A 43,268-nucleotide genomic window follows, 5' to 3' on the forward strand; every position below is an offset into this window, starting at 1 on the left:
CACTTCCAGGCTATTCGCTAACTTTCAAAGGTGCTGCGTTTTTTTAGTTTTTCCTTGATATCTCTATCGCTCATTTCACCAAACCCTGCGGCGGCTAGGATTCGATAAAATATGTTTTTTGGGTAAAGTGCATCGGCTACCAGCTCAATCTGCTGTAGCAGCTCCATGAAGTGCTGGGAGTCGGCGAAATAGTTAGGGTACGCTTGCTTTAAATTGTGCACCGAATCAACAGAGATAAGGGCGACAACCGTCTTCTTTCTTTTTTTGCTTTCTTTTTCTAATTTTAGGTACTCGGCGGTCGCGGTGTTGAGCTCTTTTTCAGGAAATTTTGTTATTTCTAGTTTGTTTGTGTCTCGGTGGAGAACTAGAAGGTTGTAGCCGCCCGTCTGTCTTAGTTGCTTTGTTGGGTTTAAATTTTCGACAAGCCTTGAGAACTCATCAAATTTTTCTTTGATTTTCATGTCGCGGTATAAGCTTATGAAAGTTTCTAAACTTTCGCAGGCGTATAATTCTGTGCCGCTTTCTAGCTTTTCGAGTTCAATACTGGCTGCTTTGAAAAATTCTTTCCAGTTGTATTTTCCGTCGTTGGATTTTAGGTTTTGATTGGTAAATAGATCAACAATCTCTACGGCAGTTGACCAGGCATGCTGAGTACGGCTGCGTAGTTGTATTTCTATTTTGTAAGACGTATGGGTTGTGCTTACAGGCCATATGATGTGAATGCCTCTATAGCCATCTTCCTTTGGATTGATAATATAGTTTTTGTATTTTAGTTCGCCGCCTCTGTTGATTTCTTTGTATATGCGGTGAAGGACCTTGTTGTTTCTGATGACCGCGCGGCATCCGCCAATATCTTGCATGTTTCTAAGCTTCATCCCCTCGTGGCGCCGAAGTTTAGAAATAATCGAAGGTGTCCGTTTTAGTCTCTTCGCTATCAGGGCTGTCGGGTCATGCTTATCACACACCCGTTTAAGCATGATAGTGGTGCTTTCTAATGCAGAAGCGTGCGCCGTCCGCCAGTAGGAAAGCGCATCCATACTCTGGTTGTAATCTTCTGAGTCAATATCTGGAGAGCTTGCAAGTATGTCTCCGGCTTTTTCGATTTGTTTTTTTGAATATTTCTTTTCAAGCTCGGACGTGATTGCGACTTCTGTCATGATTTTAAGGGCCGATTAGAATCGGCCCATGCCATCCTTTGCGTCTGTATGTGGTAATGGATTAAGTCAATCCCAGCTCAAAGCCCCACCCGTCTGATATTCAATAACCCGCGTCTCGAAGAAGTTCTTCTCCTTCTTGAGGTCCATGATCTCGCTCATCCACGGGAACGGGTTGGTGGTGCCTGGGTACTCTTCCTTCAACCCGATCTGCGTCAGACGACGGTTGGCGATGAACTTGAGGTAGTCCTCCATCATTGCGGCGTTCATGCCGAGGACGCCACGGGGCATGGTGTCGCGGGCGTATTCGATTTCCAGCTGGGTGCCCTGGAGGATCATCTGGGTCGCTTCGTCCTTCATGTCGGCGTCCCACAGGTGCGGGTTTTCGATCTTGATCTGGTTGATCATGTCGATGCCGAAGTTCAGGTGCATGGATTCGTCGCGCAGGATGTACTGGAACTGCTCGGCGGTGCCGGTCATCTTGTTGCGGCGGCCCATGGAGAGGATCTGGGTGAAGCCGCAGTAGAAGAAGATGCCTTCGAGTACGCAGTAGTAGGCGATGAGGTTGCGCAGGAACTGCTTGTCGGTCTCTGGGGTGCCGGTCTGGAAGGTCGGGTCGGAGATGGAACGGGTGTACTTGAGGCCCCAGCTGGCCTTTTTCGCGACGCTCGGGATCTCGTGGTACATGTTGAAGATCTCGCCTTCGTCCATGCCCAGCGATTCGATGCAGTACTGGTAGGCGTGGGTGTGGATCGCCTCTTCGAAGGCCTGGCGCAGGATGTACTGGCGGCACTCGGGGTTGGTGATCAGGCGGTAGGTGGCCAGCACGAGGTTGTTGGCGACCAGGCTGTCGGCGGTGGAGAAGAAGCCGAGGTTGCGCTTGACGATGCGGCGCTCGTCTTCGCTGAGGCCGTCCTTGCTCTTCCACAGGGCAATGTCGGCGTTCATGTTCACTTCCTGCGGCATCCAGTGGTTGGCGCAACCATCCAGATACTTCTGCCAGGCCCAGTCGTACTTGAAGGGGACGAGCTGGTTGAGGTCGGCGCGGGCGTTGATCATGCGCTTCTCGTCGACGCGCACGCGGGCGGCTTCGCCCTCCAGTTCGTTGAGGCCTTCGCGGATGTCCAGCTCGTCCAGCGCGCGCTTGGCACGGGCGATGGCGTCGGAGTCGTCAGCGGCAACGGCGCGGGCTTCTTCCACGGAGCCGGCGGCTTCGTTGTCCAGCTTGGCGGTGGCCTGGCTTGCCGGCTGCGCGGCAGCGGTGGCCGGCGCGGCGGTGGTGGTGTCTTCTTCGTCGAATTCGTCCCAGCTCAGCATGTGCGATTGCTCCTGATCGGGGACCGGGGCTTGGCCGGTCGGATGTATTTGGGTGGCTTTTGGTTTGCACGCAAAAGCGGTGTCTGGTTTTGGCCGAGGTAGGTCGGGCCTTTTGTATCGTCTGGTGGGGTTGCCCCTCACCCTAACCCTCTCCCCGGAGGGGCGAGGGGACTGGTTCGGCGTTGGCGTCTGGCTTGTTCGATCGGTAGCCACTGCGTTGGCCTTGGGCTCCTGGCGAGCAGGAGCGGGCCGTTCTGTTTCCTTGTTGCAACAGGGTGCGAGCGTGGAGCTGAGCGAGTGGCTGCTAGGCGGCTGCCGAGCCGGAACCCCTGAGCGTACAGCTGTACGTGATGGGGTCCGGTTTGGCGGCCAACGCCGCAGACGCCGCTCAGCTACGCGCGACTTCTATTACTGGCAGGCTTCGCAGTCGGGGTTATCGATACTGCACGCCAGCGGCACCGGAGCCGGCTTCGGCTCTGCAGCCGGCGCGGCGCTGGCGGAGTTCGCCGTCTCGCTGCCACCACTGGACACGGCATTCAGCTTGCCGGTGTTGATGGTGGACTTCTCGGTGCTGGTCGCGGCCAGGGCACGGAGGTAGTAGGTGGTTTTCAGACCACGGTACCAGGCCATGCGGTAGGTCACGTCGAGCTTCTTGCCCGAGGCGCCGGCGATGTAGAGGTTCAGCGACTGGGCCTGGTCGATCCACTTCTGACGGCGGCTGGCGGCGTCGACGATCCAGCGGGTTTCCACTTCGAAGGCGGTGGCGTACAGGTCCTTCAGGTCCTGCGGGATGCGCTCGATCTGCTGTACGGAGCCGTCGTAGTACTTGAGGTCGTTGACCATCACCGGATCCCACAGGCCGCGAGCCTTGAGGTCATGGACCAGGTACGGGTTGATCACGGTGAACTCGCCGGACAGGTTCGATTTGACGTACAGGTTCTGGTACGTCGGCTCGATGGACTGCGACACGCCAACGATGTTGGAGATGGTCGCGGTCGGGGCGATGGCCATGATGTTGGAGTTGCGGATGCCTTTCTTGACGCGCTCGCGGATCGGCGCCCAGTCCAGGGATTCGCTCAGGTCGACGTCGATGTACTTCTGGCCACGGGCCTCGATGAGGATCTGCTGCGAATCCAGCGGCAGGATGCCCTTGGACCACAGCGAGCCTTCGAAGCTGGAGTAGGCGCCGCGCTCGTCGGCCAGGTCACAGGAGGCCTGGATGGCGTAGTAGCTGATGGCTTCCATGGACTTGTCGGCGAAGTCGATGGCGGCATCGGAGCCGTAGGCGATGTGCTGCAGGTACAGGGCGTCCTGGAAGCCCATGATGCCCAGGCCCACCGGACGGTGCTTGAAGTTGGCGTTCTGCGCCTGCGGCACGCTGTAGTAGTTGATGTCGATGACGTTATCGAGCATGCGCACGGCGGTGCGCACGGTGCGCTCCAGCTTGGCCGCGTCCAGCTTGCCGTCGACGATGTGGTTGACCAGGTTGATCGAGCCCAGGTTGCAGACGGCGATCTCGTCCTTGTTGGTGTTCAGGGTGATCTCGGTGCAGAGGTTGGAGCTGTGCACCACGCCGACGTGCTGCTGCGGGCTGCGCAGGTTGCACGGGTCCTTGAAGGTCAGCCACGGGTGGCCGGTCTCGAACAGCATCGAGAGCATTTTGCGCCACAGGTCCTTGGCCGGCAGGGTCTTGAACAGCTTGATCTTGCCGTACTTGGTCAGCTCCTCGTAGTACTCGTAACGCTCCTCGAAGGCGCGGCCGGTGAGGTCGTGCAGGTCCGGTACGTCGGAGGGGGAGAACAGGGTCCACTGGCCGTCGTCGAAGACGCGCTTCATGAACAGGTCCGGAATCCAGTTCGCGGTGTTCATGTCGTGGGTACGGCGACGGTCGTCACCGGTGTTCTTGCGCAGCTCGAGGAATTCCTCGATGTCCAGGTGCCAGGTTTCCAGGTAGGCGCAGACCGCGCCCTTGCGCTTGCCGCCCTGGTTGACCGCGACGGCGGTGTCGTTGACCACTTTCAGGAAGGGCACGACGCCCTGGGATTTGCCGTTGGTGCCCTTGATGTAGGCGCCCAGTGCGCGCACCGGGGTCCAGTCGTTGCCCAGGCCGCCGGCGAACTTGGAGAGCAGGGCGTTATCGCGGATGGCGTCGTAGATGCCGCCCAGATCGTCCGGCACGGTGGTCAGGTAGCAGGACGACAGCTGCGGGCGCAGGGTGCCGGCGTTGAACAGAGTCGGCGTCGAGGCCATGTAGTCGAAGGACGATAGCAGGTTGTAGAACTCGATGGCACGCACTTCCTTCTGCTCTTCCTCGATTGCCAGGCCCATGGCGACGCGCATGAAGAAGATCTGCGGCAGTTCGAAGCGCACGTCATTCTTGTGAATGAAGTAGCGGTCGTAGAGGGTCTGCAGGCCGAGGTAGGTGAACTGCTGGTCGCGCTCGTGGTTCAGCGCGGCGCCCAGCTTGGCCAGGTCGTAGCTCTTGAGCTTGGAATCGAGCAGTTCGAACTCGACGCCTTTCTCGATGTAGGCCGGCAGGGCCTTGGCGTACAGATCGGCCATCTCGTGGTGCGTGGCGGACTCGGCTACGCCGAGGAAGCCCAGGGCTTCGGCACGCAGGGTGTCCATCAGCAGACGCGCGGTGACCTGGCTGTAGTTCGGCTCGCGCTCGACCAGGGTGCGGGCAGTCATCACCAGGGCAGTGTTGACGTCCTTCTCGGCCACGCCGTCGTAGAGGTTCTTCAGGGTTTCACGCTCGATCAGCGCGCCGTCGACCTCGGCCAGGCCTTCGCAGGCTTCACGAATGATGGTCTGCAGGCGGCCCATGTCCAGCGGCTGCTGGCTGCCATCGGCGCGGGTAACACGGATGCTCGGGTGCGGCTGGGCGATGTCGCTGCTGTCGCTGGCGCTCTTGCGCTTGGCGGCCTGGGCTTCGCGGTAGATCACGTAGTCACGGGCGACCTTCTGCTCGCCGGCGCGCATCAGGGCCAGTTCGACCTGGTCCTGGATTTCCTCGATGTGGATGGTGCCGCCCGAAGGCATGCGACGACGGAAAGTGGCGGTGACCTGCTCGGTCAGGCGCGCGACGGTGTCATGGATGCGCGAGGAAGCGGCAGCGTTGCCACCTTCCACTGCGAGAAAGGCCTTGGTGATGGCTACGGTGATCTTGTCGTCGGTGTAGGGGACGACGGTACCGTTGCGCTTGATCACGCGCAGCTGGCCCGGGGCGGTAGCCGCCAGATCCGGTGCATCGGCTGACAGCGGGTTCTCGCGAGTGGATTGGTTTTGCATGGGGGCTCCGGATTCTATTTTTTGATCGCGTTCTGAGTCTGTCTGCGCAGGCCTGGTCGGCCCTCGCGTCGTTATTGCATGAACCTGCCCCGCATGGCGGCGCATGGTGGTATCGCAAGGAAAATAGTCCTGACTCGGCCGCTCACGAGCTAAGTCGTTGCCGGAAGGATAGTCAGGCTGGAAAAACTGTCAACACAATATGTTGTGTTTTGTTATGGGTCAGAGCACAGCTGCTGGTTCTGCGCCTGAAGTCAGGGAGACGACTGTCGAAGGCTTGCATTAATGCTTGACCTGAGGCTGCCGACGGTGTTGCAGAGCAGTGAGACGCGTGGCGATAGCCTAGCGCTCGAAAATGTCTCGATTGTGTCACTTGGCCCGTCTAGGCCCAACATCTAGGGCCTGCGGCGCGCAAGGGCGACAAGATAATGCTGGCTCGAGGCCAATGCAAGGCAGTCTGCCGGGATAACCTGTGGATAAGGTGTGTGCGGTTTGTGGGTGAAAGCTGGGCGTCCGGCCGCAACCCGCATGGCTCCGGCGCTTGGCTGAATGCCGACGAAATACGCGCCGCCGGGCATATTTTGATGATGGTCAATGACACAACATGTTGTGTTTGCCGATGCCCGCTTTTTGTGCATCGTTCGCGTCCGGGCGTTGGGTACAATGCGCGCTGTTCGGTTTGTGGCCTGACGCGTAGACAGGGGGCGGGGATGGAACAAGAGACGTGGCGGATTCTCATCGTCGAGGACGATCGACGGCTGGCCGAGTTGACGCAGGAGTATCTGCACAGCAACGGCGGCTTCGAGGTGTCGATCGAGTCGGACGGCGCCTGCGCGGTCGAGCGTATCATCGAGGAGCGTCCGGACCTGGTGGTGCTCGACCTGATGCTACCCGGGGAGGATGGCCTGTCGATCTGCCGGCGGGTGCGTGACCGCTACGATGGCCCGATCCTCATGCTCACCGCGCGGGCCGACGACCTGGATCAGGTGCTGGGGCTGGAAACCGGCGCCGACGACTATGTCTGCAAGCCGGTGCGGCCGCGTCTGTTGCTGGCGCGCATCCGCGCCTTGCTGCGCCGTCAGCCGCCGGAAACGCCGTCCAATGCCAAGCGCCTGCAGTTCGGCCCGCTGGTGATCGACAGTGCCTTGCGCGAGGCCTGGCTGCGCGAGCACCAGATCGAGCTGACCGGCGCCGAGTTCGACTTGCTCTGGCTGCTGACCTCCAACCCCGGGCGAATTCTCTCGCGCGAAGAAATCTTCGCCGAGCTGCGCGGCATCGAGTACGACGGCCAGGACCGCTCCATCGATGTGCGCATCTCGCGCATTCGGCCAAAGATCGGTGATGACCCGGATCACCCGCGGCTGATCAAGACGGTGCGTGGCAAGGGCTATCTGTTCGTGTCCGAAGCTGCCGTGGCGATGGTGTAGCGCCGCTTTCCATGAACTCGATCTTTCTGCGCATCTACGGCGGCATGCTCGGCGTGCTGGTGCTGGTGGCGCTGCTCGGCGCCGGCGGGCTGCATCTGCTCAACCAGTTTCGCGCGGACGATCACCGCGAGCGCCTGGCCAGCGGCACCTTCCGTCTGATGGCGCACAACATGAGCAGCATGACGCCCATCGAGCGGCGTCAGGCGGCGAACCTGTGGGGGCGGCTGCTGGGTATCCCGCTGCGGGTGCGGACGCTGGATGATGTCAGCCTGGAAAGCAGCCTGGAGGCGCGCCTGCTGCGCGGGCAGGTGCTGGTCGAGCAGATCCGCCCGCAGAGCACCACGGTGTTCAGTCTGGTCAGCGCGCGGGACCGGCTGGTGCTTACCGGCGAGGTGGAGCAGCTCAGCGAGCAGCTGGCGCGCGCCACCATCTATCTGCTGATCGACGAGCTGATCCGTTATCCCGAAGCCGAACAGCCACAGCGCCTTGCCGAGCTGAAGCGGGCGCGCGGCTTCGGCTTCAATCTGGAGCTGCTGACCCGCGACAGCGCCAACCTCGATGATGACCAGCGTCGGCGACTGGACGAGGGCGATACGGTGATGGCGCTCGCCCGCGGCGGTGATGCCGTGCGCGTGTTCGCCGCCGTTGCCGGTACACGCTGGATCATGCAGCTCGGCCCGCTGCATCAGATGAACCCCTATCCGCCGCAGCTGCTGGTGCTGATCGGCGTGCTCGGGCTGTCGTTGATCGGCCTGACGGTCTACCTGCTGGTGCGCCAGCTGGAGCAACGCCTGAGCGTGCTGGAAAGCGCGGCCACGCGCATCGCCGCGGGCAATCTGGAAACTCGCGTGCCGGATGTCGGCACCGACTCGGTCGGGCGGCTGGCGGCGGCCTTCAATGGCATGGCCAAGCACCTGCAGCGCTTGCTGGCGGTGCAGCGGGAGATGGTCAGCGCCGTTGCCCATGAGCTGCGTACGCCGGTGGCACGGCTGCGTTTCGGCCTGGAGATGACCGCCGAGGCACCGACCGACGAGGCCCGGGACAAGTACCTGAAAGGCATGGATGGCGATATTGACGACCTCGATGCGCTGGTGGACGAGATGCTGGTGTATTCGCGGCTGGAACGCGGTTCGCCGAACCTGAGTTTCCAGCGCGTGGAGCTGGGTGCGCTGGTCGATCAGGTGATCGGCGAGCTGGCGCCGTTGCGCCCGGTTGTTGGCGTCGCGCGTGGCGAGTGTGTGCTGGCGGAGGACGGTAGTGGTTGGGCCGACGCCGAGCCGCAGTACCTGCGCCGTGCCCTGAGCAACCTCATCACCAATGCCATGCGCCATGCCGAAAGCCAGGTGCGGGTCAGCTTCGCCATCGGCGGGGAAACGGCACGGCTGGATGTGGACGACGACGGTCCTGGTGTGCCGGAGGCGGATTGGGAGAAGGTCTTCACGCCATTCCTGCGTCTGGACGACAGTCGCACCCGCGCGTCAGGCGGACACGGGCTGGGCCTGTCCATCGTGCGGCGCATCGTCTACTGGCATGGCGGCCGTTCGCAGGTCGGCCACAGCGCATTGGGTGGGGCGCGTTTCAGCCTGGTCTGGCCAAGGCGGCACGCGGATTAAGGTGAGGGCGGCTGCCTGTAGGGTGGGCTTCAGCCCACCTTCGGCCGTGGTGTGGGGGGGCAGTGGCGGGCTAAAGCCCGCCCTACGATGACTTGAGACCGCCTTGATGTAACGCTCGCATGCGTCCGGTTCGCCTCGTGTAGGGTGGGCTTCAGCCCACCGGCAGCGGTGGCGAGGGCTGGTGGGCTGAAGCCCACTCTACGCGAATGCTACGTAGTGCCCGCGCCCCAATCTCCATCAACGAATCCGGCCTTCATCCAGCGTCAGCTCTTCCTTGGCGAAGTCATCCACGTCGATCACCTTGCGGCGCGCCAGCTCGGCCATGCGCAGCTGTTCGGCTTCGGCCGGATCGAGCGCGCCGGCGGTCAGCGCTGCATCGATCGGATGTTCGCCGGGCAACGGCCGCAGCGTGCCGCCTTTCATCGCCTTGGCCAGCTTCTTCGCCGCACCCTGGCTGGCGGCCAGGGCGTCGAAGGCATGCTTCAGCGCCCCCAGAGGCTGCTCGGGGTCCTGCGGGCGATACATGCCGTCGAGGATGCGTTCCAGCGCCGGATCGCCCTCGGGGCGGCCGAGCAGAGCGGCGACTTCCGCATCCAGCACGTCGGACGGCCCCTTATGCCGTGCACCGAAGGGGAACACCAGGGCATGCAGCAGGTGCCCGAGAATGCGGTTGGGGAAGTTGGCCAGCACTTCCTGCAGCGCGCTTTCGGCTTTCTCCAGGCAGTCCTCCAGCGCCCAGCGCAGCAGCGGCTCTTGTTCGGCCGGGTGGCCGAGGTCGTGGAACTGCTTGAGCGCAGCCGAGGCGAGGTAGAGATGACTGAGCACGTCGCCCAGGCGCGCAGACAGCCGCTCGCGGCGCTTGAGCTCGCCGCCCAGCAGCATCATCGACAGATCGGCGAGCATGGCGAAGGCTGCGGCGATGCGGTTGAGCGCGCGGAAGTAGGGCTGCGTCACGGCGGTGCCGGGCACTCGCCCCATCAGGCCGAAGCTCAGCCCCAGCAGCAGGGTGCTGGCGGTGTTGCTGACGGCGAAGCCGATATGCTGCATCAGCAGGTCGTCGAACTTCACCACCGCAGCGTCGCGATCGGGCTCGTGGACCAGCTCCATTTCCTTGAGCACGAACGGATGGCAGCGGATCGCGCCCTGGCCGAAGATCATCAGGTTGCGCGAGAGGATGTTCGCGCCCTCCACGGTGATCGAGATCGGCGCCGACAGCCACATCCGGCCGAGGTAGTTGTTCGGCCCGAGGATGATGCCCTTGCCGCCGTGGATGTCCATGGCGTCGGTGATGCAGGCGCGGCCGCGCTCGGTGAGGTGGTACTTGAGAATGGCAGACAGCACCGAGGGCTTCTCGCCCAGGTCGACGGCATTGGCGGTGAGGATGCGCGCCGCGTCCATCAGCCAGGCGTTACCGCCGATGCGCGCCAGCGGTTCCTGGATGCCTTCGAAGGCGGCGAGCGGTACGTTGAACTGCTCGCGGACCTGCGCGTAGCGGCCGCTCACGTAGCTGCAGACCTTGGCCGCGCTGGTGCCGGTCGCCGGCAGCGAGATCGAGCGGCCGACCGACAGGCAGTTCATCAACATCATCCAGCCTTTGCCGATCATGTCGCGGCCGCCGATGATGGCTTCCAGCGGCACGAAGACATCCTTGCCCCAGTTCGGCCCGTTCATGAAGGCAGCGCCCAGTGGCAGATGGCGACGGCCGATCTCGACGCCGGGCGTGTCGGTGGGGATCAGCGCCAGACTGATGCCGAGTTCTTCCTCATCGCCCAGCAAGTGGTCCGGGTCGTAGGTCTTGAAGGCCACGCCGAGCAGGGTCGCGACCGGCCCGAGGGTGATGTAGCGCTTCTCCCAGTTCAGGCGCAGACCGAGCACTTCTTCGCCCTGCCATTGGCCGCGGCAGATCACGCCGCTGTCGTTCATCGCACCGGCATCGCTGCCCGCGTAGGGGCCGGTCAGGGCAAAGCAGGGAATGTCGGTACCGTTGGCCAGGCGCGGCAGGTAGTGGTTGCGTTGCTCATCGGTGCCGTAGTGCATCAGCAGCTCGGCCGGGCCGAGAGAGTTGGGCACCATCACGGTGCTGGCCAGGTCACCGCTGCGGGTGGCGAGTTTCATCACGATCTGCGAGTGGGCGTAGGCGGAGAAGCCCTTGCCGCCGTACTCCTTGGGGATGATCAGGGCAAAGAAGCCTTCGGCCTTGATGTAGTCCCAGGCGGCGGGCGGCAGGTCCATGCGCTGGGCGATATCCCATTCGCTGACCAGTTCGCAGAGGGTTTCGGTAGGGCCGTCGAGGAAGGCCTGTTCTTCATCCGTCAGGCGCGCCTTCGGATAGCCGAGCAGGGTGTCCCAGTCCGGCCGACCGCTGAACAGCTCGCCGTCCCACCAGACGGTGCCGGCATCGATGGCGTCGCGCTCGGTGGCGGAAATCGGCGGCAGCACCTTCTTGAACCAGTCGAACATCGGGCCGCTGAAGTACTTGCGGCGCACGTCTGCGACCAGCAGTGGCACCGCGATGGCGATCAGGGCGATCCAGAGCAGGAATACCACCACCCCGGAGGTGTCGGCAGCGGTCATGAAGACCAGGTAGGTGGCGACGACCGCCAGCGCCAGACGGGGCGATACGCGCAGGTGGGCGAGAACGGCAATGCCGAGCAGTAGAACCAGCAACCAGAGCAGCGTCATGAGTCTTATCCTTTTGGGTTCGAACAGCTTCCGTCTTCAGCATAGGCGCTTGCGCCGCTGCAGCGAAGGGACGAGGTGTCGCCGCCGGCCAACCGGCGGCGATGGGCATGGCTCAGGTCGGCCGAGCGCCAGGCATGTGCGTGTCGGCGTCGGCGGCGTTCTGGTTGGCTGCCGGCTTTTGCTGCGGCACGCCGGCAACATTGATTTCCGGCAGTTGCCCACCGATGAACTCGATGCTGCGGGTGGGGAAGGCGAACTGCACGTCCATGTCGCGAATACCCTGCAGCAGGGCGAGGTTGATCTCCTGCTGGGTGTCCATGTACTTGTTGTAGTCCGATACCTGCATGATGTAGACGACTTCGAAGGTCAACTGGCTGTCGTCGAACCCCAGGAAATGCGCGCGATCGAACTTGGCCACCTCGATGCCCTCGATGATGCGTTTCACCAGGGCGGCGACTTCCTTCACCTTCTCGGTCGGCGTGTTGTAGGTGATGCCGAACTTGAAGACGATCCGCCGCGTGTTCATGCGCTTGTAGTTGTGCACGATCTGGCGCAGCAGGTCAGCGTTGGCGATCACCACCTGCTCGCCGCTCAGGGCGCGGATGCGGGTGGTCTTCAGGCCGATATGCTCGATGTTGCCGGCCACCTCGCCGAACACCACGAAGTCGCCGATCTCGAAGGGCTTGTCCACGCCGATGGATAGCGAGGCGAAGATGTCGCTGAGCAGCGTCTGCACGGCCAGCGCGATGGCGATACCGCCGACGCCGAGGCTGGCGATCATGGCGGTGATGTCGACGCCCAGGTTGGCCAGGATCGACAGCAGCATCATGGTCCAGACCACGATGCGGATCATGATGCCGATGATGGTGGTGGTCACCGGATTACGCGCCTTGCCGTCGCGGGTCAGGCTCTCCATCCACAGGCGCACGCCGGTATCCATCCACAGCGCGATCTGGAACGCCAGGGCGATGAACCAGCCATGGGACATGGTCGATTCCCAGCGTGGCGACAATTCGACCGTCTTCAGGGCGATGAGCAGTGAGAAAGCCAGGATCAGCAGGTTGCTGGTGCGCGAAAGCAGTTCAGCTGCGATGCCGAGAAACTTGGTCTTGGACCCTGTGGCCAGCTTGTTGAGGCGCCGCGTGACGATCCCGAGGATGGCGCGTAGGACCAGATAGCTGACGATGGTGATGCCCAGCACGATCGCCAGGTTGATCCAGAGAGTCTCGTTGAGCAGGGCGTCCCAGTTCATCCATATCCTCCGATAGGGGTGCGCATGATGCAGCGAAGGCCACGTTTTTCAGTTGCCCTCGCTGCTCATAAGTTCCCTGGTCGGTGGGCGGGCGGAGGCCTGCGACGCCTGCTCTGCGTCAGTCCCGCTGCAGCGCGCTGGCGAGCTGGTCGTAACCGCCGGCGTTGATGACCTGGCTGTAACCGAGCTTCTCGAGCACTTCCTGGGCGGCGGACGAGCGCCTGCCGCTGCGACAGTAGAGCACCACCGGCGTGTCCTTCCGGGGTGCCAGAGCCTCGATATTGCGGGCCAGGTCTGGGGTCTCGATGCGGGTGGCGCCGGGCAGGGCGCCCTCGGCAAACTCCTCTGCCGTACGCACGTCGATCAAGACGACGTCCGGCTGCTGCAGCGCCTGAAGCGCGGAGTCACGGTCGATCCCGCCGGCGGTAGCGGCCATGCTCAGGGTGAGCAGGGCGAAGAGGCTGGTCGTGCGCATCTGGCTACCTCGCGGCGCGCCGTAGCGCGCTCAGCTGAATATACGGGACAGGTTCGGCAGTATCAGGATCACTGCCGTGGCGATGACGATCAGAGTCGCCTGCCGAAATTTCTTCTGCTTGAGCATGACATGGCCTTTTCTTCTTGTGTGCAGCGGATTGTTGCCCGACCAGAAGGTTGTGACGGAATGGCTCGCTCGGTTTTCCTCTTTGCGGCTGCGGAAATGAGACGTGCCGGACATTCACCCCTGGGAAATAATCGCAGCAAGTTTCACACCAGAAACTCACCCCCACTCGTTGAGCAGCGCGTGGCCTTCGGTTGTCACCTATTGAGTGAACTGCCCAAGAGACCACCCATGCACACCGTAAAACTGACCACGTTACTGTTGCTATCCGCAGCTGCGGCTGCCGCGAACGCACAAGAGCGAGACATGACCCTCGAGCAGGAGCGCGACCGAATGGGCGCCCAGATGGAGGAAAATCGCCAACAGATCGGCCGCGATATCAACCGTATCCGCGAACCGGCAACCACGCAGGGCCCTGCACCGACCCTCAACCGTGGTGGCGTTCAGAGCGATGCCTACAACCCGCGTCCCGCCGTACCCGGCAATGCCGGTTCGGCCGCAGGGACCGGGTTGCCGAGCGCCCAGGACAACGAGCGACGGTCGACCGGCGGCACTGGCACCGCACCGGTTCAAGGAACCACCGGGGCGCCGGTGACGCCGAGTGGTGCCAATGGAAACGCCAATCCGGGAGCCGTCACGCCGCCGGGTGGAATCGGAACAGGTAACGGTAACGGCACCGGCGGAGCGGCCATTGGCGGCGCGACCAGCGGGAACCCGACCGGCGGTGCTGCCGGTCAGCGCTAGCAGGACCAAGGCAGGCGATAACGTTCAGGCCTTCAGCTGCTCGAGGCTGGCCGGGTCCGGCTGGCCTCGAAAGAACACCTCCAGCGCCTTGTCGAACAACGCCGGGTCCGGTGCGATGCAGGCGAACAATGTCATGCAGGAATGAAACTTCAGATCGTCCGGGCGGCCAAGAATCTGCAGTGCGCTGTCGCCTGCATGCGCGAGCATCGCTTCGGTACAGGCTTGTAAGCGAGGCCCCAGCAGCGCGTGTTGCAAATAGGCAAGGGCCTCGTCGCGCCCGGAAATGGCATAGCGCTGCGCCATGGCACTACGGCCCAGGTCGCTCAACTGCGGGAAGATGAACCACATCCAGTGCGTACGTTTGCGGCCGGCTCGCAGTTCCTGCAGAGCCCGTTCGTACACATCCTGCTGCGCATCGACAAACCGCTGCAGATCGAAGAGATCGTTCATGGGAACGTTTCGCTGCTCATGACTGGTGCAGCTACGTTGCTACAGGACAATGTCGCTGACAACGGCCATCGGACGTCCGGCAGCAGGCTTCGATGCGCTGGAAGTCCACGGCATCGAGCCAGGTTGGGCAGTAAAGAAGGCGCAACGAAAAAGCCCCCGGCTTCGTATGAAGTCGGGGGCTTTTCTTGAATCTAATCTGGCGGTGAGGGAGGGATTCGAACCCTCGATACGATTTCTCGTATACACACTTTCCAGGCGTGCTCCTTCAACCGCTCGGACACCTCACCGGATCGACGGAGGTTCATGTCCGTCGAGGCGCGCTAATGTAATCGAACGAATGCCCTTTGGCAAAAACTTTTTTAACTTATTCATGTGCTTAACAAATCCGCATCGCTCGGGTGATGAGCTGCACGTTCCGCTAGACTCACCTGCAGCCTCGGCGCTCGCCTGGGTTATGTTGAAGGCAAAGCGAGTGGAGCGAAGCTGTCCCATGAGACTGACAGGTGAGTCAGGCAATCATCCCGATACCTTGTTGGTACCTACCCGACGCCGGGTGGCCGTGGCCAATCTTGAGTTGGGCATGTTCGTCTGCGAGCTGGATCGTCCATGGAGCGAAACGAATTTCGCCTTCCAGGGTTTTCCGTTGCTCACGCCCGACGAAGTGCGTGCCGTGCGCGAGCGCTGCCTGTACGTCTATGTCGACGACACGCGGCGGGTGCGGCTGCAGCACGGTGCAGCGGCCGCCGCCGTGGCGCCACGGCAGCGCAAGGCGCCGCAGCGATCGCGCCATGCGCTGGCCAGTGAGGTGGAAGAGGCCCGAGCGGCCTATCTGGATGGCGCCGGGCTGATCGAGCAGGTTCTCGCCGATGTGCAGCATGGTCGTGTGATCGACACCCGCGCCTGCCACGGCGTGGTCAAGCGCAACCTGGCGAGCATGCTGCGCAATGAAAGCGCGATGCTCTGGCTGATCCGCCTGAAGAGCAAGGACCTCTATACCAGCCTGCATTGCCTGTCCGTTTCGATCATGGCGATGGGCTTCGGCAACCATCTCGGCTTGCCGGATGACAAGCTGCAGCTGCTGGGCATGGCCGGGCTGCTGCATGACGTCGGCAAGATGCGCATCGATCCCGAGATTCTCAACAAGCCGGGCAAGCTCACCGCGGAAGAATTCGAGCTGATCAAGCGGCATCCGGCGTTCGGGCTGGAGGCGCTGAGTGCGCAGCCGGGTGTGCCTGAGGTGGCGCTGCAGGCCGCCTATGGTCATCACGAACGGCTCGATGGTACGGGCTATCCGCTCGGCTCCGGGCCGGCGCAGATTTCGTACATGACGCGCATCATCACCATTGTCGATGCGTTCGACGCCATCACCAGTCATCGCGCCTACGACTACGCGCGGCCGGTGCAGTCGGCGTTCGAGATCCTGCGCAGTGCCAGTGGTGTGCAGTTCGACGAGGAGCTGGTGCGTGAATTCATTCGCTGGCTCGGTGCCTTCCCGGTCGGCACGCTGGTGGAGTTGCATACCGGCGAAGTGGCCGTGGTGGTCGAAAAGCACGAGCGGCTGCAGCTGCGTCCGCGGGTCGTGGTGCTGCGCAACGCGGCGAAGGAGCGCTGCACACCCCGCTATCTGGATCTGGCGCGAATCACCGTGGACGAGGAGGGCACGCCCTATCGCATTTCCGGCGGGCTGCCGGATGGCTCCTTCGGCCTGCATATCGCCGATCCGGAGCTGCAGTCGATCCTGCATCCACAGGCGTTGACCGAGTTCGATCCGGATGCCTGAGCGCTCCAGTCCGAGCGCATGTCGAGACGCAAAGCGTGACCGGCTGGTCGGTCATCGTGCTTTACCTGAACCCGGGTGCTGGGTAACGTCTGCGCACTTCAAGAACAAGGAATCTCGTCATGACTGAGCTGGTCTCCTACCAATTCGAAGACGGCATCGCCACGCTGACGCTGTGCAACGGCAAGGTCAACGCGCTCTCGCCTGCGGTATTCGAGGCGCTCAATGCCGCGCTGGATCGCGCCGAGCAGGACCGCGCCATCGTCATCCTCACCGGCCAGCCCGGCATTCTTTCCGGTGGCTACGACCTCAAGGTCATGACTTCCAGCCCGCAGAATGCCATGGCGCTAGTCGCCACCGGCTCGACGTTCTCCCGCCGCATGCTGGCGCACCCATTCCCGATCATCGTCGCCTGCCCGGGGCACGCTATCGCCAAGGGCGCCTTCCTGCTGTTGTCGTCGGACTACCGCATCGGCGTCGAAGGGCCTTTCCACATCGGCCTCAACGAGGTGCAGATCGGCATGACCATGCACCACGCCGGCATCGAGCTGGCGCGTGATCGCCTTGGCAAGGCAGCGTTCCAGCGCTCGGTGATCAACGGCGAGATGTTCGATCCAGCCGGCGCGGTAAGCGCTGGCTTCCTCGACAAGGTGGTGCCGACGGGCGAACTGCTGGCGGTGGCCAAGGCTGCCGCCGAGCAGCTGAAGAAGATCAACATGGTGGCGCACAAGAACACCAAGCTGAAAGTGCGCAAGGCCCTGCTGGAGACCCTCGACCAGGCGATCGCACTGGACCAGCAGCACTTCGGCTGATCGTCCGCTCGGCTGCACAAGAGAATTTCTGCTCGAGTGCGCACGAGGGCCGGCCCTGCGTTTACACTGCGCGAGTGACGCCCCGCCGATGGCGGGGCGTTTTCATTTCTCATTCAGTGTCGCCTCGCAGGAGAGCCCCGATGTCCGCCCCGCACACCCCGGTAGAACGCGCCGATTTCGACCAGGTCATTGTTCCCACCTTCGCCCCCGCGGCCTTCGTGCCGGTGCGTGGTCTGGGCTCGCGAGTCTGGGATCAGAGCGGTCGAGAACTGGTGGATTTCGCCGGTGGCATCGCGGTCAACGCGCTGGGGCATGCCCATCCGGCCATGGTCGCGGCACTGACCGAGCAGGCCGGCAAGCTCTGGCACATCTCCAACATCTATACCAACGAGCCGGCGCTGCGTCTGGCCAAGAAACTGGTGGCGGCAACCTTCGCCGACCGTGCCTTCTTCTGCAATTCCGGGGCGGAGGCCAACGAGGCGGCGTTCAAGCTGGCCCGTCGTTACGCCCATGACGTCTACGGTCCGCAGAAATTCGAGATCATCTCGGCGCTCAACAGCTTCCACGGCCGCACCCTGTTCACCGTCACGGTGGGCGGGCAGTCGAAGTATTCCGATGGCTTCGGGCCAAAGATCGAAGGCATCAGCCATGTGCCCTACAACGACCTCGAGGCGTTGAAGGCGGCGATCTCCGACAAGACCTGTGCGGTGGTGCTCGAGCCGATCCAGGGCGAGAGCGGTGTCTTGCCAGGCGAACAGGCCTACCTGGAAGGCGCGCGCCAGCTGTGCAACGAGCACAACGCGCTGCTGATCTTCGACGAAGTGCAGTCCGGCATGGGGCGCACCGGCGACCTGTTCGCCTACATGCATTACGGCGTCGAGCCGGACATCCTGACCAACGCCAAGAGCCTGGGCGGCGGCTTCCCCATCGGCGCGATGCTGACCACCAATGAAATCGCCGCGCATCTGAGCGTCGGCACCCACGGCACCACCTACGGCGGCAACCCGCTCGCCTGTGCCGTGGCCGAGACGGTGGTGGACATCATCAATACGCCCGAGGTGCTGGAAGGGGTAAAGGCGCGTCACGAGCATTTCAAGGCTCGTCTCATGCAGATCGGTGAACGTTACGGCGTGTTCAGCCAGGTTCGCGGCCGTGGTCTGCTGATCGGCTGCGTGCTGACCGACGCCTGGAAGGGCAAAGCCGGCGCCTTCTGCGCTGCCGCCGAGAAAGAAGCGCTGATGGTGCTGCAGGCAGGCCCGGACGTGGTTCGCCTGGCGCCGAGCCTGGTCATCGACGAAGCTGACATCAATGAGGGGCTGGATCGTTTCGAGCGCGCCATCGCGACGCTGACCCAAGCCTGATCAATCTTCGCGCGGCGCCATGGGGCGTCGCGCTTCTACCAAACGAGAGCAATTCAATGAGCGATAGCCTGCAACTGGTTCTGGAAGACGTCGATGGAACCCAATTGGAAACCTCTTGCACCCGTTTCGCCGTGGTCTGGCAGGGGCGCGAGGTGTGGATTCAGCAAGTCGGCAACGGTCAGCTGATGATCGGCGTGGACGTCGAGGATGGCGATACCGAGTACGCCAATCTGGTGCTGCGCCCGCTGGCGACCAACCTGGTCAGCCTGCAGCTGGAAATGGAGCCGGTCGAGGCCGATGACGACGAGCACGTCCACGGCCCCGACTGCAACCACTGACCGCAGGCCGGCATGCTCGCCCTCGGCAAGCTGCTGGAGCTGACCCTCGCCGGGCGTGAACCCTGCGAGAAGATCCAGCTCACCCCGCATGGGGTGAAGCTGCACTGGCTGGCCGAGGGCGCGCTGCTCGTTTCTCCGCCCGCCAGCGCCGATCTCGGCCTGGATCTGCTGGTGTCCGCCGGCGTTCATGGCAACGAACTCGTTCCCATCCATGTGCTGGACCGTCTGATCCGGGCGCTTGCCCGTGGCGATGTCAGGCCGCGCGCGCGGCTATTGTTGCTGTTCGCCAACCCGGCAGCGGTGCGCCGGACGCAGCGGCTGGTCGACCATGACCTCAATCGGCTGTTCCGGGGCGCGCATGCCGACGTCTGGGGCAGCGAAGCCATCCGTGCAGCAGAGCTGGAGGCGTTGGTCAGCGGTTTCTTCGGCGACACAGGACGCGTGCGTCGACACTACGATCTGCATTCGGCGATGCGTCCGTCGCGCCTTGCTCAGTTCGCCATCCGCCCCTGGCACGAGGACGAGCAGGCAACTGTCGAGGCGCTGGCCAGGCTGCAAGGGCTGGCCATCGACGCCGTGCTTGTGCAACGCCAGGCAACGAATACCTTCAGCGCGATGACCGCCATGCGCCATGGCGCTGAGGCGTTCACGGTGGAGCTGGCCGAAGGCAAGGGCGGGGCGCTACCGGTTGCCGTCTCGCAGTTCGAGAACGGGCTGATCGCGATGATCGAGGGACGGATATTGCCGGCCAGTACCGGAGCCGAGCTTCAGCTGCTGCAGATTTCCCGCGAGATCATCAAGCGCAGCCCTCGGTTCAGGCTGTGCCTGCCGCCGGATATCGAGAACTTCACGCCTCTGCCGCTCGGCAGCCTGCTGGCGGAGGATGACGGTGCGCGCTGGGTGGTCGACGAACCGGGTGCTCTCATCCTGTTTCCCATGGCCGATGTCGCCGAAGGCCAGCGTGCGGCGCTGATCGTGGTGCCGCTGGAGCAAGCCGAAGCGGGGCGGTGAGGCATTCACTGCGGACATGCGCGGTTGCAATTGGCTGGCGGTGCCCATATCTAGGTCCATTCCCTTCGCGTTGTGTGCACTTCTTATGAGTACTGCTCTGTCCATTCGGCAGTTGACCAAGACCTACGGCAACGGCTTCCAGGCCCTCAAGGGCATTGATCTCGATGTCGCCGAAGGCGACTTCTTCGCCTTGCTCGGGCCCAACGGCGCCGGCAAGTCCACCACAATCGGCATCCTCTCGACCCTGGTGAACAAGAGTGGCGGCACGGTCAACGTGTTCGGCCATGACCTGGATCGCGACCCGTCTGGCCTCAAGCGCTGCCTGGGCGTGGTGCCGCAGGAATTCAACTTCAACCAGTTCGAGAAGGCCTTCGACATCCTGGTCACCCAGGCCGGTTACTACGGCATTCCGGCGAAGGTCGCCAAGGAGCGCGCCGAGCGCTACCTCAACCAGCTGGGGCTGTGGGACAAGCGCGACGTGTCCTCGCGCATGCTCTCCGGCGGCATGAAGCGCCGGCTGATGATCGCCCGCGCGCTGATCCATCAGCCGCGCCTGTTGATTCTCGACGAGCCCACCGCAGGCGTGGATATCGAGCTGCGGCGGTCGATGTGGTCGTTCCTCACCGAGCTCAACCGCGAGGGGATCACCATCATCCTCACCACCCACTACCTGGAAGAGGCCGAACAGCTGTGCCGCAACATCGGCATCATCGACCACGGCCAGATCGTCAAGAACACCAGCATGCGCGAGCTGCTCAAGCAGCTGCACGTGGAAACCTTCCTGCTCGACCTCAAGGAGTCGCAACTGGTGGCGCCCGAGCTGGGCAACTATCCGTCGCGGCTGATCGACCATCACACCCTCGAGGTGCAGGTAGAGAAGAGCCAGGGCGTCACCGAGCTGTTCCGCCTGCTCGGCGCTCAGGGCATCGAGGTGCTGAGCCTGCGCAACAAGACCAACCGGCTGGAGGAGCTGTTCGTGTCGCTGGTGGAGAACAACCTGAAGGTGAAGTCATGAGCGGCGAACTGCGTCCCAACCTGGTCGCGCTGCAGACCATCGTCCAGCGCGAGATCCGTCGCTACACGCGCATCTGGCCACAGACACTACTGCCCCCGGCGATCACCATGGTGCTGTACTTCGTCATCTTCGGCAGCCTGATCGGCGCGCGGATTGGCGACATGGATGGCTTCAGCTACATGGACTACATCGTGCCGGGGCTGATCATGATGTCGGTGATCACCAACTCGTACAGCAACGTGGTATCGAGTTTCTTCAGCACCAAGTTCCAGCGCTCCATCGAGGAGCTGCTGGTCTCGCCGGTGTCGCCCCACGTCATCGTCATAGGCTTCGCCCTGGGCGGCATCACCCGCGGGCTGGCGGTGGCGGTGATCGTGACGCTGCTGTCGATGTTCTTCACCGATCTGCAGGTGCATCACCTGGGCGTGACGGTGCTGGTCATCACTCTGACCGCGAGCATTTTCGCCCTGGGCGGCTTCATCAACGCGGTTTTCGCGCGCAACTTCGACGATATCTCGATCATCCCGACCTTCGTGCTGACGCCGCTGACCTATCTGGGCGGGGTGTTCTATTCGATCAATCTGCTGTCGCCGTTCTGGCAGACGCTGTCGCTGGCCAACCCGGTGCTGCACATGGTCAATGCCTTCCGTTACGGCATCCTCGGCGTCTCGGATATTCGCATCGGTGTGGCGATCAGCTTCATGCTGGTGGCGGTGGCAGTGCTCTATCTGGTGTCCGTGCATTTGCTCAAGAGCGGGCGGGGTATGCGCCAGTAGTCGGCGCTTCGTCCGTCTGCTGCGCCGATGGCGCTGAAAAGAACGCCGCGAAGCGCTAAACTTCGCGGCGTTTTTCGTTCAGGTTCCCTTCCGATGCAGCATCCCGCCGAACATTCCCCGCTGGGCAAGTCCAGTGACTACGTTGCCACCTACAGCCCGCACCTCCTGTTCCCGATTCCGCGGGCACCGAAGTGGGCCGAACTCGGGCTGACCGCCGAGACGCTGCCCTATCAGGGCGTGGACCTGTGGAACTGTTACGAGCTGTCCTGGCTGCTGCCGCCGGGCAAGCCTGTGGTGGCGATCGGCGAATTCGAGATTCCGGCGGACTCGCCGAACATCATCGAGTCCAAGTCGTTCAAGCTCTACCTCAATTCGCTGAACCAATCGGTGTTCGAATCACGGGACGCGTTGCTGGACGTGATGACCGGCGATCTGTCGGCCGCTGCCGGCAAGCCGGTCAGGGTGCGCCTGCGCACGCTGGATGAAGTCGCCGCTGAAGGCGTCGCCACGCTGCCAGGGCGGTGCATCGACGAGCTGGACGTAGCCATCGAGCACTACGACCATCCGCGCCCCGAGCTGCTGGCATGCGATGCCGAGCGGGTGGTCGAGGAATCGCTGCACAGCCACCTGCTCAAATCCAACTGCCCGGTCACCGGTCAGCCGGACTGGGGCAGTGTGGTGGTGGAGTATCGTGGTGCCGCGCTGCAGCCGGAGAGCCTGCTGGCCTATCTGGTGAGCTTCCGCCAGCATGCCGACTTCCACGAGCAGTGTGTGGAGCGCATCTTCCTCGACCTGCAGCGCCTGCTTCAGCCGGAGAAGCTCACCGTCTATGCGCGCTACGTGCGCCGTGGTGGACTGGACATCAATCCGTACCGCAGCACCGAGACGCTAGAGGTGGACAATCGTCGCCTGGTGCGCCAGTGACGCGGCGGGTCGCGTTCATGCCGCGACCCGGGACTTGCTTCAGATGCCCATGTTGGCCAGGGTCTGCATGATGTTGCGCAGGGTCATGGCCATGCTCGGATGGCTGACTTCGAAGCGCTCGACGGCCAGGTTGACGCCATCGACCAGCGAGTCGTTGTATTCGGTGCTGTCTTTGGTCGCCAGACGCGCTTCGATGTCTTGGGCGATCGCCTGCAGCGAGGCGCGCTCCTCGTCGGTCAGCGGCGTGTCCTGGGCCAGTTGATTACGCAGTTCTTCGAGCTGCGACTGCAGATCATGTTCCGGCATCTTGCTTCCCTCTCATGGATTTACGGGCAACGAGCGTTGCTCTCGATACCCGAAGGGTAAACCAGCCGCCTGGCCTTGTCTGTGCCTTTGCGGGGCGAGCCCCGGCTGGATTGACGGCGGACAGGCGGCCTGTCCGGCTAACTGCCGCAAATCGAATGTTCGCTCTATACTGCGCGGTCTGCGTCGGTGCGCCGCGTGCACCAAAACTAGGGAAAACAGCAATGCCCAAGATCGCAACGGCCTGGATCGCCGTGCTCAAGGCCAGTTTCGTCACCGTCGCCATGCTTGGCGCGACCCATGCCCTGGCTGCCGAAGAGGATCCGTGGGAAGGCGTCAACCGCGCGGTGTTCCGCTTCAACGATACCGTTGACACCTACACGCTCAAGCCCTTGGCCAAGGGCTATCAGAAGGTTACGCCGCAGTTCCTCGAAGACGGCATTGGCAATGTCTTCAGCAACCTCGGCGACGTGGTCGTGCTGGCCAACGATCTGCTGCAGGGCAAGGTCCGCGACGCCGGCATCGACACCAGTCGGATCCTGTTCAACACCACCTTTGGCGTGCTCGGCTTCTTAGACGTCGCAACCCCCATGGGGCTGCACAAGAACGACGAGGATTTCGGTCAGACCCTGGGCGTCTGGGGCTTGGGCAGCGGCCCCTACGTGGTGCTGCCCTTGCTGGGGCCGAGCACCGTGCGTGATGCAGCAGGTCGCGTGCCGGATGCGTTTCTCGAACCCTATCCGCACATGGATCACGTGCCGACCCGGAACATCACACGGGGCGTCGATCTGATCGACACCCGCGCCGGCCTGCTTTCCGCCGAGAAGATGATTCGTGGCGATCGTTATATCTTCGTGCGCAACGCCTATCTCCAGAACCGTGAATTCCGGGTCAAGGATGGCGAGGTCGAAGACGACTTCTGAGTTCAACCGCTGGCCGCGCCAGAGCGGCCAGCAACGGGGCAGGGCGGCGTCAGCTCATCGAAAGGATGGCCAGCCCCAGGCTCTGGCGGCCATCATCGAGCTGAATCACGCGCACTACCTCTGTCTGTGCGTCGAGGCCCTTCAGCTCGCTGTGCTCGGATGGGATCAGCACGCGCACCTTGTCGCCCATCTGCAGCTGCGTTCCGGCCAGGACTTGCATGCCGGTACTCGAGAGGTCGATACAGGTGCCGGCGAGTTTTGTATCGCCATGTTCCAGCGTGACGGTGGTTTCCACCCGCATCCTGATGAAATCGCGTTTTTCGCTGTAGTCGCGGTCTTTCTGGCTCATGGTTTCAACCTTTTATATATGGCTCGCTTGGTTCTTATAGCGCCCCTCAATTCGACCTGTAAAGCCGCCGGCCGGTCGGCTTGAAACCCCGATCGTATGGGAGTACCGTCTGCGCCTTGAAACGAACCCATGCCCAGCGTTTGCGCGGGGCCAATGCTTTCGCCAATCATCCTGGCGACACCGCCTGGTAGGAACATGCATAAACCAAGCGCGACGCTGCTGATCATTGATGACGACGATGTGGTTCGGGCCAGTCTGGCCGCCTATCTGGATGACAGCGGTTTTCGTGTCCTGCAGGCTGGCAATGGTCCGCAAGGCATGGAGCTTTTCGAGTCGGAGCAGCCCGATCTGGTCATCTGCGATCTGCGCATGCCGCAGATGGATGGCCTGGAGTTGATCCGTCAGATCAGCGAGCGTCAGCTCGACCTGCCAGTGATCGTGGTATCGGGCGCCGGGGTGATGAGCGATGCGGTGGAGGCGTTGCGCCTGGGCGCCGCCGACTATCTGATCAAGCCTCTCGAAGATCTGGCGATGCTCGAACACTCGGTTCGCCGCGCGCTGGATCGTTCTCGCCTGCGGCTGGAAAACCGCCGCTATCGCGAGCAGCTGGAGACCGCCAACCGCGACCTACAGGCCAGCCTGCATCTGTTGCAGGAGGATCAGGACGCCGGGCGCCAGGTGCAGATGAACATGCTGCCGGTGACCCCTTGGAGCGCCGACGATTTCGATTTCGCCCACCAGATCATTCCCTCGCTTTATCTGTCCGGCGACTTCGTCGACTACTTCCGCGTGGATGAGCGACGCATCGGCTTCTACCTGGCGGACGTGTCCGGTCATGGGGCGTCCTCGGCGTTCGTCACCGTGCTGCTCAAGTTCATGACTACCCGCCTGCTGTACGAATCGCGTCGCGGCGGGACGCTGCGTGAGTTCAAGCCTTCGGAAGTGCTCGACCACATCAACCGCGGGCTAATCAACTGCAAGCTGGGCAAGCACGTCACCATGCTCGGTGGCGTGATCGATCAGGAACGCGATGTACTGCACTACAGCATCGGCGGGCATTTGCCGATGCCGGTGCTGTTCGATGGCGAGAGCTCCCGCTATCTGGAGGGGCGTGGGCTTCCGGTAGGGTTGTTCGCCGAAGCCACCTATCAGGATTTTGAACTGGAGCTGCCGCAGACCTTCAGCCTGACCTTGCTCTCCGATGGCATTCTGGACCTTTTGCCCGGGGAAACACTCAAAGACAAAGAGTCCGCGTTGCCCGGTCTGATTACCGAGGCCGGTGGCACGCTGGATGGATTACGCCGAGTCTTCGGGTTAGCCGAACTGGCTGACATGCCCGACGATATCGCCTTGCTGGTGTTGAGCAGGAACCTTGCATGAGTACTGGAAGAATCCAGTTCGCCGAGATGGATGGCACCTTTGTTCTGAAGTTCATTGGTGAGATCCGTCTGACGCTCTGTTCGGCGCTGGATGCAACGATCGAGAAGATCTTCTCGTCGCTCAATTTCTCATCCATCGTCATCGATCTGACCGAGAGCCGTAGCATCGACAGCACCACCCTCGGCCTGCTGGCCAAGCTGTCGATTCTGTCGCGGCAGAAGGTCGGCATGTTGCCGACGCTGGTCACGACCCACCCGGATATCACTCGACTGTTGCAGTCGATGGGCTTCGATCAGGTGTTCAACATCGTCGATACTCCGCTGCCTTGTCCGGAGTGTCTGGCCGATCTGCCTTCACAGGATCAGTCGGAGGAGGTGGTGAAGGCCAAGGTGCTGGAGGCTCACCGCATCCTGATGAGCCTTAACGAGTCCAACCGCGAGGCCTTCCATGACCTCGTCACCGCCCTGGAGCGCTCCTGATCGGAACTCAGGCCAGTTCTGCCAGTAGCGCTTCGAGTTTTTCCTGATCCCTGGCGAACTGACGGATGCCTTCGGCGAGTTTTTCGGTCGCCATCTCGTCTTCGTTCAGCCCCCAGCGGAAGCTGTTCTCATCCAGGTTGATGCGCGGCTCGGAGGCGCGGCCCGGCTCCAGCTTGCGCTCCAGCGTGCCGCTGGCTTCGGCGAGCTGGCCGAGCAGTTCCGGGCTGATGGTCAGGCGATCGCAGCCGGCCAGCGCCTCGATCTGGCCGACGTTGCGGAAGCTCGCGCCCATCACCACCGTCTCGTAGCCGTGCGCCTTGTAGTAGTCGTAGATGCGGCTGACCGATTGCACACCGGGGTCTTCCGCGCCCTGGTAATCGCGGCCTTCGTGCTTCTTGTACCAGTCGTAAATGCGGCCAACGAACGGGGAGATCAGGAACACGCCCGCCTCGGCGCAGGCCACCGCCTGGGTGAAGGAGAACAGCAGGGTGAGGTTGGTCTGGATGCCGGCCTTTTCCAGCTGCTCGGCGGCGCGGATGCCTTCCCAGGTGGAGGCGATCTTGATCAGCACGCGCTCGCGGTTGATGCCGGCCTGCTCGTAGAGCCCGATCAGCCGCTCGCCGCGCTGGACCATCGCCTGGGTGTCGAACGAAAGGCGTGCATCCACCTCGGTGGAGATGCGTCCGGGGATCAATTCGAGGATCTGCTTTCCCACCGCCACGGCGAACAGGTCACAGGCCAGGCCGATATCGCCCTGGCACTGCTTCATGGCGTTGCCCAGGTGCTCGGCATAGCGCGGCATCGCAGCCGCCTTGAGCAGCAGTGATGGGTTGGTGGTGGCGTCCACCGGCTTCAGGCGGGCAATGGCGTCGATATCACCGGTATCGGCAACGACGGTGGTGAACTGCTTGAGTTGTTCCAGCTTGGAAGTCATGTAAGAGGGGGCTCCGTCCTGTGAATGGCACGACCTTACCCGAGCCCGTTCACCCGCTCAACGAGTGGATGGGCGCGGGTGCGCCAGCCTTTGATCCGATTGCTCTGCCTGCGTTCCTTGGCCGCGAAGTCGTTAGTGGCCTTCGAGCAACGCCACCGCCTGATCGAGCAGCGCCAGCGGCTCGCCGGTCTTGTGAATGTCCACCGAAAGCAGCTGACGGAAGCGCCGCGCGCCGGGGAAACCCTGGCCCAGGCCGAGCACGTGGCGGGTGACATGGTGCATGGCGCCGCCCTCGGCAAGATGCCGTTCGATGTATGGGCGCATGTTGCGTAACGCCTGCGCACGGCTGATGGCTGGCGCGTCGCTGCCGAACAGGCTGCTGTCGACCTGCGCCAGCAGGTAGGGGTTGTGGTAGGCCTCGCGGCCGAGCATGACACCATCGAACGTCTGCAGATGCGCACGGCACTCTTCCAGCGTTTTGATGCCGCCGTTGAGGATGATCTCGAGGTCCGGGAAATCCTGCTTGAGCTGCGCGGCGATGTCGTAGCGTAGCGGGGGGACCTCGCGATTCTGCTTCGGTGACAGTCCTTCGAGGATGGCGATGCGCGCGTGCACGGTGAAGCTGCGGCAGCCGGCGTCGCGCACCTGGCCGACGAAATCGCACAGCTCGGCATAGCTGTCGCGGCCGTTGATGCCGATACGGTGCTTGACGGTGACCTCGATGCCCACCGCATCGCGCATGGCCCTCACGCAATCGGCGACCAGTTGCGGGTGGCCCATGAGGCAGGCGCCGATCATGTTGTTCTGCACCCGATCGCTGGGGCAACCAACGTTGAGATTCACCTCGTCATAACCCGCGGCTTCGGCGAGCTTTGCGCACGCAGCCAGATCGCCCGGCATGCTGCCGCCCAGCTGCAGCGCCAGCGGATGCTCGCTCACGTCGTGGCGCAGAAACCGTGCCGCATCGCCGTGCAGCAGCGCACCGGTAGTAACCATCTCGGTGTAGAGCAGGGCGTGCCTGGAAAGCTGGCGCAGGAAGTAGCGACAATGGCGATCCGTCCAGTCCATCATCGGTGCGACGGAGAAGCGGCGGGAAAGAGCGGCGTGAGCAGTGGTTTGGGAATCTGGAAGCATCAGGTTAGTTCAGTCGCGGTGGTCCGGCACGCCGCGGCGGGCCGCCGGAAATCAAGCGGCCTTCGGGGGGCGCGCCGGGCCGCGTAGTCTACAGCAAATACACCGTACCAATGGCGCGCCTGCCTAACTGCATCAATGCTGCACGGCTGGCCAGGTCAGTTTAAAGGCGTCGTTTGCGGCCGGTTCCAGATAGCTGCCGAAGTGCTCCGAGTCACGGTTGACGACGTTCAACAGCCAGTCGCGCTCGTCGCTCGAAGGGCGGTTCAGGCGGAGCCTGGAGCGTTTGATCGGGCAGAGCTCCAATGCGGCGAGGCTGCCGTCTGGTTTCAGGCTGGCGAAATACAGCAGCCCCAGATCGCTTCGGTAGCTTTCGTAACCGTCGATGCCTTCATAGTCATTCAACAGGTCGCCGCAGCCATAGGCGATCAGCCGCCCCCCGGTAGACCTCGAGCGCTTTGACGTGGTGCGAGGAGTGTCCGTGGATTAGATCAACGCCTGCTTCGTCGATCAGATCACGGGCGAAGCGAGTCTGGGCTTCGTATAGCGAGAAATCCCAGTTGCCGCCCCAATGCAGCGACACGACCACCAAGTCGCCAGGGCGCTTGCTGGCACAGATGCGCTGCGCAACGTGACGCAGGGACGTGGACGATAGGTCGGGCAGCCAGGCAACGCCCGGCTTGCCGGGGCCGGCAGAGCATTCCGCATCCACACCGCTGTCGGTGGTGGCATAGGCGAACACCAGCATGCGTTTGCCACTGGGCAACGGCAGGATCGCCGGTGCTTCGGCTTCAGCGGCATCCAAGCCTGCACCGCTGCGATGGATGCCATGCTTGTCCAGGACCTCCAGCGTGTCGCGAAGCCCTGCTTCGCCCCAGTCGAAGACATGGTTGTTGGCCAGCGAGCAGCAATCGATTTCGGCCACCTTGAGGATGCCCATGTTGGCCGGATTCATTCGATAGTGCAGCCCATGCGGCCGTGGCTCGCCGCGACAGGTCAGTGAGGTTTCCAGGTTGACCAGGCGGACGTGTGGCCGTCGCTCCGCAAGCGCCGCCAGGGCAACGCCCCAGGGATAGGAGTAATCGACCGTAGTGGGGATCTTGCCGTTTTTCTGTTCGGCAAGGCGCACGTAATCGCCGGCGTGCTGTGCATAAGCCTCATGGATGGCTGGGTCGCCGCGCTGCGGTAACACCTGGTCGATGCCGCGGCCGCACATCAGGTCTCCAGCGAAAAATAGCTTCGTGAGCATGTTCGATCCCTCGCAGATGCCGGGGTGGGCAAGAGAGGCTGAGCGGCTGGTTGCGGTACAGCCTGCTAAACATAGTAGAGATACCCGGAGGGCTCATGACCGTTGATCCGTTGCGACTTGCCTCGCCTGGCGCGTTGTTCACAGACCTTTATCAACTGACCATGTTGCAGGCGTATTTCGACCAGCGCATGGATGCAATGGCCGTTTTCGAGTTCTTTTGTCGCGGCCTGCCGAGCGGGCGCAGCTATTACCTCGCCGCCGGGCTGGAGCAGGTGCTGGCTTACCTCGAGTCACTGTGCTTTTCCCCCGCTGAGCTGGATTGGTTGTCGAAGCAGCAGCTGTTCCGTCCGGACTTCCTCGCGCATCTGGGTGAACTGCGTTTCACCGGTGACGTACATGCGATGCCGGAAGGAACGCCGTTTTTCGCGCATGAACCCATTCTGCGTATCACGGCAGCGCTGCCGCAGGCGCAGCTGGTCGAGTCCCGTGTGGTCAACCTGCTGCATTTCCAGACGCTGATCGCCAGCAAGGCGGCGCGCATGGTGAGCGTGGCAGACGGGCGACGTCTGGTGGATTTCGGCATGCGCCGCGCTCACGGCGCCGAGGCTGGCGTGCTCGCAGCGCGTGCCAGCTACCTGGCGGGTTTCGATGCAACCGCTACGGTGCTCGCCGGTGCCCAGTTCGACATTCCAGTAGCCGGAACCATGGCGCATTCGTTCGTCCAGGCGCATCTGGATGAACGGGAGGCGTTCGAGCATTTCGCCCGCAGTCTGCCTCAGACGGCGACCCTGCTGATCGACACCTATGACACCGAAGCCGCCGCGCACAAGGTTGTCCAGTTGGCGAGAGAAGGGATGCGCGTCAAGGCGGTGCGGCTGGACAGCGGTGACCTCGCCGAGCACGCGCGACGGGTGCGGAGGATTCTCGATCAGGGCCGGCTGGGCGACGTGGAGATATTTGCCAGCGGCAACATCGATGAGCATTTGATCCAGCATCTCCTGAACCAGGGGGCGCCCATCGATGGGTTCGGTGTCGGTACCCAGTTGGATGTCTCGGCGGATGTACCGGCGTTCGATTGTGCCTACAAGCTTCAGGAGTATGCCGGGCTGCCGCGACGCAAGCGCTCGGAAGGGAAGGCGACCTTGCCTGGTCGCAAGCAGGTCTATCGGCGCTACGATGCCGATGGCAGGCGCTGCGGCGATATCCTGACCCTGGAGGATGATGTGCATGAAGGGCGGGCGCTGATCCAGCCGGTCATGCGCCGGGGCGTCGTGTCGCGGTGGCTCCGAGTCTCCAGCAGATCCGGCGTTATGCACACGAACAGCTGCAGCGGCTACCGGCATCCCTCACGGCGCTGGAGCCGAGCGGAGTCGGCTATCCGGTCGAGATCGCCGAGTCAGTGCTTGAACTGGCCGCACAGGCAGATCGGCTGCATCGCTGATCAAGATTCCTTCAGCGAATCTCTACGCCCGCAGCGCCCATTCGAGCCAGCGCCTCGCTCAGCGAGCCCTGAACGTCCAGGCCGCGACAGGCGTCGGTCAGCACCGTTACGGAAAAACCCTCGCGGCGGGCGTCCAGCGCGCTATAGAGCACGCAGAAATCCAGTGCCAGGCCGCACAGGAACAACCGTTCGAAGCCGCGTTCGCGCAGGTAGCCTCCCAGCCCGGTGGGCGTGGCGCGGTCATTCTCGTAGAACGCCGAGTAGGAATCGATCGACGCACGATAACCCTTGCGCAGCACCAGTTCGGCCCGTTGCGCCATCAGGCGTGGGTGCAGTTCTGCGCCGACGGTGCCTTGCACGCAATACTCCGGCCATAGTGTCTGCAGGCCGTAGGGCACGTTGATTTGCTCGAAAGGATGGCGTCCCGGATGGCTGCTGGCGAAGCTGAGATGATTAGCCGGATGCCAGTCCTGGGTTACCGCAATATGGCCAAAGTGTTCGCACAGCTGGTTGATGACCGGTACTACGGCGTCCGCGTCGGGTACCGCCAGGGCACCGCCGCCGCAGAAGTCGTTCTGCACGTCAATGATCAGCAACAGGTCTCGTTCGCTCACGTCAGGCAGGTACATGGGCATGTCCGCTTGGGTTGGCTATCGGTAGTGCGGTGCCGTTGTCACGTCAGTCTGTCGCGGCTGCTTAGGCACCGTCTGCAGTAGACAGTGGACACGCCAGATGTTGCGCGACGCCGCCGCTGTCGCCGTCATCAATCGAAATACAAAAACCGTTCGGTTACCGGCCGACAGAGGTGCCGCCCTTGGTCGAATCACATACAGTTCGATTAGTCGATATTCTCGCCCTGCCTCGATTTGCTGCGGCGGACCCGAGTTTCGTGCCGGTCAGCTCCACTATAAAAACTATGAGAGTGCCTTGTGATGGACAGACTGCTGAATGAAAAAAGCAGGATCTTCGAGCATGCCGATCCGCATGCCGTGTCGGACTACGTCAATCAGCACGTAGGCGCGCACTGCATTCGTCTGCCCCGCACCGGCACACCCCAGGCCAGCCTCAGCCATTGCAAGTTCGGCAAGCTCGATCTCTGCCAGATCAGCTATGGTGGCAGCGTCCATGTCACCTCACCAGCACTGGAAACCATCTATCACCTACAGCTGCTGCAGCGCGGGCATTGCCTGTGGCGCGGACGGGGGCAGGAACACTACTTCACCCCCGGCGAGCTGCTGCTGATCAACCCGGACGATCCGGTGGATCTGACCTACTCGGACGATTGCGAGAAGTTGATCGTCAAGTTGCCGGCCTCCTTCCTCGAACAGGCTTGCCGCGAGAACCAGTGGCGCGCTCCCTCCGCAGGTATCCGCTTCAGCGCCAATCGCCATGCCCTTGGCGAGCTGGATGGCTTCGACAGCCTGGTCGGGCTGGTCTGCCGCGAGGCGGGCTCCGAGCAGAGCATTCCGCAGATTCAGGAGCAGTACAGTCGCATCATCGCCAGCAAATTGCTCTGCAGCCTGGCCAGCAATATCCAGCGCGACCCCTTCGGTGACAGCTGTCCCTCGTTCGGTCGGCTGACCGACTACATCGACGAGCATCTGAAGAAGGACATCTCCGTCGAGCAGCTGGCCGAACTGGCCAACATGAGCCTGCGCTCGCTGTACCTGCTGTTCGAACGCAAGGTCGGCACCACGCCGAAGTCCTACATTCGTCAGCGCAAGCTGGAGCAGATCCATGGCCGGCTGAGCGACCCTTCGGCCAGGGTGCGTAACATCACCGAGATCGCCATGGACTACGGCTTCATGCATCTGGGACGTTTCTCGGAAAGCTACAAGAGCACCTTCGGCGAGCTGCCCTCGGATACCCTGCGCCGCCATCACTGAGTCCCCTTGAGTCGCTGCCCGTCCGACGGCAGCGGCTCCTTTTCCTACCCATCCTTATCTGCACAGGTTCCCGTGCTCGAACGGGCAGTCGTCGGCCGCGCGTCCGTGCGGCAAACGGTCGCCTTGCATTCTGCAGAAAACGGATAGAGGTCCTGCAGAAAACGGATATTGATGTCGCCGCCCGCGCCTTAGCCTTCATCACGTGGAAACAATAACAATGGAGGCCCCGGCCATGCCCCTGGGAATCGACTACCTTGATTCGCTGCTCGAAGAAGACAAAGAGAAGGGCATCTTTCGCTGCAAGCGCGAGATGTTCACCGACCCTCGGTTGTTCGATCTGGAGATGAAGCACATCTTCGAGGGCAACTGGATTTACCTCGCCCACGAGAGCCAGATCCCCGAGAAGAACGACTACTACACCACCCAGATGGGGCGCCAGCCGATCTTCATCGCGCGCAACAAGGATGGTGAACTCAACGCCTTCATCAATGCCTGCAGCCATCGCGGTGCCATGCTGTGCCGCTTCAAGAGCGGCAACAAGGCGACCTACACCTGTCCGTTCCATGGCTGGACCTTCAACAACTCGGGCAAGCTGCTCAAGGTCAAGGACCCCAAGGAAGCCGGCTATCCCGACAGCTTCAACTGCGACGGCTCGCATGACCTGAAGAAGGTCGCGCGCTTCGAGTCCTATCGCGGCTTCCTCTTCGGCAGCCTGCGCGAGGATGTCGCGCCGCTGGAGGAGTTTCTCGGCGAGTCGAAGAAGATCATCGACATGGTGGTCGACCAGTCTCCGGAAGGCATCGAAGTTCTGCGCGGCTCGTCCACCTATGTCTATGAAGGCAACTGGAAACTGCAGGCCGAGAATGGCGCCGATGGCTACCACGTCACCGCCGTGCACTGGAACTACGCCGCCACCCAGCAGCAGCGCAAGCTCAAGGAAGCCGGCGACGACATCCGCGCCATGAGCGCCGGCGGCTGGGGCAAGAAGGGCGGTGGCTTCTACTCTTTCGAGAATGGCCACCTGCTGCTCTGGACCCGCTGGGACAACCCGGAAGACCGTCCGTTGTACGCCCGCCGCGACGAGATGATCGCCGAGTTCGGCCAGGCCCGTACCGACTGGATGATCGAGAACTCGCGCAACCTCTGCCTCTATCCGAACCTGTACCTGATGGATCAGTTCGGCTCGCAGCTGCGCATCGCCAAGCCGCTGTCGGTGGACAAGACCGAAGTCACCATCTACTGCATCGCGCCCAAGGGCGAGAGCGCCGAGGCGCGTGCGCGGCGCATCCGCCAGTACGAAGACTTCTTCAACGTCAGTGGCATGGCCACCCCGGACGACCTCGAGGAGTTCCGCGCCTGCCAGCAAGGCTTTGCCGGTCGCGCCATGGAGTGGAACGACATGTCCCGCGGCGCCAAGCACTGGATCGACGGCGCCGACGAAGGTGCGCAGGAGATCGACCTGCAACCGCTGATGAGCGGCGCGCGTACCGAGGACGAAGGCCTGTTCGTGCTGCAGCACCACTACTGGCAGCAGCAGATGATCAAGGCGGTGAAGGCCGAGCAGGACCAGCTGATCCACGTGGAGGGCGCGTAAATGAGCATCGCCTATGAAACCGCGCGTGACTTTCTCTACCGCGAAGCACGCTACCTCGACGACAAGGACTGGGACAGCTGGCTGGAGTTGTATGCCGCCGACGCGACGTTCTGGATGCCGGCCTGGGACGACGAGGACAAGCTCACCGAAGACCCGCAAAAGGAAATCTCGCTGATCTGGTACGGCAACCGCAGCGGCCTGGAAGACCGGGTGTTCCGCATCCGCACCGAGCGTTCCAGCGCCACGATCCCGGACACACGCACCTCGCACAACATCAGCAACCTGGAGCTGATCGAGCAGGGCGAGGGCTTCTGCAAGCTGCGCTTCAACTGGCACACGATGAGCTTTCGCTACAAGACCGTCGACCACTTTTACGGTACCAGCTTCTACACGCTCGACACCCGCGGCGAGAGCCCGCTGATCAAGCACAAGAAGGTCGTGCTGAAGAACGACTACATCCGCCAGTTGATCGACGTTTACCACCTGTGAGGGCAAGGCCATGACTCACCAGATCGCATTGAATTTCGAAGACGGGGTGACCCGCTTCATCGAAGCCAACCTCGGCGAAACCGTCGCCGACGCGGCCTACCGCCAGGGCATCAACATCCCGCTGGACTGCCGCGACGGTGCCTGTGGGGCCTGCAAGTGCTTCGCCGAAGCTGGCAGCTACGACCTCGGTGAGGAGTACATCGAGGACGCGCTGAGCGAGGACGAAGCCGCCCAAGGCTTCGTGCTGACCTGCCAGATGCGCGCCGAAAGCGACTGCGTGATTCGCGTGCCGGCCTCCTCGGATGTCTGCAAGACCGCGCAGGCCAGCTACCAGGCGACCATCAGCAACGTGCGTCAGCTGTCGCAGAGCACCATTGCGCTGTCGATCAAGGGCGAGTCGCTGAGCCAGCTGGCCTTCCTGCCCGGGCAGTACGTCAATCTGCAGGTGCCGGGCACCGATCAGACCCGTGCCTACTCCTTCAGCTCGCTGCAGAAGGGGGGTGAGGTCAGCTTCCTGATCCGCAACGTGCCGGGCGGGCTGATGAGCAGTTTCTTGAGCGGCATGGCCAAGGCCGGCGACAGCCTCACCCTGGCCGGCCCGCTGGGCAGCTTTTACCTGCGCGAGATCAAGCGGCCGCTGCTCTTGCTGGCCGGCGGCACGGGCCTGGCGCCGTTCACCGCGATGCTGGAGAAGATCGCCGAGCAGGGCAGTGAGCATCCGCTGCACCTGATCTACGGCGTCTCGAATGATTTCGATCTGGTGGAGATGGACCGGCTCGAAGACTTCGCCGCGCGCATTCCGAACTTCACCTACAGCGCCTGCGTGTCCAGCACCGACAGCCAGTATCCGCACAAGGGCTACGTGACCCAGCACATCGAACCCAAACACCTCAACGATGGCGAGGTGGACATCTACCTGTGCGGCCCGCCGCCCATGGTCGAGTCGGTCAACCAGTTCATTCGTGAGCAAGGCCTGCAACCGGCCAACTTCTATTACGAGAAGTTCGCCGCCAGCGCCTGATCCACCGGTCGCAGGGTGGGCAACTGCGCTGCATTGCCCACCGAATCCTCGCCATTCCAGAGGTTGGGTAGATGAACACACGTTTTCAGGACAAGGTCGCGGTGATCACCGGCGCGGCCCAGGGCATCGGTCGCCGTGTCGCCGAGCGATTCGTCGAGGAAGGCGGCCGGCTGGTGGCCGTGGACCGTTCCGAACTGGTCCATGAACTGGCCGATCAACTGGGGCAGGGCGCCGAAGTCTTGACCCTGACCGCCGATCTCGAGCAGTTCGCCGACTGCCATCGGGTGATGGATGCCGCGAAAGAGCGTTTCGGCCGTCTCGACATTCTCGTCAACAACGTCGGTGGAACCATCTGGGCCAAGCCCTTCGAGCATTACCAGGAACATGAGATCGAGGCCGAGGTGCGTCGCTCGCTGTTCCCCACGCTGTGGTGCTGCCACGCCGCGCTGCCGCACATGCTGGAGCAGGGCGGCGGGGCCATCGTCAACGTCTCATCGATCGCCACGCGCAGCCTCAACCGCGTGCCCTACGGCGCGGCCAAGGGTGGCGTCAATGCGCTGACCGCGTGCCTGGCCTTCGAGAACGCCCAGCGCGGCATCCGCGTCAATGCCACCGCACCCGGCGGCACCGAGGCGCCGCCGCGGCGCATTCCACGCAACGCTGCCGAGCAGAGCGAGCAGGAAAAGACCTGGTACCAGCAGATCGTTGATCAGACCGTCGATTCCTCATTGATGAAGCGCTACGGAACCATCGACGAGCAGGCCGGCGCGATTCTTTTCCTCGCGTCCGACGAGGCCTCCTATATCACCGGCGTGACCCTGCCGGTGGGTGGTGGCGATCTCGGTTGAGCAGTACCCGGGCCGGCTCGACCGGTCAACGCCAAGGCACATCGGCGGCGCGGTGACCCACCGCCGCAGCCGATCCGCGACTAACAAAAACAATAGAGAGTCTTGCCATGCGACAAGTAGATGTTCACGAAATCATCGATAACGCGCGCTTCGGCCGCTTTCACTGGCTCGTCGTGTGCCTCTGCGCACTGCTGCTGATCTTCGACGGCTACGACCTGTTCATCTATGGCGTGGTGCTGCCGGTAATCATGAAGGAGTGGGGGCTCACCCCGCTGGAAGCGGGCGCGCTGGGCAGTTATGCGCTGTTCGGCATGATGTTCGGCGCGCTGGTGTTCGGCACCCTGGCCGACCGCATCGGCCGCAAGAAGGGCATCGCCATCTGCTTCGTGCTGTTCAGCGGCGCCACGGTGCTCAACGGTTTTGCCAGCACACCCACCGAGTTCGGCATTTTCCGCTTCCTCGCCGGGCTCGGCTGCGGCGGGTTGATGCCCAATGTGGTGGCGCTGATGAACGAGTACGCGCCCAAGCGGCGGCGCAGCACGCTGGTGGCCATCATGTTCAGTGGCTATTCGCTGGGCGGCATGCTCTCCGCTGGCCTCGGTATCTACATGCTGCCGCGCTTCGGCTGGGAAGCGATGTTCTTCGCCGCCGCCGTACCGCTGCTGCTGTTGCCGGTGATCCTTTGGTATTTGCCGGAATCGGTTGGCTTCCTGGTTCGCCAGGGCCGGGGCGAGCAGGCCCGGGCGCTGCTGAACAAGGTCGACCCGAGCCGCCAGCTGAGCGCGGCCGACGAGTTGGTAATGACCGATGTGAAGGGCAAGAGTGCCTCGGTGCTGGAGCTGTTCCGCGAAGGCCGTGGCGTGCGCACCTTCTCCCTGTGGCTGGCATTCTTCTGCTGTCTGCTGATGGTCTACGCGCTGGGCTCTTGGTTGCCGAAGCTGATGGCCAACGCCGGCTACAGCCTGGGTTCGAGCCTGTCGTTCCTGCTCGCGCTGAACTTCGGCGGTATGGCCGGCGCCATCCTCGGCGGCTGGCTGGGTGATCGCTTCAACCTGTCGAAAGTGGTGGTGGTGTTCTTCGCCGTGTCGGTGGCCTCCATCAGCCTGCTGGGCTTCAAGACGCCGATGCCGGTCCTCTACACACTGATCTTCATCGCCGGTGCCACCGTGATCGGCACGCAGATTCTGCTGTATGCGACCGCCGCGCAGTTCTACGGCCTGTCGATCCGCTCCACCGGTCTCGGCTGGGCCTCGGGCATCGGCCGCAACGGCGCCATCGTCGGCCCGCTGCTCGGCGGTGCGCTGCTGGGCATCAACCTGCCGCTGCAACTGAACTTCATCGCCTTCGCCGTCCCGGGCGTCATCGCCGCCCTGGCCATGACCGCCTTCGCCATTTCCAGCAAGCGCAGCGGCACTCCCGCGCCGGTGGTGATGGCAGCCGCGGCCAAGGCCTGATCACTGAACCTTCAACACGGATATCGCCATGAGCCCCATCCTGATCGAACGCATCCAGACGATCGTCGTCGACCTGCCGACCATCCGCCCGCACAAGCTGGCGATGCACACCATGCAGCAACAGACGCTGGTGATCATCCGTGTGCAGTGCAGCGACGGCATCGAAGGCATCGGCGAGGCCACCACCATCGGTGGCCTGGCCTACGGCAACGAGAGCCCAGAAAGCATCAAGCAGAACACCGACAGCCACCTCGGCCCGCTGCTGGTGGGCCAGGAGGCCGCCAACATCAACGCCGCCATGCTGCGCCTGGACAAGGCGGCCAAGGGCAATACCTTCGCCAAGTCCGGCATCGAGAGCGCATTGCTCGATGCTCAGGGCAAACGCCTCGGTTTGCCGGTCAGCGAGCTGCTCGGCGGCCGGGTGCGCGACAGTCTGGAGGTGGCCTGGACCCTGGCCAGCGGCAACACCGCGAAAGACATCGAGGAAGCCGAGCGCATGCTCGATATCCGCCGCCATCGCATCTTCAAGCTGAAGATCGGCGCCGGCGAGGTGAATGCCGACCTCAAGCACGTCATCGCCATCAAGCAGGCCCTCGGCGAGCGTGCCAGCGTGCGCGTCGACGTCAATCAGGCCTGGGATGAATCGGTGGCGCTGCGCGCCTGCCGCATCCTCGGCGACAACGGTATCGACCTGATCGAACAGCCGATCTCGCGGGTCAATCGCGGCGGGCAGGTGCGCCTGAATCAGCGCAGCCCGGCACCGATCATGGCCGATGAGTCCATCGAGAGCGTCGAGGATGCCTTCAGTCTTGCGGCCGACGGCGCGGCCAGCATCTTCGCCCTGAAGATCGCCAAGAACGGCGGCCCACGAGCCGTGCTGCGCACCGCGCAGATCGCCGAGGCGGCGGGTATCGCGCTGTACGGCGGCACCATGCTCGAAGGTTCCGTCGGCACACTGGCCTCGGCGCATGCCTTCGTCACCCTCAACAAGCTGACCTGGGCCACCGAGCTGTTCGGCCCGCTGCTGCTCACCGAGGAAATCGTCACCGAGGCGCCGGTCTACCGCGACTTCCAGTTGGAAGTGCCGCGCACACCCGGTCTTGGCCTGACCCTGGATGAAGAGCGCCTGGCGTTCTTCGCCCGCAAGTAAGAGGAGAACCCGAGATGCTCTTCCACGTGAAGATGATCGTGAAACTGCCGGTCGACATGGACCCGACCAAGGCTGCGAGGCTCAAGGCAGACGAGAAGGAGCTGGCGCAGAGCCTGATGCGTGAAGGCAAGTGGCGCCACCTCTGGCGCATCGCCGGCCAGTACGCCAACTACAGCGTGTTCGACGTCGCCAGCGTGCAGGAACTGCACGACACCCTGATGCAGCTGCCGCTGTTCCCCTACATGGAGATCGAGGTCAACGCGCTGTGCCGCCACCCGTCCTCGATTCATGACGACGACCGCTGATCCCGTTTCGAAGCCGGCCCCGCCCGGCTGGTTAACCCGCGTAACGACAATTACAAGACGAGACCTGAGCCATGACTGTGAAAATCTCCCACACCAGCGACGTGCAGCAGTTCTTCAAGGAAGCCAGCGGCTTCAACAATGACGAAGGCAGCAGCCGCATGAAGACGGTGATCAACCGCATCCTGGTCGACACCGCGAAGATCATCGAAGACCTGGAAATCACCCAGGACGAGTTCTGGAAGGCGGTGGACTACCTCAACCGTCTCGGCGGTCGTCACGAAGCTGGCCTGCTGGTCGCCGGACTCGGGCTGGAGCATTATCTCGACCTGCTGCAGGACGCCAAGGACGAACAGGAAGGCTTGGTCGGCGGTACCCCGCGCACCATCGAGGGCCCGCTGTATGTCGCCGGCGCGCCGATCGCGCAGGGCGTCACCCGTATGGATGATGGCAGCGAAGACGACGTCGCGACCGTGATGTTCCTGCAAGGCCGTGTCTTCGATCCGAGCGGCAAGCCGCTGGCCGGTGCGGTGGTCGATCTGTGGCACGCCAACACCAAGGGCAACTATTCCTACTTCGACAAGAGCCAGTCCGAGTACAACCTGCGCCGTCGGATCGTCACCGACGAGAACGGCTATTACCGCGCGCGCAGCATCGTGCCGTCCGGCTATGGCTGCTCGCCCGACGGGCCGACCCAGGAGGTGCTGGACATGCTCGGTCGCCACGGCCAGCGCCCGGCGCACATTCATTTCTTCATCTCCGCGCCCGGTCATCGTCACCTGACCACGCAGATCAACCTGGCGGGCGACAAGTACCTCTGGGACGACTTCGCCTACGCCACGCGCGATGGTCTGGTCGGTGACATCCGCTTCATCGACGATGCCGAAGCCGCACGTGCACGGGGCGTGCAGGGTCGTTTCGCCGAAGTGGATTTCGACTTCCAGCTGCAGAAGGCGCCGGCCCCGCAAGCCGAGCAGCGCAGCAAGCGCCCGCGCGCGCTGCAGCAAGCCTGATGGTTGCCGCGGTGCCCGGTATTAGCCGGGCACTGCGGTGCTGCACCGGTAATGCAGCAGCCTCATTCATAACAAGAGTGATCCGGGCATCGACCACGGATCGCCAGGCCTGTCTTGCGAGGCGACATGAAAGCTCTGATGAAAGACTTCTCGCTCTCCGCCGTGGTCGCCGGTTTCATCGCGACCGTGATTTCCTACGCCGGTCCGTTGGTGATCATCTTCCAAGCCGCCAAAGCCGGGAATTTGCCGCATGACGTGCTCTCGTCCTGGGTCTGGACCATCTCCATCGGTAGCGGCGTGCTCGGCATTCTGCTCAGCGTGCGCTACCGGGTTCCCATCATCATCGCCTGGTCGGCACCGGGCTCGGCGCTGCTGGTAAGCATGTTGCCGGATATCACGCTTAACGAGGCGGTCGGCGCCTATATCGTCAGCAGTGTGGTGGTGCTGCTGGTAGGGCTGTCCGGCGCGTTCGACCGGATCATCAATCGCCTGCCGGCCGCCATCGCCGCGGGCATGCTGGCTGGCATCCTGTTCCGTTTCGGCACCGGGCTGTTCGTCTCGGTCAAGGAACAGCCCTGGCTGGTGTTGGCGATGTTCGGCACCTATCTGCTGTTCAAGCGGGCCTTGCCCCGTTATGCGGTGCTCGCCGTGCTGGTCGTCGGTGTGACGATCACCATCGCCTCGGGTGAGTTGCGCAGTGACGCACTGGTCATCGGGCTGGCGACGCCGGTATGGATCACCCCGGAGTTCAGCTGGCAGGTCATCCTCAATATCACCTTTCCGCTGGTGATGGTGGCGCTGACCGGACAGTTCGTGCCTGGCATGGCGGTTCTGCGCAACGACGGCTACGAGACGCCGGCCAGTCCGCTGATCAGCAGCAGCGCTCTGGGTTCGCTGCTGCTGGCGCCGTTCGGCTGTCACGGATTGAACCTGGCGGCGATCACGGCGGCGATCTGCACGGGCCGGGAGTCGCACGAGGATCCGTCCAAGCGTTACGTCGCAGGAGTGTCGGGTGGCGTCTTCTACCTTGTGCTGGGCATCTTCGGGGCGACGCTGGTTTCGATCTTCAGCGCATTCCCCGCCGCGTTGATCGCCGCGCTGGCCGGCCTGGCGCTGCTCGCGGCCATCGGTGGGGCATTGAGCGCGGCAATGGCCGTGCCCGCCGACCGTGAGGCGGCCTTGATCACCTTTCTGGTCACCGCATCGGGCATGTCCTTCCTCGGGCTGTCGGCGGCGTTCTGGGGCCTGATCTTCGGTATCGCCGCGCATCTGTTGCTGGGCCTGCGCAAACCAATCCCAGCGGTCGCATCGCCCCCGGCTGTTGGCCGCAAGGAACAGCCGGCGCGGTGACCGCCTCGGCAATCGTAACCACTCACCCATGACGAGCTCGTTGCGTTCCCCTCCTGCTGCCGGGGGAGCGGCTGAGTGCACCCTTAAAACAAAAACAAGAGAGTTAGATGATGCAGAAGGTATCCATTTCCCGACTCACCCTGGCTGCCGGCATGACGTCCATGATTCCTCCGGCGTTTGCCGCAGACGCCGGCTTCATCACGGACGCCACGGCAACATTGCAGGCGCGTAACTACTATTTCAGCCGGGACTTCTCCGACATTGTCGGCCCCAATCAGCAATCGAAGGCGGAGGAGTGGGGGCAGGGGTTTATTCTCAACTTCAGGTCGGGCTATACCCCTGGAGCTGTCGGCTTCGGCGCCGACGCCATCGGGCAGCTGGGAATCAAGCTCGACAGCAGCCGTGATCGCAGTGGTACCGGCCTGCTCCCGGTTGGGAGCGATGGCCGCGCGCCGGATGAGTACAGCCGCATGGGGGTGGCACTCAAGGCAAAGGTGTCGAAGACTGAACTGAAGGTGGGTGAACTGCAGCCCAATCTGCCGGTGCTGACCTTCAGCGATATTCGGCTGCTTCCGCCCACCTATCAGGGCGCCAGCATCGTCTCCAGCGAATTTGATGGGTTGACGCTGCAGGCCGGCCGTTTGCGCTCGACCAGCCTGCGCAACGAGGCTGGCGACGACCGGATGCGGGCCATGTTGGGTCGAACGCCTCAGACAGCATTCAGCGATGCCTTCAACTACGCCGGCGGCGATTACGCATTCAATGACAAGCGCACGTCTTTCGGCCTCTGGTATGGGCAGCTCGAGGACATCTATAACCAGCGCTACATAGGCCTGAAGCATAGCGAGCCGCTCGGCGACTGGACCCTGGGCGCCAACCTCGGCTACTACGATTCACAGGCCGACGGCAGCAAGCTGGCCGGCAACGTGGATAATCAGGCTTTCTACTCGCTGCTGTCGGCGAAGCGAGGCGGGCATACCTTCTATATCGGCTATCAGGCCATGTATGGCGACAGTGCTTTTCCCCGCGTCTTCGCCAACGTCACGCCGTTGGGCAACGAGGTGCCCACCTACGAGTTCGCCGAGCGGGACGAGCGTTCCTGGCAGGCTCGCTACGACTACGATTTCGCCGCGCTCGGTTGGCCCGGTCTGGTTGCGACGGTGCGCTATATCACCAGCGATAACGTAAGCACGGGAATGGGTTTCGAAGGTACGGCGCAGGAGCGCGATCTGGACATTGGCTATACCGTGCAGAGCGGTCTGCTCAAGAATGTGGGTATCCGCCTACGCAACGTAGCGGCGCGCTCGAACTACCGCAGCGATATCGACGAGAACCGTCTGATTCTGAGCTATACGTTCACCTTGTTCTGAACTGGTTGCCCGCACCGAGCCGCTCACTCGGTGCGAAGCAATGTGGTCCGCACTAATTTCCGT

41 protein-coding genes, 1 tRNA gene and 1 pseudogene are annotated in these 43,268 nt (G+C 62.8%); 27 read left to right on the forward strand and 16 right to left on the reverse strand.

The genetic code is table 11. The features are described 5' to 3' along the window. Nucleotides 1-17: 17 nt before the first annotated feature. The 3 genes from HZR81_RS18975 to HZR81_RS18985 all read right to left on the reverse strand — a co-directional run bounded on the left by HZR81_RS18975 (nt 18) and on the right by HZR81_RS18985 (nt 5,762). A complete protein-coding gene (locus tag HZR81_RS18975; protein ID WP_253748005.1) occupies nt 18-1,157 on the reverse strand; it encodes a RelA/SpoT domain-containing protein in 1,140 nt (379 codons plus the stop codon). Between the two features lie 66 nt (nt 1,158-1,223). After that, the gene (locus tag HZR81_RS18980; protein ID WP_500128962.1) at nt 1,224-2,471 is read right to left on the reverse strand and encodes a ribonucleotide-diphosphate reductase subunit beta; all 1,248 of its coding nucleotides are present in this window, start codon (nt 2,469-2,471) and stop codon (nt 1,224-1,226) included. Nucleotides 2,472-2,879: 408 nt separating this feature from the next. Then, nucleotides 2,880-5,762: a ribonucleoside-diphosphate reductase subunit alpha gene (locus tag HZR81_RS18985; RefSeq protein ID WP_500128963.1), complete on the reverse strand. Its 2,883-nt coding sequence runs from the start codon at nt 5,760-5,762 to the stop codon at nt 2,880-2,882. 707 nt (nt 5,763-6,469) lie between these two features. Here HZR81_RS18985 and HZR81_RS18990 point away from each other — a divergent pair. Together HZR81_RS18990 and HZR81_RS18995 are read left to right on the forward strand one after the other, a co-directional pair. After that, nucleotides 6,470-7,186 carry a winged helix-turn-helix domain-containing protein gene (locus tag HZR81_RS18990; protein WP_156244490.1) on the forward strand — a complete coding sequence of 239 codons (717 nt, stop codon included), beginning with the start codon at nt 6,470-6,472 and terminating at the stop codon, nt 7,184-7,186. 11 nt (nt 7,187-7,197) lie between these two features. Next, entirely contained in the window at nt 7,198-8,799 is a 1,602-nt protein-coding gene (locus tag HZR81_RS18995) for an ATP-binding protein (protein ID WP_095461161.1), read from the forward strand. Nucleotides 8,800-9,036: 237 nt separating this feature from the next. Here the strand turns inward: HZR81_RS18995 and HZR81_RS19000 are convergent, their stop codons facing one another. From HZR81_RS19000 to HZR81_RS19015, 4 genes are all read right to left on the reverse strand, one after another. Further along, a complete protein-coding gene (locus tag HZR81_RS19000) occupies nt 9,037-11,481 on the reverse strand; it encodes an acyl-CoA dehydrogenase (protein WP_500128964.1) in 2,445 nt (814 codons plus the stop codon). 112 nt (nt 11,482-11,593) lie between these two features. Then, nucleotides 11,594-12,733, reverse strand: coding sequence for a mechanosensitive ion channel family protein (locus HZR81_RS19005; RefSeq protein ID WP_500128965.1), 1,140 nt, complete (start codon nt 12,731-12,733; stop codon nt 11,594-11,596). 118 nt (nt 12,734-12,851) lie between these two features. Continuing rightward, entirely contained in the window at nt 12,852-13,208 is a 357-nt protein-coding gene (locus HZR81_RS19010) for a rhodanese-like domain-containing protein (protein WP_152481102.1), read from the reverse strand. Nucleotides 13,209-13,238: 30 nt separating this feature from the next. Next, a complete protein-coding gene (locus HZR81_RS19015; protein WP_500128984.1) occupies nt 13,239-13,448 on the reverse strand; it encodes a hypothetical protein in 210 nt (69 codons plus the stop codon). Between the two features lie 114 nt (nt 13,449-13,562). On the opposite strand from HZR81_RS19015, the gene HZR81_RS19020 reads away from it, so the two are divergent. Next, the gene (locus HZR81_RS19020; RefSeq protein ID WP_500128966.1) at nt 13,563-14,075 is read left to right on the forward strand and encodes a hypothetical protein; all 513 of its coding nucleotides are present in this window, start codon (nt 13,563-13,565) and stop codon (nt 14,073-14,075) included. Between the two features lie 24 nt (nt 14,076-14,099). Here HZR81_RS19020 and HZR81_RS19025 read toward each other — a convergent pair whose 3' ends face one another. Together HZR81_RS19025 and HZR81_RS19030 are read right to left on the reverse strand one after the other, a co-directional pair. Next, nucleotides 14,100-14,525 (reverse strand): DUF1810 domain-containing protein, encoded by a 426-nt coding sequence (locus HZR81_RS19025; protein ID WP_500128967.1) that lies wholly within the window; start codon nt 14,523-14,525, stop codon nt 14,100-14,102. Between the two features lie 197 nt (nt 14,526-14,722). After that, nucleotides 14,723-14,812, reverse strand: a tRNA-Ser gene (locus tag HZR81_RS19030). Between the two features lie 203 nt (nt 14,813-15,015). On the opposite strand from HZR81_RS19030, the gene HZR81_RS19035 reads away from it, so the two are divergent. From HZR81_RS19035 to queF, 8 genes are all read left to right on the forward strand, one after another. Then, the gene (locus tag HZR81_RS19035) at nt 15,016-16,305 is read left to right on the forward strand and encodes an HD-GYP domain-containing protein (RefSeq protein WP_500128968.1); all 1,290 of its coding nucleotides are present in this window, start codon (nt 15,016-15,018) and stop codon (nt 16,303-16,305) included. Between the two features lie 119 nt (nt 16,306-16,424). Beyond that, on the forward strand, nt 16,425-17,114 hold the full coding sequence (locus tag HZR81_RS19040; RefSeq protein ID WP_102840920.1) for a crotonase/enoyl-CoA hydratase family protein: 690 nt from the start codon (nt 16,425-16,427) through the stop codon (nt 17,112-17,114). 140 nt (nt 17,115-17,254) lie between these two features. Then, a complete protein-coding gene (locus HZR81_RS19045) occupies nt 17,255-18,475 on the forward strand; it encodes an aspartate aminotransferase family protein (protein WP_312443779.1) in 1,221 nt (406 codons plus the stop codon). A 56-nt stretch (nt 18,476-18,531) separates the two neighbouring features. Further along, nucleotides 18,532-18,813: a hypothetical protein gene (locus tag HZR81_RS19050; RefSeq protein WP_011912811.1), complete on the forward strand. Its 282-nt coding sequence runs from the start codon at nt 18,532-18,534 to the stop codon at nt 18,811-18,813. Nucleotides 18,814-18,825: 12 nt separating this feature from the next. After that, the gene (locus tag HZR81_RS19055; RefSeq protein ID WP_500128969.1) at nt 18,826-19,824 is read left to right on the forward strand and encodes a succinylglutamate desuccinylase; all 999 of its coding nucleotides are present in this window, start codon (nt 18,826-18,828) and stop codon (nt 19,822-19,824) included. 85 nt (nt 19,825-19,909) lie between these two features. Continuing rightward, nucleotides 19,910-20,839, forward strand: coding sequence for an ABC transporter ATP-binding protein (locus HZR81_RS19060; RefSeq protein ID WP_063544017.1), 930 nt, complete (start codon nt 19,910-19,912; stop codon nt 20,837-20,839). Then, entirely contained in the window at nt 20,836-21,615 is a 780-nt protein-coding gene (locus HZR81_RS19065; protein ID WP_063543968.1) for an ABC transporter permease, read from the forward strand. Before HZR81_RS19060 ends, HZR81_RS19065 begins: the two co-directional genes overlap by 4 nt. A gap of 93 nt (nt 21,616-21,708) precedes the next feature. Further along, nucleotides 21,709-22,539 carry an NADPH-dependent 7-cyano-7-deazaguanine reductase QueF gene (gene queF, locus HZR81_RS19070; RefSeq protein WP_500128970.1) on the forward strand — a complete coding sequence of 277 codons (831 nt, stop codon included), beginning with the start codon at nt 21,709-21,711 and terminating at the stop codon, nt 22,537-22,539. Nucleotides 22,540-22,578: 39 nt separating this feature from the next. On the opposite strand, the gene HZR81_RS19075 is transcribed toward queF, so the two are convergent. After that, nucleotides 22,579-22,845 carry a DUF4404 family protein gene (locus HZR81_RS19075; protein ID WP_063543972.1) on the reverse strand — a complete coding sequence of 89 codons (267 nt, stop codon included), beginning with the start codon at nt 22,843-22,845 and terminating at the stop codon, nt 22,579-22,581. Between the two features lie 281 nt (nt 22,846-23,126). Between HZR81_RS19075 and HZR81_RS19080 the strand changes: the two genes are divergently transcribed. Then, nucleotides 23,127-23,765 (forward strand): MlaA family lipoprotein, encoded by a 639-nt coding sequence (locus tag HZR81_RS19080; protein WP_500128983.1) that lies wholly within the window; start codon nt 23,127-23,129, stop codon nt 23,763-23,765. 49 nt (nt 23,766-23,814) lie between these two features. On the opposite strand, the gene HZR81_RS19085 is transcribed toward HZR81_RS19080, so the two are convergent. Next, nucleotides 23,815-24,114, reverse strand: a complete 300-nt coding sequence (locus HZR81_RS19085; RefSeq protein WP_110777533.1) for a PilZ domain-containing protein — start codon at nt 24,112-24,114, stop codon at nt 23,815-23,817. A 195-nt stretch (nt 24,115-24,309) separates the two neighbouring features. Here HZR81_RS19085 and rssB point away from each other — a divergent pair, with 195 nt between their 5' ends. Then, nucleotides 24,310-25,494, forward strand: coding sequence for a two-component system response regulator RssB (gene rssB, locus HZR81_RS19090; protein ID WP_483378839.1), 1,185 nt, complete (start codon nt 24,310-24,312; stop codon nt 25,492-25,494). Beyond that, nucleotides 25,491-25,973 (forward strand): anti-sigma factor antagonist RssC, encoded by a 483-nt coding sequence (gene rssC, locus HZR81_RS19095; RefSeq protein ID WP_015277472.1) that lies wholly within the window; start codon nt 25,491-25,493, stop codon nt 25,971-25,973. The genes rssB and rssC overlap by 4 nt, the downstream gene beginning before the upstream one ends. Nucleotides 25,974-25,980: 7 nt before the next feature. Here the strand turns inward: rssC and tal are convergent, their stop codons facing one another. The 4 genes from tal to HZR81_RS19115 all read right to left on the reverse strand — a co-directional run bounded on the left by tal (nt 25,981) and on the right by HZR81_RS19115 (nt 29,287). Then, nucleotides 25,981-26,907 carry a transaldolase gene (gene tal, locus HZR81_RS19100; RefSeq protein WP_500128971.1) on the reverse strand — a complete coding sequence of 309 codons (927 nt, stop codon included), beginning with the start codon at nt 26,905-26,907 and terminating at the stop codon, nt 25,981-25,983. Between the two features lie 132 nt (nt 26,908-27,039). Further along, nucleotides 27,040-28,041: a tRNA dihydrouridine(20/20a) synthase DusA gene (dusA, locus tag HZR81_RS19105; protein WP_500128972.1), complete on the reverse strand. Its 1,002-nt coding sequence runs from the start codon at nt 28,039-28,041 to the stop codon at nt 27,040-27,042. Nucleotides 28,042-28,173: 132 nt separating this feature from the next. Then, nucleotides 28,174-28,443 (reverse strand): hypothetical protein, encoded by a 270-nt coding sequence (locus HZR81_RS19110; RefSeq protein ID WP_500128973.1) that lies wholly within the window; start codon nt 28,441-28,443, stop codon nt 28,174-28,176. Next, entirely contained in the window at nt 28,436-29,287 is an 852-nt protein-coding gene (locus HZR81_RS19115; protein WP_500128974.1) for a CapA family protein, read from the reverse strand. Before HZR81_RS19115 ends, HZR81_RS19110 begins: the two co-directional genes overlap by 8 nt. A gap of 188 nt (nt 29,288-29,475) precedes the next feature. On the opposite strand from HZR81_RS19115, the pseudogene HZR81_RS19120 reads away from it, so the two are divergent. Further along, nucleotides 29,476-30,501 (forward strand): annotated as a pseudogene (locus HZR81_RS19120) (nicotinate phosphoribosyltransferase); the annotation flags it as partial. Nucleotides 30,502-30,566: 65 nt separating this feature from the next. Then, on the forward strand, nt 30,567-30,728 hold the full coding sequence (locus HZR81_RS19125; protein ID WP_500128975.1) for a hypothetical protein: 162 nt from the start codon (nt 30,567-30,569) through the stop codon (nt 30,726-30,728). A gap of 11 nt (nt 30,729-30,739) precedes the next feature. Here the strand turns inward: HZR81_RS19125 and pncA are convergent, their stop codons facing one another. After that, a complete protein-coding gene (gene pncA, locus HZR81_RS19130; protein WP_500128976.1) occupies nt 30,740-31,357 on the reverse strand; it encodes a bifunctional nicotinamidase/pyrazinamidase in 618 nt (205 codons plus the stop codon). A gap of 303 nt (nt 31,358-31,660) precedes the next feature. Here pncA and HZR81_RS19135 point away from each other — a divergent pair, with 303 nt between their 5' ends. The 11 genes from HZR81_RS19135 to HZR81_RS19185 all read left to right on the forward strand — a co-directional run bounded on the left by HZR81_RS19135 (nt 31,661) and on the right by HZR81_RS19185 (nt 43,205). Continuing rightward, nucleotides 31,661-32,614, forward strand: coding sequence for an AraC family transcriptional regulator (locus HZR81_RS19135; RefSeq protein ID WP_200594503.1), 954 nt, complete (start codon nt 31,661-31,663; stop codon nt 32,612-32,614). A 232-nt stretch (nt 32,615-32,846) separates the two neighbouring features. Then, complete coding sequence (gene benA, locus HZR81_RS19140; RefSeq protein ID WP_500128977.1) at nt 32,847-34,208, forward strand: benzoate 1,2-dioxygenase large subunit; 1,362 nt, start codon at nt 32,847-32,849, stop codon at nt 34,206-34,208. Continuing rightward, entirely contained in the window at nt 34,209-34,697 is a 489-nt protein-coding gene (gene benB, locus HZR81_RS19145) for a benzoate 1,2-dioxygenase small subunit (protein WP_063543988.1), read from the forward strand. It begins immediately after the preceding gene. Between the two features lie 10 nt (nt 34,698-34,707). Beyond that, nucleotides 34,708-35,718: a benzoate 1,2-dioxygenase electron transfer component BenC gene (benC, locus tag HZR81_RS19150; RefSeq protein ID WP_394375705.1), complete on the forward strand. Its 1,011-nt coding sequence runs from the start codon at nt 34,708-34,710 to the stop codon at nt 35,716-35,718. Nucleotides 35,719-35,789: 71 nt separating this feature from the next. Then, nucleotides 35,790-36,566 carry a 1,6-dihydroxycyclohexa-2,4-diene-1-carboxylate dehydrogenase gene (locus tag HZR81_RS19155; RefSeq protein ID WP_500128978.1) on the forward strand — a complete coding sequence of 259 codons (777 nt, stop codon included), beginning with the start codon at nt 35,790-35,792 and terminating at the stop codon, nt 36,564-36,566. A gap of 107 nt (nt 36,567-36,673) precedes the next feature. After that, nucleotides 36,674-38,020, forward strand: coding sequence for an MFS transporter (locus HZR81_RS19160; protein WP_500128979.1), 1,347 nt, complete (start codon nt 36,674-36,676; stop codon nt 38,018-38,020). Between the two features lie 28 nt (nt 38,021-38,048). After that, nucleotides 38,049-39,170 carry a muconate cycloisomerase family protein gene (locus HZR81_RS19165; protein ID WP_500128980.1) on the forward strand — a complete coding sequence of 374 codons (1,122 nt, stop codon included), beginning with the start codon at nt 38,049-38,051 and terminating at the stop codon, nt 39,168-39,170. Between the two features lie 14 nt (nt 39,171-39,184). Further along, a complete protein-coding gene (gene catC, locus HZR81_RS19170; protein ID WP_156244508.1) occupies nt 39,185-39,475 on the forward strand; it encodes a muconolactone Delta-isomerase in 291 nt (96 codons plus the stop codon). Nucleotides 39,476-39,546: 71 nt separating this feature from the next. Further along, nucleotides 39,547-40,485 carry a catechol 1,2-dioxygenase gene (gene catA, locus HZR81_RS19175; RefSeq protein ID WP_316957613.1) on the forward strand — a complete coding sequence of 313 codons (939 nt, stop codon included), beginning with the start codon at nt 39,547-39,549 and terminating at the stop codon, nt 40,483-40,485. Nucleotides 40,486-40,611: 126 nt separating this feature from the next. After that, nucleotides 40,612-41,835: a benzoate/H(+) symporter BenE family transporter gene (locus HZR81_RS19180; protein WP_500128981.1), complete on the forward strand. Its 1,224-nt coding sequence runs from the start codon at nt 40,612-40,614 to the stop codon at nt 41,833-41,835. A 107-nt stretch (nt 41,836-41,942) separates the two neighbouring features. Then, nucleotides 41,943-43,205, forward strand: coding sequence for an OprD family porin (locus HZR81_RS19185; protein WP_500128982.1), 1,263 nt, complete (start codon nt 41,943-41,945; stop codon nt 43,203-43,205). Nucleotides 43,206-43,268: the final 63 nt, after the last annotated feature.

The organism is Pseudomonas sp. LM13, assembly GCF_041381355.1.
Classification (GTDB): Bacteria; Pseudomonadota; Gammaproteobacteria; order Pseudomonadales; family Pseudomonadaceae; genus Stutzerimonas; species Stutzerimonas frequens.

Coding starts and splice junctions, on each gene's coding strand:
- HZR81_RS18975 (WP_253748005.1), bottom strand. CDS start 1,157: ATGACAGAAGTCGCAATCACGTCCGAGCTTGAAAAGAAATATTCAAAA.
- HZR81_RS18980 (WP_500128962.1), bottom strand. CDS start 2,471: ATGCTGAGCTGGGACGAATTCGACGAAGAAGACACCACCACCGCCGCG.
- HZR81_RS18985 (WP_500128963.1), bottom strand. CDS start 5,762: ATGCAAAACCAATCCACTCGCGAGAACCCGCTGTCAGCCGATGCACCG.
- HZR81_RS18990 (WP_156244490.1), top strand. CDS start 6,470: ATGGAACAAGAGACGTGGCGGATTCTCATCGTCGAGGACGATCGACGG.
- HZR81_RS18995 (WP_095461161.1), top strand. CDS start 7,198: ATGAACTCGATCTTTCTGCGCATCTACGGCGGCATGCTCGGCGTGCTG.
- HZR81_RS19000 (WP_500128964.1), bottom strand. CDS start 11,481: ATGACGCTGCTCTGGTTGCTGGTTCTACTGCTCGGCATTGCCGTTCTC.
- HZR81_RS19005 (WP_500128965.1), bottom strand. CDS start 12,733: ATGAACTGGGACGCCCTGCTCAACGAGACTCTCTGGATCAACCTGGCG.
- HZR81_RS19010 (WP_152481102.1), bottom strand. CDS start 13,208: ATGCGCACGACCAGCCTCTTCGCCCTGCTCACCCTGAGCATGGCCGCT.
- HZR81_RS19015 (WP_500128984.1), bottom strand. CDS start 13,448: ATGTCCGGCACGTCTCATTTCCGCAGCCGCAAAGAGGAAAACCGAGCG.
- HZR81_RS19020 (WP_500128966.1), top strand. CDS start 13,563: ATGCACACCGTAAAACTGACCACGTTACTGTTGCTATCCGCAGCTGCG.
- HZR81_RS19025 (WP_500128967.1), bottom strand. CDS start 14,525: ATGAACGATCTCTTCGATCTGCAGCGGTTTGTCGATGCGCAGCAGGAT.
- HZR81_RS19035 (WP_500128968.1), top strand. CDS start 15,016: ATGAGACTGACAGGTGAGTCAGGCAATCATCCCGATACCTTGTTGGTA.
- HZR81_RS19040 (WP_102840920.1), top strand. CDS start 16,425: ATGACTGAGCTGGTCTCCTACCAATTCGAAGACGGCATCGCCACGCTG.
- HZR81_RS19045 (WP_312443779.1), top strand. CDS start 17,255: ATGTCCGCCCCGCACACCCCGGTAGAACGCGCCGATTTCGACCAGGTC.
- HZR81_RS19050 (WP_011912811.1), top strand. CDS start 18,532: ATGAGCGATAGCCTGCAACTGGTTCTGGAAGACGTCGATGGAACCCAA.
- HZR81_RS19055 (WP_500128969.1), top strand. CDS start 18,826: ATGCTCGCCCTCGGCAAGCTGCTGGAGCTGACCCTCGCCGGGCGTGAA.
- HZR81_RS19060 (WP_063544017.1), top strand. CDS start 19,910: ATGAGTACTGCTCTGTCCATTCGGCAGTTGACCAAGACCTACGGCAAC.
- HZR81_RS19065 (WP_063543968.1), top strand. CDS start 20,836: ATGAGCGGCGAACTGCGTCCCAACCTGGTCGCGCTGCAGACCATCGTC.
- queF (WP_500128970.1), top strand. CDS start 21,709: ATGCAGCATCCCGCCGAACATTCCCCGCTGGGCAAGTCCAGTGACTAC.
- HZR81_RS19075 (WP_063543972.1), bottom strand. CDS start 22,845: ATGCCGGAACATGATCTGCAGTCGCAGCTCGAAGAACTGCGTAATCAA.
- HZR81_RS19080 (WP_500128983.1), top strand. CDS start 23,127: ATGCTTGGCGCGACCCATGCCCTGGCTGCCGAAGAGGATCCGTGGGAA.
- HZR81_RS19085 (WP_110777533.1), bottom strand. CDS start 24,114: ATGAGCCAGAAAGACCGCGACTACAGCGAAAAACGCGATTTCATCAGG.
- rssB (WP_483378839.1), top strand. CDS start 24,310: ATGCATAAACCAAGCGCGACGCTGCTGATCATTGATGACGACGATGTG.
- rssC (WP_015277472.1), top strand. CDS start 25,491: ATGAGTACTGGAAGAATCCAGTTCGCCGAGATGGATGGCACCTTTGTT.
- tal (WP_500128971.1), bottom strand. CDS start 26,907: ATGACTTCCAAGCTGGAACAACTCAAGCAGTTCACCACCGTCGTTGCC.
- dusA (WP_500128972.1), bottom strand. CDS start 28,041: ATGCTTCCAGATTCCCAAACCACTGCTCACGCCGCTCTTTCCCGCCGC.
- HZR81_RS19115 (WP_500128974.1), bottom strand. CDS start 29,287: ATGCTCACGAAGCTATTTTTCGCTGGAGACCTGATGTGCGGCCGCGGC.
- pncA (WP_500128976.1), bottom strand. CDS start 31,357: ATGTACCTGCCTGACGTGAGCGAACGAGACCTGTTGCTGATCATTGAC.
- HZR81_RS19135 (WP_200594503.1), top strand. CDS start 31,661: ATGGACAGACTGCTGAATGAAAAAAGCAGGATCTTCGAGCATGCCGAT.
- benA (WP_500128977.1), top strand. CDS start 32,847: ATGCCCCTGGGAATCGACTACCTTGATTCGCTGCTCGAAGAAGACAAA.
- benB (WP_063543988.1), top strand. CDS start 34,209: ATGAGCATCGCCTATGAAACCGCGCGTGACTTTCTCTACCGCGAAGCA.
- benC (WP_394375705.1), top strand. CDS start 34,708: ATGACTCACCAGATCGCATTGAATTTCGAAGACGGGGTGACCCGCTTC.
- HZR81_RS19155 (WP_500128978.1), top strand. CDS start 35,790: ATGAACACACGTTTTCAGGACAAGGTCGCGGTGATCACCGGCGCGGCC.
- HZR81_RS19160 (WP_500128979.1), top strand. CDS start 36,674: ATGCGACAAGTAGATGTTCACGAAATCATCGATAACGCGCGCTTCGGC.
- HZR81_RS19165 (WP_500128980.1), top strand. CDS start 38,049: ATGAGCCCCATCCTGATCGAACGCATCCAGACGATCGTCGTCGACCTG.
- catC (WP_156244508.1), top strand. CDS start 39,185: ATGCTCTTCCACGTGAAGATGATCGTGAAACTGCCGGTCGACATGGAC.
- catA (WP_316957613.1), top strand. CDS start 39,547: ATGACTGTGAAAATCTCCCACACCAGCGACGTGCAGCAGTTCTTCAAG.
- HZR81_RS19180 (WP_500128981.1), top strand. CDS start 40,612: ATGAAAGCTCTGATGAAAGACTTCTCGCTCTCCGCCGTGGTCGCCGGT.
- HZR81_RS19185 (WP_500128982.1), top strand. CDS start 41,943: ATGATGCAGAAGGTATCCATTTCCCGACTCACCCTGGCTGCCGGCATG.